A 40,629-nucleotide genomic window follows, 5' to 3' on the forward strand; every position below is an offset into this window, starting at 1 on the left:
CAGTGCCGACAGTTGCGAGCGCGTGGTCGAGAAGTTACAGACCTGGTACAACAGCACACCCACCGGCTGCGGCAGCGACCCCGCCGTGGACTGTTCCGGTCTGCTGATGCGTGGCACGCACCGCGCGCCCAACGGCGAGTACGACGTCTGGAACCCCAGCCCCAATTCGCAACAATCGGGTGGCGTTTCCATGTCGTGGATGCGCAGTGACAAGATCGGTTATGAAGACCCCGGGTTGAAAGCCAATAACGGCATTCTCTTTACCCCACGCCAGTTCGTCGACGCGCCGCAAAAGAAACTCGACGTGTTCTGTGCCTATCCCATCGACGCCTGGACGGACTTTCGCAGCGAGCGGGGATGCGGGGATTATTCAGGCTCTCCCGAAGTGGAGAAAAGTTGCCAGGCCTTGGGCATAAAAGACCTGGCGGGCTGGAAGCGGCAATACGATGCGCTTGGCGGCGCTGCCAATCGGCAGGCTCGGCACCAACGCCAGTGCGCTTTCAGCATGACGGGCGATTTTTCGCGCACGGCCCGCCGGGACGCGTTCGCCCAGTTCATCGAGGCGCGCCAGTCCATCGCCGACACCCAAGAAGGGCGCCAGGTGCAGACCGAACTGCGAGTGGTGGCCTGGAAGCAGGGCGAGGACGTGCCTGTGGCGGCGTTTTTCTACAGCGATGCCCAAGGCAAGCGCGATGCCGTGAAGAACCAGTTCGACTACTACCAGCGCACGGGCAACTGGGTGCCGGTGGTGAACATGAAGTTCCCGGCCAATGCCACTCAGAAAGCCCGCTTCGCCTGTGAGGCGGGCGCGCAACACCGCGACCTCCCACGACCGGTCAAGACCAGCGCACAAGCGTGCAGGTCCTATATCGACAAAGCCGAGTGGATTCAGCGCGACGATCCGTTCCTGGGCAAGGGCATCTGGAGCCTCTCGGTCACTCCGACCGACTGTGGCCGCAAGATCAAAGACGACCAGACTGATGCCATGTACGCCGAGCTGGTGCGCAAGTACGCCGACGATCCGCGCTGGAGTGGCGCAGGTTACGGCGGTGGCATGCGGCGGCAGTTGGTGTGCCACATGGCACTGGTCGACAAGGGGCGTCCGGTACGCGACAAGGACGTGTTCAATCTGGAACCGGCACGGCCCGACGTGTCTCACCAAGCCTCCTTGCAGCAGGGCTGTAACCCTTACCCGGCGGCGCGCTATCCCTGAGTGCGGACCCGGCGCTGCCTGCGCAGTGCCGGGCTGTCAGGTGCCGTCAGGTTGGGTTGCAGCCTTGCGCCTTGGCCTGGGCCGCCGTCACTGCAGGGCGGTAGGGCTCGAGGTTCCACTCCGCTTTGTTCCTGTAGTTGGCCTGCAGGCAGGCCAACTGGATGCGCATGCTGCCTGGTCCGCCTTCTTGCCATTCGCGGTCTTGCCCGCGCAGGCGCAGCAGTTCTTCGTACAGCGCTTCGCTGGCGGCGCTACGTCCTGCCTGGGTGGGCACCACCCGCAGCCCCCAGACCTGTTGCCCGCTAGCGTTGTCGGTGAATTGCGACCAATTGGAAGCGGCGATCAGCGCGGAGCTCTGCGTTGTGAAGGGATTGCAGCCGGCTTTCGAGGCTTGGGCGGCGTCGACGGTAGGGCGGAAGGGTTCCAGGTTCCATACCGTCTTGGCGGGGTAGTCACCGATCAGGCAGCTCAATTGCTGGCGCATGCTGCCAGGGCTGGTCTCGTTTTCTCGCCATTGCGGGTCGTTGCCGCGCAGGGCTTGCAGCTCGTCGTATAGCGCCTGCTGACCGCTCACTTGCGCAGCTTTGCCCGCCGCGCTGGGGATTACGGTGAGCGTCCACTCCTGCCGGCCCGTACCTGGGTCCAGACGCAAGGCCCAGTCGGCCGATTGGATATACCGGCGAGGGACTGCGCCTTCGCTGCCAAGCGCGATCACCTGATCTTCGTGCGCATAGCTGAAGCGCTCGCTGGCGGGCTTGGTGAAGTCCACGCGCACGATCGGCACGGCATAACCCTGGGCGTGCAGCTTACGCTGGAAATTGCGCGCCGGCTCCAGGCCTCCGGTAGCGGCGGGCGCCTTCACGTCGCCACGGGTGGGCGCCACATAGGTGCTGTTGACGTTCCACACGAAGGCCTCGATGTAGGGCAGGCGCCCGCTGCCATCGCCGTTTTCGCTGGCGTTGCGCAGCATCAGTTCGTTGCTCTGGTCGGGGCGGGCGAAGTAGTCGTTGCGCACGCCCGGATTCTGATGGACATCGACCATGGCATTCCAATCGGCAGGTTGCTCGGCGTTCCAAGAACATTGCGCGACCTGGATGCGGTTCATATCCGTGCGCACGTAACGAAAATTCTGACGCCATTGGTCCGCGGTGTCGATTGCCCGACTGTCGCAACTGCCCCAAGCGAGAGCCTGATTGCGGTTGGCCGGCACCGTAGCCGAACGGGCTTGATGATTTTCAGGTAGCGCCTGGTTGTACGTGCCACAACCGTGCCAACGCCGCTCGGGGCCTGTGAAACCGTCGAACGCGTAGATGCACATGAAGCCGGTTTCCATGACCGGCAGGTTCAAGGCATGGGCATCGCTGGGCGTGCGCAGGATGAAGCCAGCGGGGCGGACCAGTTTGTCGATGCTCAGGTCCTTGCGCAGCCAAGTGTAGGAGGTCGCTCCGGTTTTCTTGGCGAACTCGCTGTAGTCCCAGGGATTGAACGGCCCGTCGTCGACCATGCGCAGGGTCACGCCGCTGCAGTAGTAATGGCCACGCGGCGCGCCGGTGTCCGGCTCGCGGCACTCGGTGACGGTGGCGTTGTAGTTGCGGTTGATGCGCTCGACGGTGGCTTTAGGGTCGAGGTCGTTAGCGGTCGACTGGGCCAGCAATGGCATGGGCAATGCCGCCAACAGGGCAGCGCCAAGATAGTGGGTGCGCATGGTGAACCTCCTATGGGGGAGGAATCACCATGGAAGTGGCCGGTAATGGCGTCTACTGGCAGAAATGTCAGCCGCCACTGCGCCTATGGCTCGTGGAAAGTGGCCGTGAACGGCTTGCATAAAAAAACCGCATCCTGGGATGCGGTCTTTTGAAGGCGGTGTCGTAAAGCTATCAGGCCGCCTTGACCTGCTGCTGGCTCAACGAACGATTGAGCGCGCTGAACAGCGCCTTGAAGCTGGCGGTGGTGATGTTTTCATCGATGCCCACACCGTGCACCGGACGCCCGCCCGCCACGCGCAGTTCGATGTAGGCGGCGGCCTTGGCGTTGGTGCCCGCGCCGATGGCGTGCTCGTTGTAGTCCATGATCTCGACCGTCATCGGCAGGCCGGCGACCAGGGCTTCCAGGGCGCCATTACCCTTGCCGGACCACTTCAGAGTGGTTTCGCCTTCGCCGGCGACGTCCACTTCCACGGCGCTGTGGCCATTCTCTTCGCGCAGACGGTGGCTGACCAGTGCGTAAGGCGTGTTGGCTTGCAGGTATTCCTTCTGCAGCAAGCTGTAGATCTGCTTGCCGGTCATCTCCAGGCCCAAACGGTCGGTTTCGCCCTGCACCACTTGGCTGAATTCGATCTGCATGCGGCGCGGCAGGCTGATGCCGTATTCCTGCTCGAGCAGATAAGTGATGCCGCCTTTGCCCGACTGGCTGTTGACGCGGATCACCGCCTCGTAGCTGCGGCCAATGTCGGCTGGGTCGATCGGCAGGTACGGCACTTCCCACAACTCGCCGTCCTGCTGCTTGCTCATGCCTTTACGGATGGCGTCCTGGTGCGAGCCGGAGAAGGCGGTGTGGACCAGATCACCGACATAGGGATGGCGCGGGTGCACCGGCAACTGGTTGCACTCCTCGACCACCTTGCGCACGCCGTCGATGTCGGAGAAGTCCAGTTGCGGGTCGATGCCCTGGGTGTAGAGGTTCAGGGCCAGGGTCACCAGGTCGACGTTGCCGGTGCGCTCGCCATTGCCGAACAAGCATCCCTCGGCGCGGTCGGCGCCGGCCATCAGGCCCAACTCGGTGGCGGCGATGCCGGTGCCGCGGTCGTTGTGGGTGTGCAGGCTGATGATCACGCTGTCGCGGCGATTGATGTGGCGGCAGAACCACTCGATCTGGTCGGCGTAGACGTTGGGCGTGGCCACTTCGACAGTGGCGGGCAGGTTGAGGATGATCTTGTGCTCGGGGGTCGGGTTCCACACTTCGATCACCGCGTCACAGACTTCCTTGGCGAAGTCGAGCTCGGTGGCGCTGAAGGTTTCCGGCGAGTACTGGAACGTCCACTCGGTGTCCGGCTGCTGGGCGGCGTACTTGACGAACAGCTTGGCGGCGTCGATGGCGATCTTCTTCACGCCGTCCTTGTCGGTGTTGAAGACGATGCGGCGGAAGGACGGGCAGGTGGCGTTGTACAGGTGGACGATGGCCTTCTTGGCCCCGCGCAGCGACTCGAAAGTGCGTGCGATGAGGTCTTCGCGGCCCTGGGTGAGCACCTGGATGGTGGTGTCGTCGGGAATGTGGCCGTCTTCGATCAGGGTGCGCACGAAGTCGAAATCGGTCTGCGAGGCGGCGGGGAAGGAGGCTTCGATTTCCTTGACGCCCACTTGCACCAGGGTCTTCCAGAACCGCAGTTTTTTCTCGGCGTCCATCGGCTCGATCAGCGACTGGTTACCGTCGCGCAGGTCGGAGCTGCACCAGATCGGCGCCGCCGTGATGGCCTTGGAGGGCCAGGTGCGGTCGGGCAGATCGATGGTGGGAAACGCGCGGTACTTGTGCGACGGGTCTTTGAGCATGGTCATCGAAGCAATCCTTGAATGTGCGGCCTGATCGGGCCTGCCGGCAGTAAACGAGGTAAACGGGCGAGGCGACGCGATTACCTGGATAGTCGTGCGCTGACCAGGCAAAGGCTGCGGTGTTGGCGAAGCAGAAGGAGGGTGTGAGCGGTTTTCATGGCTTGAACCCTAACCAGTGCGGTGAGGGTTGGCAAGCGTTACGAAAAAAATGGAATAAATGCTTGATAGGTGTTTTCAGGCGAGATTCGATAGCCGTTTTTATACTCATATCCGTCTTTTATTGCGCAACCTCTTTCCATCACGCAACCATCTGTAGGAGCGACTTTAGTCGCGATGGGCCGCAACGCGGCCCCAATCCAGTCAACACACCGCGCCCGCTGAACAGGCCCTGCAACCATCGCCCAGACTTTCCATCCATCGCTATCAGACTTGAGCCTGACGGCCGTCCCTCGCCCACGCAATCAAGGCTGAAACGCCCCAATGAAAATCGCCGGGTCCACCCGCGCATCGTTCAGGCTGACGTTCCAATGCATATGCGGCCCCGTCGCCCGCCCCGTCGACCCCACACGCCCGACCACCTCGCCACGGCGCAGGTCCTGCCCCGGCTTCACGTCGATCTTCGACATGTGGCAGAACATGCTGATGAAGCCCTGGCCATGGTCGACGAACACCGTGCGGCCATTGAAGAAGTAGTCGCCGATCAGGATTACCTTGCCGTTGGCCGGCGTCTTGATCGGCGTGCCGGCCGGCACCGCGAAGTCCAGGCCGGCATGGGGGTTGCGCTCTTCGCCGTTGAAGAAGCGGCGCACGCCGAACTTGCTCGACAGCGGGCCGTTGACCGGTTTGTCGAGCACCAGGTTGCTCGGCAGGTTCGGGCTGAAGCTGCGGTAGGCCTTGATCTGCTCGGCCAGTTCGCGGTCGATGCGCTTGAGGTCGGCCGGGTTGGGGTTGACCTGGCGGGTGTTCTTCAAGGTGATGCGTTGCTCGGGGTATTTCTTGCTGCCGACGGTAAAGGGCACGCTGCGCTTGCCCTCGGTCAGCGTCGCGGTGCCGGGCTTTTGCGTCAGCGGCAGGCCGACGATGGCCAGCCAGTTGTCCTGTTCCTTGACCACCAGCACCGGCTTGCCGTCGAAGCGTGCGCTGGGCGCCTGTGCGCTCGGCCCCAGGTCGACCACTGCGACGCCGCCGGGCACGGGCTTGTCGAGCGTGCGGGTGATGTAGCTGGCCTGGGCAAGGGGGGCGAGCAAGGCCAGGCACAGGGCGAGCAGCGGGGCGAGCGAGCGGGGCATGTGTCAGTCCAATAGCGAGAGGGTGACCGGGGTCTGGTGGTTGTCTTCGACGCGCACTTTCAGCTCGCCTTCGTTGAGGCGGGCGGTGAGGCGCTGACCGTTGTGGGTCTGCGCGGCGCTGCGTACCGCATGGCCTTGGTCGTCGAGCAGGATGCTGTAGCCGCGCGCCAGGGTCGCCAATGGGCTGACCAGTTGCAAGGTCTGCACCTGAACCTGGAAGCGTTGGCGGCGGTCCTTGAGCACGTCGCGCATGGCCTTCGGCAAGCGTTCGGCCAGGCTGTGCAAGCGTTGTTCGAGCAGCTTGAGGGCGCGGCCCGGGTGCTGGGCGGTCAGGCGCATGTCGAGCCGGCCCAACCGCTGTTGGCGCTGGTTCATGCCCAGCACGAAGGCGCGGCGCAGGCGCATGTCCAGATCGTCGAGGCGCTGCGCCTGCTGGCGCAGTCGGTCGCCGGGGTGGCGCAGGCGACGGCTCTGGCTTTCGACGCGCAGGCGGTCGTGCGCCAGGCGGTTGCGCATGCGCATCAGCAGGCGCCGGTGCAGGCTCTCGACGCGCTGCTGCAGGCCGCTGCTGTCCGGCGCCAGCAGCTCGGCGGCGGCAGACGGCGTGGGCGCGCGCACATCGGCGACAAAGTCGCTGATCGACACGTCGGTTTCATGGCCCACGGCACTGACGATGGGTGTCACGCAGGCGGCGACGGCGCGCGCCACGGCCTCTTCGTTGAAGCACCAGAGGTCTTCCAGCGAGCCGCCGCCACGGGCCAGGATCAGCGCGTCGAAGCCCTGGCGATCGGCCAGCTGCAAGGCGCGGACGATCTGCATGATCGCTTCGCGGCCCTGTACGGGCGTGGGGATCAGGTTCAGCTCGACCTGCGGCGCGCGCCGACCGAACACGCTGATGATGTCGCGGATCACCGCGCCGGTCGGCGAGGTGACGATGCCGATGCGCTGCGGGTGCTGCGGCAGCGGGCGCTTGCGCTCGGCGCTGAACAGGCCTTCGCCGTCGAGCTTTTCCTTCAAGGCTTCGAAGGCCAGGCGCAAGGCACCATCGCCTGCGGCTTCGACGGTGTCGAGGATCAGCTGGTAGTCGCCACGCCCTTCGAACAGCGACACCCGCCCGCGCACACGCACCGCCAGCCCGTCACGCAGGGCCTGGCGCACCCGCGTGGCGTTCTGCCGGAACAGCGCGCAGCGTATTTGTGCGCCGCTGTCCTTGAGGGTGAAGTACAGGTGCCCGGACGCCGGGCGGGCCAGGTTGGAGATTTCGCCTTCCACCCACACGCTGCGGAAAACGTCTTCCAGCAGCACGCGGGCGCGGCCGTTGAGTTGGCTGACGGTGAGGACTTCGCGATCCAGGCCGAGCCGTTCGAAAGGGTCTTTGATCATGGGGCCACACTATAGAGGAAGCGGGCGCGCCCTGTCGTGGGCCGCGACGCTGGCAGGAACGGCCAGTGGCAGGGGCGGGCAGGGCTGGCTATCTGCACCGTGGCGCAGGGGGTAGAATGGCCCGCCTCCACGCAGTCCGCAGGCCGTCCATGAATTCCCAGCGCATCATCGTCCCGAAAATGTCCAGCGTCATCGCCCACGAGGCGCGTTCCCGAGCGATCCTGCGCTGGCTGGTGCGCGAGCGGGTGGTCGAGGCGGCGCTCAGCACCTGTGGCAGCACCGGCAACCGCATGGGCCATGCCCTGGCCGAGGGCGCGCGCAAGATCGCCCTGCATCCGGAGCGGGTGCCGCTCGGTGAGCCGTTCAATGGCATGGAAGTGGTGTTGAAACGCTGCATCTACACACCGACCGACGGCTTTCTCGAAGAGGCCGGCTGCCCCGGGTGCCGGCGGGAAGTCGGCGAGCCGCTGTTCGACAGCCTGGAAGAGTGGATGCCGGGGCTGACCGACAACTTCACCTGCCCGCTGTGCGGACACGAAGACGACATCAACGGCTTTCTGTTCCTGCAGCCTTGCGCCTTCTCCAACCTCGGCTTCATCTTCAACAACTGGGGCGAGGCGGGCTTCACACCGGCATTCATCGAGCAATTCGCCGATTGGCTGGATCAGCCGGTCGCGGTGGTGGCCGTGCAGCGCTGAGGGTCGTTACGCGCCGTGTGCCCATCGACGGCGGCCTTGGCGCAGCTAACCGAATGCCGAACGAGCGGCGCGTGACGCATCAAAGCGTGCCGCTCGACGCTTACCCGCAGCTCGCCGTTGAGCTGGCGCCCCAGCAGGCGTATGATGGCGCGCTTCCATTTTTCCCGCCCGGGAGCCCCCGCGATGCTGCGTATCAGCCAAGAAGCCCTGACTTTCGACGATATCCTCCTTGTACCTGGCTACTCCGAGGTACTGCCCAATGAAGTCAGTCTCAAGACCCGTTTGACTCGTGGCATCGAGCTGAACATTCCCCTCGTTTCCGCCGCCATGGACACCGTCACCGAAGCCCGCCTGGCCATCGCCATGGCGCAGGAAGGCGGCATCGGTATCGTGCACAAGAACATGACCATCGAGCAGCAGGCCAGCGAAGTGCGCAAGGTCAAGAAGTTCGAGGCCGGCGTGGTCAAGGACCCGATCACCATCGAGGCCGACGCCACCGTGCGCGACCTGTTCGAACTGACCCGCATGAACAACATCTCCGGCGTTCCGGTGCTGGAGAACGGCGACCTGGTCGGCATCGTCACCTCCCGTGATGTGCGTTTCGAAACCCGTCTGGAAGCCCGCGTACGCGATGTGATGACGCCCAAAGAGCGTCTGGTCACCGTCCGCGAAGGCGCCGACAAGAACGAAGTGCGCGAGCTGCTGCACAAGCACCGCCTGGAAAAGGTCCTGATCGTCGACGCAGCCTTCAGCCTCAAAGGCATGATGACCGTCAAGGACATCGAGAAGGCCAAGGCCTACCCGCTGGCCAGCAAGGACGACCAAGGCCGTCTGCGCGTCGGCGCCGCCGTCGGCACCGGTAAGGACACCCCCGACCGCGTGGCCGCTCTGGTCGCCGCCGGCGTCGACGTGGTGGTGGTCGACACTGCCCATGGCCACTCCAAGGGCGTGATCGAGCGCGTGCGTTGGGTCAAGCAGACCTACCCGCAGGTTCAGGTCATCGGCGGCAACATCGCCACCGGCGCTGCCGCCAAGGCCCTGGCCGAAGCCGGCGCCGATGCGGTCAAGGTCGGTATCGGCCCAGGCTCGATCTGCACCACCCGTATCGTCGCAGGCGTCGGCGTGCCGCAGATCAGCGCCATCGCCAACGTCGCCGCCGCCCTCGAAGGCACCGGCGTACCGCTGATCGCCGACGGCGGCATCCGCTTCTCCGGCGACCTGTCCAAGGCCATCGTCGCCGGCGCCTCCTGCGTGATGATGGGCTCGATGTTCGCCGGCACCGAAGAGGCGCCAGGCGAGGTCGAGCTGTTCCAGGGCCGCTCCTACAAGGCCTACCGCGGCATGGGTTCGTTGGGTGCGATGGCGCAGTCGCAGGGTTCCTCGGACCGCTACTTCCAGGACTCCTCGGCCGGCGCCGAGAAGCTCGTGCCCGAAGGCATCGAAGGCCGCGTTCCCTACAAGGGCGCATTGGCTGCGATCATCCATCAGTTGATGGGCGGCCTGCGTTCCTCGATGGGCTACACCGGCAGCGCCACCATCGATGAGATGCGCACCAAGCCCGAGTTCGTGCGCATCACCGGTGCCGGTATGGCCGAGTCCCACGTGCACGACGTACAGATCACCAAAGAAGCCCCGAACTACCGCGTAGGTTGAGGTTTCATCCTCATCCTCGAGCGGGGCTGTCATGAACAGCCCCGCTTCGTTTCCGATTTCCACTGACGAGATTGAGTCATGGCCCTCGATATCCACGCCCACCGCATCCTGATCCTGGACTTCGGTTCCCAGTACACCCAACTGATCGCCCGCCGCGTGCGCGAGATCGGTGTGTATTGCGAACTGCACCCGTTCGACATGGACGACGAAGCGATCCGCGCCTTCAACCCGCGCGGCATCATCCTCGCCGGCGGCCCCGAGTCGGTGCACGAAGCCAACAGCCCGCGCGCGCCACAAGCCGTGTTCGACCTGGGCGTGCCGCTGCTGGGCATCTGCTACGGCATGCAGACCATGGCCGAGCAGCTGGGCGGCAAGGTCACCGGTTCCGAGCTGCGTGAGTTCGGCTACGCCCGCGTCGACGTAGTCGGCAAGAGCCGCCTGCTCGACGGCATCGAAGACCATGTCGACGCCGACGGCGTATTGGGCCTGGACGTGTGGATGAGCCACGGTGACAAGGTCACCTCGATGCCTGGCGATTTCCACGTCCTGGCCAGCACCCCGAGCTGCCCGATCGCCGGCATGTTCGACGACGCGCGCGGCTATTACGGCGTGCAGTTCCACCCGGAAGTGACCCATACCAAGCAGGGCGGTCGCATCCTCTCGCGCTTCATCCAGGACATCTGCGGCTGCGAAGCGCTGTGGACCCCGTCCAACATCGTCGAAGACGCCATCGCCCAGGTGCGTGAGCAAGTCGGCTCGGCCAACGTGCTGCTGGGCCTGTCCGGCGGCGTCGACTCCTCGGTGGTCGCCGCGCTGCTGCACCGCGCCATCGGCGACCAGCTGACCTGCGTGTTCGTCGACAACGGCCTGCTGCGCCTGCACGAAGGCGACCAGGTGATGGCCATGTTCAAGGAGAACATGGGCGTCAAGGTCATCCGCGCCGACGCCGAGGCCCAGTTCCTCGACAACCTGGCCGGCGAAGCCGACCCGGAGAAGAAGCGCAAGATCATCGGCCGCACCTTCATCGACATCTTCGATGCCGAAGCCAGCAAGCTGGACAACATCCAGTTCCTCGCCCAGGGCACCATCTACCCCGACGTGATCGAGTCGGCCGGCGCCAAAAGCGGCAAGGCCCACGTGATCAAGTCGCACCACAACGTGGGCGGCCTGCCGGAAGAGATGAACCTGAAACTGGTCGAGCCGCTGCGCGAACTGTTCAAGGACGAAGTGCGCAAGATCGGCCTGGAGCTGGGCCTGCCGTACGACATGGTCTACCGCCACCCGTTCCCGGGCCCGGGCCTGGGCGTGCGCATCCTCGGCGAGGTGAAGAAGGAATACGCCGACATCCTGCGCCGCGCCGACCACATCTTCATCGAAGAGCTGCGCAAGGCCGACTGGTACCACAAGACCAGCCAGGCGTTCGTGGTGTTCCAGCCGGTGAAGTCGGTGGGCGTGGTGGGCGATGGCCGTCGCTACGCGTGGGTCGTGGCGTTGCGTGCGGTGGAGACGGTCGACTTCATGACGGCGCGTTGGGCGCATCTGCCGTACGAGCTGCTGGAGACGGTAAGCGGGCGGATCATCAACGAGATCGAAGGGATTTCGCGGGTGACGTACGACGTGTCGAGCAAGCCGCCGGCGACGATTGAGTGGGAGTGATCCTGCGACCACCTCAAGAAACCGGCTTCGGCCGGTTTTTTGTTTTCGGGCCAATGTGGCATTAATGCCGGCACCGTTACGGTCCCTGGTGCATGAATTTTTAGCTAGATCGCACCTGTTCAACCTACGCAGGAGCCAACCCCAATGCGCACCGTCTCTATTTTCAAAAACGGCAAGAATCAAACCATTCGCCTGCCCAATGACATGGCCTACGAAGGCGTTGGCGAGCTGGAAATCACCCATATCGGTGACACCATCACGCTACGTCCTGTACGCTCAGACTGGCTTTCTTTGAGTGGTTTGCCCAACGCCGATAAGGATTTCCTCCAAGAGCGTGCAGAAGTCATCAGCGATGGAGGTAGGTTCACGCTGTGATCACATTCACGCTCGACACGTGTATGTACTCCTTCATCATGCGCGAACGTCCAGAGTCGGTCCTGTTACGACTTGCCGCATAGGCGGCGCGAAACAATCGGATCGTCATTTCCGCCGTTACCTATCCGGAAATGCGCTATGGGCAGATCGGTCATAAGCTTCGCCTAAACACAAGACGCTATTCGACACTCGCTAAAGCACCCGCGAGAGATCGGGTCCGCGTTGGATGTGGCCCAGTCATCTATTCAATCTGACCAAAAAAGCCTGAAACCGCGTATCTGTCAGGCGCAGCAGCGGCTCATCGCCGATGGGCGTGGTCGCCCAGTCGACTCGACTTGCGCCTACGCATGGGTGAGCCCGGTCAACGTGTCCGCAATGTTTTTAGTGCGTTGCGCCGTACCCTCGGTCGCGCGGCTCGACGCCTCAAGCGCATTGAGCATTTCGCGCAACGCGCCGACGCTAGTGGATTGGTCCTCGATCTGCTGGGCAACACGCTGGATCTCGCTGGACAGCAGGTCAATGTCCACGCCGATTTCCGCCGCATTCTTACGGGTGATTTCTGCCAGTTTGCGTACTTCGTCCGCCACCACCGCAAAACCCCGGCCCAGGTCGCCCGCGCGCGCCGCTTCAATGGCGGCGTTGAGCGCCAGCAGGTTGGTCTGCCCGGCGATCTGTTGGATCACCTGCACGATCGACTGGATGCGCAGACTCGACCCGGCCAGCGTGCGCGCACCTTCCACCGCCACATCCGCTTGGCTGGAAAGCCCTTCCACCGTCGTCCCTGCCTGGGTAGACACGGCGTTCTGCTGGTCGATCGTACCCACAAGTTCGTCCATCGACGCGTGCAACTCACCCGAGTAATGCTTGAGCTGCGCAGCGATGTCTTCCTGCTGGCGCTCGGCATGGGCCAACACCATGCCCAAGTCTGCCAAGCCTTCGAACACGTGCAGGATATTGCGGTCCAGCCCACGGGTATTGAGGGTAGTGCTGAAGTCTTTGTTCTTGAATGCGCTGATCTGCTTGACCACCACATGGTTCAGCCCAGCCAACTTCTTCACCTGGCGCCGTAGAAAGAACGCCTTGAACTCGCCGTAGTGGGCGATGAAGTCGTCCACGTACTCGTCACTGAAACTCGCGCCCTTGGTCACCCGAAAGAAGAAAATCGCCGTCAGCGTCTGGTTCAGGTTCAAACCCAGGATCTCCCCAAAGGTCGAAAACCCCGTCAACGGTACATCACCAAAAATGCCGGCCATGCTGCCCAGCTCGGCGCCGTTGTTCAGCCGGCGCAAAATGCAGTCGTTCAAGATCCCCGCCACCGGCTGGCCACCCTTGCCGCGCAGGAACTGCTCATAATCCCGGCGCGTCGCCTCACGCAACGGCGTGCGCCGCACCATCACCAACTCCTCGCCCGGCGCCACGTCGCAAAACAACTGTACGATCTGCTGCTCGTAATCGATGCGCGCAATGGACCGCACAAACAACTCGCTGCCCACCCGAATCGCAAACGAATAGTCCGCCAGCTTCGACTCCAGCGCCTGGGGGGCGCAATCGAACGCATCACACAGCGCTTGCACCATGCTCTTGATGTTGCCGTCGCTGTCGATCACCTGATCGATCGTGCGGTCCTCGACCGACGCAGTCAGCACACTGAAGGTCAAATCCGCCGGCTTGAAGTTCTGGCTCTTGAACACCCCGAACCGCACATGCGCCGCCGTCTTCAGGAACACGATCTGAGCATGGTTCTGATAACTGCGCTGACCGTCATGAATCAGCGTCTTTTGGAAATCCGACTTACCCCCGGCCGATCCCCCTACAAACAAACAAGGAAACCGCCCAGACTCATACAGCGCTTCCATGAAGAACGACTCCGACGCCGACAACCCGTCGAAGACCACGTACGCCAACGTATCGCGATGATCGATCGACATGCGTACCTGCACCCGCTTGATGTTGGCCACCAACTTGGCAATCCGCTCCTGCATCCCCAACCGCTTACCGCCACCGCGAATGTCCTCACACTCCAACGGCACCATCACCACTTCGGCCGAGGCGATCAGGCTGTCGTCGAATAGCTGCAATACCACCCGGTCCCAGCGCTCACCGGTCGCGCAATACAGCGAATTGGGTACGTTGCAGAGTTCGCCGGAGGTGGTGCACAGGCTGACGGTGGAGTGGGGGAAGCGGCGTTTGAGCTTGGCGGAGATGGCATCGATGTCCAGATGCGGCGAGATGAAACCGGTGATCAGGGTGGGGGTGATGCGTAAGGCGGCGAGGGCGGCGTCCAGGTCGTTGGCAGTGCTGTTGACCGTGACGGTGCCTTGATGATCGCTCCGGGCTTTTTTCAGACGGGAGAATGGGTTCATGGGGTGGACTCGATTGAAAAGGGGGAGGCTGCGATTAGTAGGGTAATCGGCAGCTTGGGCGGGGGCTGGAGGGGGGGGTGACGGATGGATGCGGTTGAAACGGCGAGCATCAAACCGTTCGCCTACCCAATGACATGGCCTACGAAGGCGTTGGCGAGCTTGAACTCACCCGTGTCGGTGACACCGCCACACGCCGTCCTGCGCGCCTGGGCTGGCTGTCCTTGAGTGATTTGCCCAAGGCAATTCGGCCTGGAATCACCTGCCAGTCGTCTCTCTAAACATTGCCGCCCTGCGCAAGCATCATCATCGACGCCCAACTCACGCCCAACGCTGCCGCGACCAGCCACTCAAGGCATCCACCGCCAGCACCAGCAACACCATGGCAATTATCACCGTGCTCGCCTGGGCTTCCTGGAACAGGCTAAGGCTGACATAGAGCATCTGCCCCAGCCCCCCGGCCCCCACGAAACCCATCACCGTAGCCATGCGGATGTTGTTTTCCCAGCGGTACAGAGTGTAGGCCAGGAGCTGCGGCCACAGGGTGGGCAAGGTGCCGTAGCAGAACGCCAGCCAGGCACTGCCGCCTTGCAAACGGATGGCAGCGGCAGGGTGTTCCGGGGTGTTTTCCAGGGCTTCCGCAAACAGCCGACCCAGCACGCCTGCCGTGTGCAGGGCCAACGCCAGTGTGCCCGCGTTGGGCCCCAGGCCTGCGGCCAGCACCATCAATACGGCCCACACCAATTCCGGGATCGCCCGCAAGGCGTTGAGCAGCAGGCGCGTGAATGTCTGCAGCGGCCAGCCCATTCGACCGGCGGCAGGCAGGGCCAAGGCGAGGCCGGCCAGCGCGGCGAGCAAGGTGCCCATCGCCGACATCGCCAGGGTTTCCAGCGTTGCGCCTGCGATGGCCCGCAAATGCCCTGCGCTGAAGTCGGGACGCATGAAGCGAGCGGCATAGCCTGCCATCTGGTCGAGGCTTGCGGAGGTGGCCAGGCCGGCCAGGTCGAGATCCAGATACCAGAACGAGCCGACGATCGAGATCAGAATGCCCGCCACGATCAGGGCCGAGGTGATGCGTCTCATGCCAGCCTCCTGCGCAGCAGGCGGCTGAGCTGGTCGGCAAGCAGTACCAGAATCAGAAAGGTCAGCAGCATGCTGGCAACTTCGGCGCCGGCGAACATGCGCATCGACAGGTCGAGCTGTTGACCCAGCCCACCGGCGCCCACGAAGCCCATCACCACCGAGGCGCGTACGGCGCATTCCCAACGGTAGACGGTGTAGGACGTCAGCTCGGCGATTGCCTCGGGAAGCACGCCGTAGAAGAACGCAGCCAAACGACCGGCGCCGGCCTGCACGAGCGCGTGCCGCGGGCGTTGGTCCACCGATTCGAAGATTTCCGCATAGACCTTGCCGAGCATGCCGGCGTAGGTGATGGCGATGGCCAACACACCCGCGGTGGGCCCAAGGCCCACCGCACGGACGAACAGCAGCGCCCAGACGATCTCCGGCACGCTACGCAGGAGGATCAGCACGATGCGCGCGAGCCAGCGCACGCACTGGCCCAGCGTGCCCGGACGGCCTCGGTCGACCCTCGAGAAGGACAGTGCCCGACTGGCCAGCAGGCTCGCCGGCGCGGCCAGCAGTAGCGCCAGCGACAGGCCCGCCGTGGCGATGGCCAGTGTCTGCAGCGTGGCATCGAGCAGCAGGGTGAGGAAATCCTTATCTCGTGCCGGCGGCCAGAAGCCTTCGAGGAAACTCCCCATCGATTGCGTGCTGTCTGGATATACCAGCACGCTCAGGTCCAGCTCGGCCAACCGTACACCGGGCCAGAGCAGCAGGATGGCCAGCACGCTGAGCAGCAGGCGTGGGCCGGCGGCCGGGTCGCGTCTGTCGCTGCTCAGCATCGCGCAGCCCAGGTAGCCGCAGGGTCGCTGCCTTGGGGGAGCGGTTGCAGTTGCTCGTTGGCGTACAGCGCATCGAGCCGTGCCTGGTCCACCTGCGTGCTGGGTAGATCGAAGGCGATCGAGCCGGCACGGATGCCAATGATGCGGGGAAAATGCCGCAGTGCCAGCTCGACCGCGTGCAGGCTGGCGATCAGGGTGATGCGCCTCGACTCGGCATCCTGACAAAGCAGTGACAACGTATGCTCGGCCAGGCGCGGATCCATCGCCGAGACCGGCTCGTCGGCCAGCAGCAAGTGCGGCGCCTGGTACAGGGCGCGGGCAATGCCGACCCGTTGCAGCTGGCCACCGGAAAGCTGGCCGCAGCGTACGAACAGCTTGTCGGCCATATCGAGTTTTTCCAGCTCGGCACGGGCGCCTGGGATGTCCACCGGATGCAGCAGGTTGAGCAGGCTCTTGCTCAGCCCCCATTGACCGAGCCTGCCGGCCAGCACGGCAGTGACCACGCGTTGGCGTGGCGGCAGCGGCGGCGCCTGATGAATCAGCCCGACCTGCGCGCGCAGGCGCTGACGTGCCCGGGCCGACAACTGCCAGGGCTGCCGGCCAAGCACCTCCAGCTCGCCCGCACTGGGCGGCAGTGCGGTTGCCAGCAGATTGAGCAGGCTCGACTTACCGGCGCCGGACGGGCCGATGATCGCCACGCGCTCGCCCTCTGCGACCGTGAGGTTCAGATCCCGCAGCGCCTGCACGCCGTTGCCGTGGCGTAGGCCGGCGCCGGCCAGACGCAGGGTCATTTCAGCAGTTCGGCGGCGCGCGCGGCCTCTTCGATACCGGTGTAGTTTTCAGGCTTGGTTTCTATGAAGCGGCTTGCCGCCTGCAAGTCCAGTATCGCCTTTTGCTCGGGCTTGGCGGGGTCGAGCGCCAGGAACGCCTGTTTGATCTTTTGCGCCAACGCCGGATCGAGGCTGCCGCGCACCGTCCAGTTGTAGTCGAAATAGGTCGGTGTGGTGGCGAATACTTTCACTTTGCTGGTGTCGACCTTACCGTTAGCGACCAGCTTGTCCCACACGCTGGCATTGAGCACGCCCGCATCGACCTTGCCCGCCTGCACCCAGGCGACGGTAGCGTCGTGGGCCCCGGAATAGCCGATACGGCTGAAGAAGGACTCCGGCTTGATGCCGTCCTTGAGCATGAAATAACGCGGCATCAGGCTGCCCGAGGTCGAGGAGATCGAGCCGAAGGCGAACGTCTTGCCCTTGAGGTCGCTCAAGGATTTCACATCGTCCCTGGCCGTGATGAATTTGCTGGTGAACTGGGCGTCCTGCTCGCGTTGCACCAGAGGCACCGCATTACCGGTTCTCTGCTGCACCTGAACGAAGGTGAAGCCGCCCAGCCATGCCATGTCCAGGCGATCCGAGGCCAGCGCTTCGACCACGGCAGGGTAGTCCGCCACCGGCACGAACTGCACCTTCATGCCCAATCGCTGTTCGAGGTACTCGCCCAGCGGTTTGAACTTGCGCAGCAATTCGGTGGGCGCCTCGTCGGGAATTGCCGAGACCCGCAAGATTTCGGCGGCATGGCTGGCCAGGGCGGAAACGGACAGGGCAAAGCCTGCGACCAGCGACAGGGTGCGCTTGAGCATGGTGAGTTCTCCGGTTCAATGGCGGAAAAAACGAAAAGACGCCGCTGGCAGCGCCGGTGAAGAGCGCCGCGATTATAGGAGGTAGGGCGAGAAAGGCCAGCTTTGCTAGAATCCGCACCCTGTTTTCGAATTGCAGAGAAAATCGCCATGAGTGAGCCGATCCGCCTGACCCAGTACAGCCACGGCGCCGGTTGCGGCTGCAAGATTTCCCCAAAGGTGCTGGATGTGATCCTGGCCGGCAGCGGCGCGCAGAATCTGGACCCCAACCTTTGGGTCGGCAACGCCTCGCGTGACGACGCGGCCGTGTACGCGCTGGACGAAAAACGCGGCGTGGTGTCGACCACCGACTTCTTCATGCCCATCGTCGACGATCCCTTCGATTTCGGGCGTATCGCCGCCACCAACGCCATCAGCGACATCTACGCGATGGGCGGCAATCCACTGATGGCCATCGCCATCCTCGGCTGGCCGGTGAACCTGTTGCCGGCGGAGGTCGCACGTGAGGTCATTCGCGGTGGTCGGGCCGTCTGCGATGCGGCCGGCATCCCGCTGGCAGGCGGCCATTCCATCGATGCTCCGGAGCCGATCTTCGGCCTGGCGGTGACCGGTGTGGTCGACAAGCGGCACATGAAGCGCAACGACACGGCCCAGGTGGGCGACCGCTTGTACCTGACCAAACCGCTGGGCATCGGCATCCTCACCACCGCCGAAAAGAAGTCCAAGCTGCGCCCCGAGGATGTCGGCCTTGCCCGCGACTGGATGTGCACGTTGAACAAACCGGGCAGCCATTTCGGCAAGCTCGACAGCGTCACGGCGATGACCGACGTCACCGGCTTCGGCTTGCTGGGGCATTTGGTGGAAATGGCCGACGGTGCCGGCCTCACCGCGCGCCTCGACTATGCCGCCGTACCGCGACTGCCGGGGGTCGAACACTACCTGGCACAGGACTGCGTGCCGGGCGGCACGTTGCGCAATTTCGACAGCTATGGCGAGCGCATCGCGGTCATCACCGATGCCCAGCGCGACCTGCTCTGCGATCCACAGACCAGCGGCGGCCTGCTGGTTGCGGTCAATGAAGAGGGTGAGGAAGCGTTCTTGGCCGCCGCTGCCCAGTTGGGCCTGAACCTTGCGCCCATCGGCGTACTGGTGGAGCGACAGCCTCACGCTGTCGAAGTGTTCTGATGCGCGAGGACGTCCGCGACTTTCACCCGCTGTTTCTCAACGACACGCCGATGATGGATACCCGCGCGCCGGTGGAGTTCGGCAAAGGCGCGTTCCCAGGCACGCTCAACCTGCCGTTGATGACCGATGTGGAACGCCAGAAGGTGGGTACCTGCTACAAGCAGCAGGGGCAGGATGCGGCCATCCGGCTTGGCCATCAGCTCGTCTGCGGCGAGGTCAAGGCGCGCCGGATCGCCGCTTGGACGCAATTCGTCCAGGACAATCCGCAAGGTTATCTGTACTGCTTTCGCGGCGGCCTGCGCTCGCAGATCGTGCAGCAGTGGCTGCGCGAAGCGGGCATCGACTATCCGCGCGTGGTGGGCGGTTACAAGGCGATGCGCACCTTCCTCATCGAAACCCTGGAGCAGGCCGTTGCGCAGTGCGATTTCGTGGTGCTTGGCGGCATGACCGGCACGGGCAAGACCGAGGTGCTGGCCAAGCGGCCTGACGCATTGGATCTGGAAGGCCACGCCAACCATCGCGGATCGAGCTTTGGCAAGCGTGCTACCGGGCAGCCGGCGCAGATCGATTTCGAGAACCGTCTGGCCATCGATGTCCTGAAGAAACGCCATGCCGGCATTCACCGTTTCGTGCTCGAGGACGAGGGCCGCACCGTGGGCAGCTGCAACGTGCCCATCGGGTTGTATCAGGGCATGCAGCGTTACCCGCTGATATGGCTGGAGGACAGTTTCGAGAACCGTGTCGAACGTATCCTGCGTGACTACGTGACCGACCTGAGCGCGGAATTCCTCGGCGAGCATGGCGAGGAACACGGCTTCGAGCGGTTCGCCGAGCGCCTGTTGCAGAGCCTGGACAACATCCACAAGCGTCTTGGCGGCGAGCGCCACCAGCGCTTGCGTGCGTTGATGGCGGCGGCGCTGGACGCGCAGCGCGGCTCGGGTTCGGTGGAGCTGCATCGCGCCTGGATCGAAGGCCTTCTGCACGAGTACTACGACCCGATGTATGCGCATCAGCGGCAAGCCAAGGGCGAGCGCGTCGAGTTCGTGGGGGATACCGAGGCTGTGGAGCAATACCTGGCGCAACGGGGCTGAGCGGGGCTCGTTTATGCCCTCGCGTCCGCCTGCCTGGGGCTTGACCAAGCCGTCTGCGTTGGCCTGGCAGACTTAGGCCAGCGCACCCAGGTCGCATCGTCCGATGCACGCGAACGCAGCATTCGGCCCGCCCAACAGGTCAACTACCGACGATTGCTGGCAAAATCGCCCCGTCGACCTACCTGGAGCCCCCCATGCTGCGCGCCTTCGAACGCTGGCTAGACCCCTTTCCCCCCGACGAAGCGCCACCGCCGCCCATGGGCCTGGCGCGCTTCCTGTGGGCCTGCACCCGCGGCGCCCGCCGTTACATCCTGATGATGGCGCTGCTCAGCGCCGCGGTCTCGATCTACGAAGCCTGGCTCTTCTCTTTCCTGGGCCAGGTCGTGGACCTGCTCTCCACCTGGAAGGTCGGCGGCGTTGTCAGCGACCAGGAGCGCCATGTGCTGTGGGGCGTCGGCATCGTACTGGTGGTCAGCATCGTGCTGGTGTCGTTGCGCACGCTGGTGCAGCACCAGGTGCTGGCGATCAACCTGCCGCTGCGCCTGCGCTGGGACTTCCACCGGCTGATGCTGCGCCAGAGCCTGTCGTTCTTTTCCGACGAATTCTCCGGACGGGTCACCACCAAGGTCATGCAGACGGCGCTGGCCGTGCGTGAAGTGCTGTTCACCCTGGTCGAAATCATCCCCGGTATCGGGGTGTACTTCGTGGCCATCGTCGCCCTGGCGGGCGGCTTCGCACCCCGGCTGATGGTGCCGTTCCTGGCCTGGCTCGCGCTGTTCGGCCTGACCCTGTGGTACTTCGTGCCGCGCCTGGGCCGTGTGGGGCAGGAGCAGGCCAACGCGCGCTCGTCCATGACCGGGCGCATCTCCGATGCCTACACCAACATCACCACGGTCAAGCTGTTCTCCCATTCCAAACGCGAAGCGCACTTCGCACGGGCGGCGATGGAAGACTTCAAGCAGACCGGCTTTCGCCAGATGCGCCTGGTCAGCCAGTTCGAGATCGCCAACCAGGTGCTGGTGGTCGGCCTGATCATGGGCGCTGGCGGCTATGCGCTGTGGCTTTGGCATCAGGACGCCGTGGGCGCCGGCGCGGTGGCCGCCATCACCGCCATGGCCCTGCGCATCAACGGCATGTCGCACTGGATCATGTGGCAGATGACCTCGCTGTTCGAAAGCATCGGCACCGTACAGGACGGCATGGACACGCTCACCCGTGGCCCCAAGGTCCAGGACGCGCCCGAGGCCGGCGTGCTGCAGACCCGCGGCGGGGCGGTGCGTTTCGACCAGGTGAGTTTCAACTACAACGGCGAACGCCAGGTGCTCGACGGCTTGAGCCTCGATATTGCCGCCGGCGAGAAGATCGGCCTGGTCGGCCGCTCCGGCGCGGGCAAATCCACGCTGATCAACCTGCTGTTGCGTTTCTACGATGTCGACAGCGGTGCCATCAGCATCGACGGCCAGAACATCGCCGAAGTGACGCAGGACAGTCTGCGCAGCGCAATCGGCATGGTCACGCAGGACACCTCGCTGCTGCACCGCTCGATTCGCGACAACATCGCCTATGGCAGACCCGACGCCACCGACGAGCAGATCCGCCGTGCGGCCACCCATGCCCAGGCCGACGGCTTCATCCAGCAATTGAGCGACAAGCACGGCCACAGCGGTTACGACACCCTGGTCGGCGAGCGCGGCATCAAGCTCTCCGGCGGCCAGCGCCAGCGCGTGGCCATCGCCCGCGTCATGCTCAAGGACGCGCCCATCCTGCTGCTGGACGAAGCCACCAGCGCGCTGGATTCGGAAGTGGAAGTGGCGATCCAGGAAAGCCTCGACGAGATGATGCAGGGCAAGACCGTCATCGCCATCGCGCATCGGCTGTCGACCATCGCTGCGATGGACCGGCTGATCGTCATGGACAATGGGCGCATCATCGAGCAGGGCAGCCATGCCGAGCTACTGACCAGGAATGGCACCTACGCTCGGCTTTGGCAGCACCAGAGCGGCGGGTTCCTGGGGGAGGATCAAGGGGTGGTCGAAACCCTGGAATAGGGTGGTAGGCGGCAATGCTCGACGCCTCGCCACAAGGCCCGCATTCGCGGGCCTTGTGGTTTCAGACAAAGGCGTCGATCAGAAGTCGTAGCGCACGTTCGCACTGAACGTATCGGCATCGAAGCTACTGCTGGTCACATAGTTGTACGACCCGCCCACGCTCCAGGCGCCTACCCGGTAGTTGGCGCCCACACCCAGCTCGTAGCTGTCGCGCGCCGGCGTTGCGCCGGTGGTGGTGAAGGCGTTGCCGCCGAGCAGGAAGGTCGAGGTGGTACCGGTCTTGTCGCCGATGAAGTCGTGCCAGGCCATCAGCTTGGCTTCCGGCTCCAGGCTGCCGGCACCGACGTCGAAGGCGGCCGCCAGGCGTGCGCCCGCACCCATTTCACCGATTTCGTAGCGCTGGCTGCCCACCTTGAGGGCAGCCGAGCTGCCTTTTTCGCGGTACGAATCGATCGACACGTTGGCGTAGCGCGCGCCGATCTGCGGTTCGAGCAGCCACTGCCGGTCGAGCTGCAAGGTGTAGCCGGCCAAGGCGTTGACGCCGAAGATTTCGCTGTCGTAGTTGGCCTTGGCGCGAGTGCCGGCGATGTAGCGTTTGGACTCATTGTCGTTCCAGCCATACATCAGCGAGGTGTCGACGAAGACGTTGTCGCGGGTCCAGTTGCCGTACAGGGTCAGGGCGTGGCCGTCGACGTCGGTCTTGTGGCCCAGGTCGGATTTGACGTTGCTGTTGAGGTAGCTGTAGGCCAAGCCCAGGGTTGTGTCAGCGTTGAGCTTGCCGTCGGCGCCCACGGCGATGCCCTGGGTGTTGGCGTCGTAGCCGTCGACGCCATGGCGGCGGTCCTGGTCGGCGTTGCCGGACAGCGCCTGGATCCAGACACCTTTTTCCTCCCGCACATCGCCGGAGGACAGGCCGCTGCGCCCTTTGCTGGCGCGCTGCTGGATGGCGCCGGCGACCAGGTTCTGACTATTGGTCGCGGCATGCACCACGCCGCGGCTGACATCCGGCGTCAGAGTTTCGGCCAGCTTGGCCAGCTCTTCGCGGGTGCTGGCATTGGCGAAGCGCTGGAATACTGGATCAGTTTCGTCCAACTGGCCCAGGACAGCGTTCTTGAGCGGCTTGATGGCGTTCACCGCGTTGCTCGAGCCATTGGCCTCTTGCAGGTCTTCGGTGACCGCTTCGTCGCTGCGCGTCGCGACCAGGGCTTTGACGTCCTGGCCTTCGATGCCGAAGTTTCTGACTTCGAGCAGCGCCGAGGACGACACGACGGACAGGTTCTGCGGGTCTTCCCAAGTGCCGGAGTTGAGGAGGGTGTAGCGCGTGCCGTCGGCCGAAGTACGGAAGTCGTCGGAGCGGGCTTGCAGCTCGATCTGGCTGCCCGGCGCGAAGAAGGTGTTGCCGGTGACTTTCAGAATCGGTGCGTTGGGCAGGGTGTCGTTGTCCAGCAGCAGGCGCAGGCGTGCGGTGGCGCTGTCCATGTCGAGGTCGCCGGCGATCGTGGTTTGCGGTCGCAGCAGCGTCAGGCGGCCGCCGTCGATGTCGACGAAGCCGGCACGGATGGTCGAGCCGTCGAAGGTCGCGTCCCCTTGCACCAGTACGCCGCTCAGGCCCAGCACGTCGCCTTTGACCTGCCCGCCTTGCCAGTAGAAGTACGAAGGTGCCGCACCTTCCTGCGCCAGAATCGCCGCGGTACCGCCTTCGATCAGGCCGCCCGTCTGGGTGATGGCGAAGGTGTCGAATCTACCGACTCCGTTGACGATGCCGGCCTCGTCGAGGCCGACGAGGTGAATGCCTACGCCATCGGCCGAGATGGTGCCGCTGTTGTTGACGTCGGTATTGGGCGCAACGCCGGTGCTTTGATTGGTGAAGCGGGCGTTCTCGATCTCGATGCCTGTGGCGCCGTTGCCGCGCGCAGTGAGGGTGCCGGTGTTATTGAGGCGCGCCTGGCTCGACGTGACCAACATTGCTTCGGCACGGTCGCCGGTTACGGTGATCTTGCCGTTGTTGGTGACGTCGCCGGTAATGGTCGTCTGGTACAGGTCCAGTCCCGTGGCGGCGTTCCCGCTCACGGTGATATCGCCTTGGTTGACCAAGTCGCCGGCGATCGTAGTGCCAACGACGATGGACATACCGGTGGGGAAATCGAGGGGGGCGGCAGCCGTCACATTGATCTTGCCCTGATTCACCAGGCTACCCGCTACGGCGGTGTTAATCAGCTGCACGCCTGCGTTTTGCGACGTTCCGATGAAGGTGAGGTTGTTGAACGCATCGCCATTGCTCTTGTACGCACCTTGGCTCAGGTCGTACGTGAAGTCGGAGGCGGCATGGGCCGAGGCAGTGGTCGCTGCGATGGAGAGCGCCAACAACGAGCGGCGCAAAGGGGAGATGTTCAAGGCAGTATCCTTACAGGGCAGAAGCTGGCAGGAAACGACCGGCGCGTCAGCGTCTGTTTCGGCATCCTTGCCAGCTTGTCAGTGAGTGCTGATTCAAGCGCGCTTGAATTTACACGATGAACGCCGGGCTTTTCACCCTAATCGTATTCGTGATGAAGAAAATAATCGGGACTTGCGAAGGGTTCATATATGTTCAGCGCGATGGACAAGTCGGGCGAGGAAAAATTGAACGTGGGCGAAACAGATCAATGGCGTGTCCCCGTTAACCAAAAGACGATTCACTCAGAGACGGTGCTCAGTACAACGGGTTGCTCGAGGGCGAGTGAAGTTGCGCGCGCGTTGTCCGTTATCGATAGCCCGCCCCAGACCGTTAACTTCCGTACACGCCCGCTGTCCAGCACCGAGGGCGTTGCATTATCTGTTGCGCAAAGCGCGCGTGGCCGTTGCCAGGGATTCCATGCCAGAAAGTGGGAGCAGCACACTGAAGTTCGGTGCGGCGAAGCTTGCAGGACTGGCTTCTTCCTACGAGCCTGTAGGGCTTTCCACTGAAACGTATACCTATAGTTACGTACCATCTCAGCCGAGTCTCAAGGCATCCAAGAATCCGCCACTTGGCCTGCGAAAAGTAATGGTTTAGCGCGCACCAGACACATACAAACCGTAACAGCTGTCTTGTTTTTCGAGCGCCCATCAAGGGCTATCGTGCGTGCCCTCCACGGTGCGCACGCGCTGTCTTTCTATGTTTGAAGGGGCTCCACGATGAAGGCTTTGTTGAATACGCGGTTTATCCAGACACCTCTGGAAATCGAATGCATGCGCTGGTCGCTGATCGTGATCTTCCTGCTGTTCGGCTACAGCAAGTGGTTCGATTACGAGGCCCAGGCGCTGATCCCGTTGATCGGCAACAGCCCGTTGTTGGCCTGGACCCACAGCGTATTCGGCATTCAAGGGGCGAGTTACCTGTTGGGGGTGGCGGAGTGGTCGATCGGCCTAGGGCTGATCGTCGGTATCTGGTCCGCCAGGATCACGCTGCTGGCCGCTGCCGGTTCCTGCCTGACCTATCTGGTGACGCTGAGCCTGATCGTCACCACTCCCGAAGCCTGGGAAGCCTCGGCAGGCGGATTTCCGGCGCTGGGTGCGGAATCGGGCTTCCTGCTCAAGGACCTGGTGCTGCTGGCCGGCTCGCTGATCCTGTTCAAGCACGCCGTAGTGCAACAGGCGCACGAGCGCCGCTAGCGCCCCGTCAGAACCTGGCTGCATCGCGCAGCCAGGCCCTGCGCTACCTGGGGCCGGTCAGCCGAACTCGGCCGTATCCGCCAGCGCCGAACAGGCCATCGCCTTGGCCGCCTCCCAGTCGTACTCGCTGTGCACCCGCGCCAGCGCCACGAAGTGCGGGCCGGAATAGAACATCTCATATTGCAAGTGGCGCGAGCCGAACTCCGAACCCATCGCATCCCAGGCCAGCTTCATCAGTTGCACCCGCTCCAGCGGCGTGGCGCTGGAGGAGTACTGCGTCTGCTCGACCAGCGCGCGGGCTTCGGGATGGTGCAGGTCGTCGACGTGTGAGGGCAGCATGATCACACCGCCGCCCGCCAGCTTGCGCAGCGCCTCGATGAACTTCGGATACACCGACTGCGCCACCGCCTGGCACATGTACAGGTGCTTCTTGTCCGGGACCACATAGCCGTTCTGCGTCACCGGGCAATGGATCAGGCCTTTGAACAGACCCTCGATCATCAGCGTGTTGCACGCCATCTCGCCGAGGATCTCGCGCACTGCCGGAAAGTCGCTGACGCCGGTGACTTCGGTCATGCGCTGCGCCAGGCCGGTGAGGAAGTGCAGCTTGGCGGTCAGGCGGGCCAGGCTCTGTGTGTCCATCAGCACTTCGGCGGCGGTGCCGTGGAACTGGCGTCGGCACATGGCGGTGTCGCCATGGACGAACAAGCGCTCCCAGGGCACCAGCACATTGTCGAAGTAGATCAGCGCGTCGTTTTCGTCGAAGCGGCTGCTCAGCGGATGGTCGAAGGTGTTCTTGCCTTCGGCGTAGGACGCGCGCGAGAGGATCTTGATGCCGGGCGTGTTGAGCGGCAAGGCGAACGACAGCGCGTAGCGGTCGTCGACCCCAGGCTTGAGCGGGTTCTGTACGCCTACCAGCACTTCGTCGGCCAGCACGGCGGCGGTGCCGAGCATCTTCGCGCCTTTGACGATCACCCCGGCGTCGGTCTCCTTCACCACACCCAGGGTGTGGTAGAGGTTGTCGGTGTGCTCGCCGGGGCTGCGCGAGCGGTCGCCCTGGGGGTTGACGATGGTGTAGGTGAGGTAGAGATCGCGCTGGCGGGCGTAGTCGAAGTAGCCCTTGAGCGCGGCGGCGCGCTCGGGCGAGTGCGCTTCGAATACCTCGATGTGGGTCATCATGCCGGTCAGCGCCGCCGCCACATGGTCGGGGCTGCGGCCCAGCCAGCCGAGGCTCTGACGGGCCCAGGCCAGGGAGGCGTGGGCACGGCCGAGCAATTGCTCGTGGCGCACCGGTAGCTCCCAGGCCTTGCTCACATGGCGTTCGCCGTTCAAGGCGAAGGCCATCTCGTCGAGGTGGCTGGCCTGATAGTCGTACAGCTTGGCCACCGACGCCACGGCGCCGGAAAACGCCGGGTGCTGACTGTGTTGGGTCAGGCACTGGCCGTTGATGAACACGGCGCGGCCATCGTCGATGGCCTGCAAGTATTGTTGCCCGGTACGGGTCATGCTGGCGCCTGCGGCATGGGAAGCGGTCATAGTTCGAGAAACTCCAGGGGCATGCCCAGCTCGGCACGGCCAACGTAGGTCGAGAACGACTCCCACTGCGCGCCGACATGGCCGCGGTACATCGAGACATCGCTGAAATAGCGCAGCATGCGCGTGTCGCAGCGCGCCTGCGAAGTGCCCGAGGTGCGGAACAGCAGTTCGACCGCTTCGCAGGCTTGCCGGCCGGCCTGTTGCAGCACGCCCCAGGCGCGTACGTTGTCGGCCACGCTGATCGGCTGGCCATTGCGTTGCCAGCGCTGGGCCAGGCGTTGGTGCTGCTCGCAGGTGTAGAGCAGGGTGGCTTCGGCGGCATCGGTCATGGCCAGGGCCTGGCCGAAGGCACGCTGGTACTGCGCATCGCCACCGCGGGTCTGGCTCGGATCGAGCGGGTGCGGCTGCGTCCTGAGCAGGCTCTGGTACTCGTCCAGCGCCGCCCGCGCCGCGCCGATCACCGGTGCCAGCAGGTTGGCGTGGTAGGGCAGCATGAGGTAACCCAAGTACAGCGGATTGCCGTGCAGGCGCGTACCGGCAGTGCCCCTGCGTACGTTCTGGTTGGCGAAGAACCCAGCGAAGGGCACGGCGTACTGGGCGGCGACGAAGACGTCGTCCAGGCGGATGCTGTTCGAGCCGCTGGCGCGCATGCCGAGGATTTCGCTACCGCCCCAGTCGTTGAGGATGGTGAAGTCCGCGCGCGGCACCAGGCAGGCGAGGCTGTGTGGCACCCCGGTCTTGGGCGTGTGCATGACCGTGACGATGGCATGGGTGGAGTAGGTGACGCCGGTGCAGTAGGCGAAGGTGCCGCTCACGCGGTAGCCGCCTTCGACCGTGGTGCAGGTGCCGCCGGGGAAGGCGCGGTGCGGCGCGATGAAGTGCCCGTCGCCGGCGAACACTTCGTCCTGCACCGCCTGCGGCCAGTGCGAGGCCAGCGTCAGCGCATGCCCGGCGGCCAGCGTCAGGCTCCAGCCCAAGGCTGGATGGCCTTGGGAAATCTCGATCATCACCCGGTAGAAATCGCTCAGGCTCAGCTCGTGGCCGCCATAGCGCTTGGGTTGCAGCAAACGGTAGAAACCGTGTTCGCGGAACCACTGGTGCATGCTTGGGCTGTAGGTGCCCTGCGAGTCGCTCACTTCCTGTTCGGCGCGCAGCTTGTGGCGTATTTCCCGCGCGAGCTCGAGATACTCTTCTACTGTACGGTCAGCCTCGTGCGCTGCCGTGACATGGGTATTTGCTTGGCCCATGGAAATGATCCTGAGGTAAGGGTGGGTCAGATTTCTTTGAAGCGTGCGGTGAACTGGCGCAGTACCGGAGGCTCGTAGACGAAGTCCAGCGGGCGCAGGCTGGCGGCGCGGTCGATCACCTCCACCAGCGAGTCGGCCACGTAGTCCATGTGGTTGTCGGTGTAGGTACGGCGCGGGATGGTCAGGCGCATCAGCTCGAACAGCGCCGGTTCCTGTTCGCGGGTCTGTGGGTGGCGGCCCATCATCAGCGAACCGATCTCCGTGGCCCGTACGCCGCTCTCCAGGTACAGCGCGTTGACCAGCATCTGCGCCGGAAAATGGTGCCCCGGCACGTCCGGGCGGATCTTGCCGGCGTCGACGAACACCGCATGGCCGCCGACCGGGGTCTGGATCGGCACGCCTGCGGCCTGCAAGCGGTCGGCCAAGTAGGTTACCTGGCCGATGCGGCTGGCCAGGTGATGCACGTCGCAGGCTTCGTCCAGCCCCACCGCCATGGCCTCCAGGTCGCGCCCGGCCAAGCCGCCGTAGGTGATGAAGCCTTCCATCGGCACGCAGCGCAGCTGAGCGGCCCGCAATAGCGCGTCTTCTTCACGGAAGCAGCACAGGCCGCCGATGTTGACCATGGCGTCTTTCTTGGCCGACATGGTGAAGATGTCGGCGTACTGGAACATTTCGAAGACGATTTCATGGATCGAGCGGTCGCGGTACAGCGGGTCGCGCTGCTGGATGAAGTAGGCGTTTTCGGAAAAACGCGCCGCATCGATGACCACCGGAATGCCGTGCTGGCGCGCCATGGAGGCGGCGTCGCGAATGTTGTCCATCGCCACCGGCTGGCCACCGACGCTGTTGCAGGTGATGGTGATCACCACGGCCGCTACCTGGTGCGCGCCGAGCAGCTCGATTTCGTTGGCCAGTGCCGCCAGGTCGAAGTTGCCTTTCCAGTCGTCGTGCCGTGCGGTGTCCAGTGCGGCCGGGCAGATCAGGTTCCTCACCAGGGCCCCGGCGATTTCCACGTGGGCCTTGGTGGTGTCGAAGTGGTGGTTGGAAATGAACACCGGCGCCGTCGCCCCGCGCTCGCGGGCGCGCTCGACCAGGCAGGGGAAGAGGATCTGCTCGGCGCCGCGGCCCTGGTGCACGGGGATGGTGTGCGGGTAGCCGAACAGGCGCTCGACGGTATCGCTGAGCTTGAAGAAGCTTCTGCTGCCGGCGTAGGACTCGTCGGCGGCGAGCATGGCGCTCCATTGGCGGTCGCTCATGGCGCCGGTGCCGCTGTCGGTCAGCAAGTCGATGAAGACGTCGTCGGCGCGCAGCAGGAACGGGTTGAGGCCCGCCTTGTGCAGCGCCTGGTGGCGGTATTGGGGCGTGGTGGTTCTGAGTGGCTCGACCATCTTGATACGGTAAGGCTCAGGCATACGAACGGGCATTTCTAGGGCCTCCAGGGCACTCAGACAAAAAGGACGGGGACGGTTGCGTCAACGGTTGGCGATACGCCGCAGCACCTCCCATTGCTCGTTGCTCAGGCTCAAGCGGTCTTCCTGGTGCAGGACCGAATTGATGCCGATGTGCGCACGTGCGCCGTGGGTGCGCAGGTAGGCTTCGACGAACTGCGGCTGGTCGGACAGGAACGCGATGTCCAGCTCGACCATTTCCCGCACCACCAACAGCGGCACGGGCGAGCGCAAAGGGTTGAAGTGATCGCTGCGCAACCCGGGCTTGGGGCAGTGCGAATAGAACTCGCCGAGCATCAGGCCAGCGGCGAGAAAGCGCGGCTTGAGCAGGGCGTGGTAGTGGTTGACCCGCGCCGGATCGTCCAGGCCGTGCAGGACGCAGACGATGGTCTTGAACTGGGTGGCGCTGCCGCTGTGCGGAGCACGTTGTTTGAAGGTGTCGATCAGGCCGGACAGCTGCGCGGCGATGGCCTCGTCGTCGCGCCCGGCCAAGGCCACATCGACCAGCCAGAAGGTTTCGCGCTTGATGGCCGGGGGCGACCACGGGCAGACGGCGCCGCTGCGGCCCAGCTCCGGGTGCGGGTTGCACAGGTACGACGTGCACCATCGGGCGATCTCCACCATCTGCTCCGAACAATCGGCGCCGCTGCCCTGCAAAGCCTGCGCGATGGGCACGAGGGTCAAGGGCGCAGCGGGGTTGTTGTCACGTTCCATCATGACTTCCTCAAGGACGTTGGTTGATCGCGTCACGGCCCGTATCACCGTGGGCTACGGGGTGCGGCAGGGGCCTGGTAACCCGACTGCGGCTCGCGCAGCGCCCAGCGGCTGACCAGCGCGGCGGCCAGGGTCAGCGCGGCCAGGCCGTTGGTCAGGCTAGCGAAGGCGTCGCCGTACAGCGCCATGAGGTCGGCGCGGGTCAAGGCCGCGGCGTTGGCTTGGGCGGCGGCGAAGCTGCCGGTGGCCAGCTCGCCGGCTACCGCTTTGGCGGCGGGCTCGGCCAGTACGGCGTCCAGCGGCAGTTGCAGCAGGCTGTTGAGGATCGCCAGCGCGGCCGCGACGCACACCGCCTCGCCACAGGCGCGCATGGTGGTGAAGATGCCGGTGGCCATGCCGGCGCGTTCGACCGACACCACCTTGATCGACAGGTCGTCCATCAGGCCCCAGGGCATGGCCGAGCCGACGCCGATCAGCAGCATGGGCAGGCACAGCGCCAGCCAATCGGCGCCGACCTCGATCCGCGCCAGCCAGAGCAGGCCGACGCCGGCCAACAGCAGGCCGGCGCAACACAGGTTGGCCGGGGCGATGTGGCGCGCCAGCAGCGCGGCCAGGAACGGCACCAGCAGCATCGGCAGCGACAGGCCCATCATCAGCAGCCCGGCCTGGCCGGCGCTCAACTGCTCGACGCCGACGAAACGCAGCGGCAGCAGGATCAGCAGCACGATGAAACTCAGCGCCGTGGCGATGGGCAGCAGTTGCACGCCGACGAAGCGTCTGTCGGCGAACAGCGACAGGTCGAGCATGGGCCGCGCCTGGCGCCGCTCGATGCGAACGAACAGCGCGAGCAACAGCAACGCACCCAGCAGCAGGCCGACCACCGTGACGCTACGCCAGCCTTGGGCGGGCACTTGCATGATGGCGAAGGTCAGTGCCACCAGCATGGCGCTGAAGCTCAGCACCCCGGCCCAGTCCAGGTGCCGGGCGTCGGGATCGCGGCTTTCGAACATGCGCGGCGCGGCCAGCAGCCAGGCCAGCGCGCCGAAGGCCGCGCCCAGCAGGAAGATGGCGCGCCAGTTGAAATGCTCGACCAACAGGCCCGAAACCACCGGTCCGAATGCCAGGCCCAGACCGAAAGCGGTGCCCAGCAGGCCGAAGGCGCGGGTGCGCGCATGGCCCTGGAATTCCTGGGCCAGGGTCGCCGAACCGCCGGCCATGGTCAGCGCGGCGGCGATGCCCTGAAGGCCGCGGACCAGGTCGAGAAAGACCACGTTCGGCGCGCAACTGACCACGATCGACAACAGCGTGAAGCTGCCGATGCCCCAGCAGAACATGCGCTTGCGGCCGTACAGGTCGGCCAGGGTACCGGCGGCCATGATGGCGCTGCCGAAACTCAAGGCGAAGGCGTTGACCACCCAGGCCAACGCGACGGAGCTGCCGCCGAGTTGCGCACCGATGGCCGACAGCGCCATGGCCGGGCCGGTGTACTCCAACGGCAGGATCAAACCGGCCAGGCATACCGCGCATAGCACCAGTGCCTTCCGAGTGGCGTCTTGCTTGACTTCCATGGCCTCTCGCTTCCCTTCCATGCATGAGTAGACGAGGGATGGTATTTGAGGGATAAGTGCACTTGAAGGGGACAATATTCAAAAGAGAATTGCGGTTTATGCATGAATGATGACATTTCGCTATGGCGCTTGTTTTTCCGCATCGTCGAGCGCGGCAGCCTGACCAAAGCCGCTGATGACCACGATCTAGAGCCTTCGTCGGTCAGCCGGCGGATTTCCTCGCTGGAAAAACGCCTCAATGTGCGTCTGCTCAACCGCACCACGCGGCAAGTGGCCATGACCGAAGCCGGATCGCGAGCCTACGAACTGATGAAACCGTTGATCGACGAGATGGAAGGCGTCATCGCCGACCTCGACGGCGGCTCGCCGTTGATCGCCGGCACGGTGCGCATGACCGCCCCGGTCAACTTCGGCGAACGCCACTTGGTGCCCTGGCTGACCGCCTTTCAGCGCCAACACCCGCAGGTGCTGCTGGACCTGGTGCTATCGGATTCGCGTATCGACCTGCGCGGCGAAGCCATGGACCTGGCCTTGCGCGTGGGCGAACTGCCGGTCTCGGACATGCTCACCCGGCGCATCGGCAGCATGCCCAGCGGGCTGTACGCCAGCCTCGCCTACGTGCGCGCCCACGGCTTGCCGGAAAAACCGCAGGACCTCACCACCCACCGCGCCATCCTTTATTCGCTCGGCCAGGAACGGCACCGCACGCGCTTGCGCCTGCACCGCGACGGCAAGGAGGTCAGCGTCGAGTTGCAGGGGGTGTTCTACCTCAACAACGTGGGCGGCATCCTGCAGGCGGTGCGCCAGGGCGCAGGTTTCCATCCCGGTCCGCGCTGGCTGTTCCAGGAGTGGGTCGATTCGGGGGAGCTGGTCGAGCTGTTGCCGGAGTGGGGCCTGACGGGCCTGCCGGTGCACCTGGTGCGTCTGAACAACCGCTACGAGCCCAAGCGGGTGAAGGCGCTGGAGGACTGGATCGAGCAGTGCTGGGCACAGGCCAACCTCTAAGGCTCAGCCCAGCTTGCAGGCGTGTGGGCCACCCGGCCTCAAGCAACTGGCATCGGTCCCTGGATTGTCGCCAGAGGCGTTCAAAGACGGCCGAACCCAGGCGGCGTCAAAAAAGCGTTCATCGTTCGACAGCGCGGTCCGCAGCCGGCCCAGCCTAACGACGACCCTGCGCCGATCGTCGGCGCGACCAGGGATCGAGCAACCCCTCAAGAACGGGCTTGCAGGGCCGATGAACTGGTCACGAAGCCCGTGTGTGCCAAGCCGCGCCTGCCCTCGCGAACGAAGTGGCAGGCGCATACGTCGCTCGGCACCGTTTTTGCTTTGTCACCTCCAACGCTGCCTACCTGCCGGATTCCCATGCGCCTGTTCCTCGATCCCTCCCGCGAAATCGATGCCGCCTTGCTGCGCTACCGCCGTCTGTTCGGCGTGCTGGCCCTGTTCAGCGGGGTGATCAACCTGCTGATGCTGGTGCCGTCGATCTACATGATGCAGGTGTTCGACCGGGTGCTGACCAGCCGCAACGAAACCACGCTGCTGATGCTGAGCCTGATCCTGCTCGGCTTCTTCGCCTTGAGCTGCGTGCTGGAGTGGGTGCGCGGGCAGGTGATGATCCGCATGAGCGCCGGGCTCGACACGCACCTGGGCGAGCGGGTGTTCGACGCCGCCTTCGAGCGCAGCCTGAAAGAGCACAGCGCCAACCCCGCGCAGGTGCTCAGCGACCTCAACAGCATCCGCCAATTCGTCACCGGACCGGGCCTGATCGCGCTGTTCGACGCGCCGTGGTTGCCGCTGTACCTGATCGCCACGTTTCTGTTCCACCCCTGGCTGGGCGTGTTCACCGTCATCGGCTCGCTGATCCTGGCCGCCTTGGCGCTGTGGAACGAGCTGGCCACGCGCAAGAGCATGGCCGAAGCCAATCGCCTGTCGGTGGCTTCGTCCAGCTACGTCAACGGCACGCTGCACAATGCCGAGGTGATCCAGGCCCTGGGGATGCTCGCGCCACTGCGCCGGCGTTGGTTCAACGTCCAGCAGCGCATGATCGTCGAGCAGGCGCGGGCCAGCGACCGCAGCGCGCGTATCGCCTCGCTGTCGCGCTTCGTGCGCATGACCTGGCAGTCGCTGGCCCTGGGCTTGGGCGCGATCCTGGTGATCGAGAACCAGATTTCCGCCGGGGTGATGATCGCCGTGTCGGTGCTGCTGGGCCGGGCCATGGCCCCGGCCGAGGCGCTGATCGGTTCGTGGAAGCAGATGGGCAACGCCAAGAGCAGCTACCTGCGCCTGAACCGCCTGCTCGACGAATTTCCCCAGGCCGGCACGCGCATGCCGTTGCCGCCGCCCAGCGGTGCGTTGAGCCTGGAACGCCTGGTGGTGACCCCGCCCGGCCAGCAGAAACCGGCCATCAACGGTGTGACCTTCGCTTTGGCCAAGGGCGAAGTGCTGGCCATCATCGGCCCCAGCGCCTCGGGCAAATCGTCCCTGGCACGGGCCATGGTCGGCATCTGGCCGGCCCGGCAAGGCTCGGTGCGCCTGGACGGCGCCGAGATCGGCCAGTGGTCGCGCGAGGCCCTGGGCCCGCACCTGGGCTATCTGCCCCAGGACATCGAGCTGTTCGACGGCAGCATCGCCGAGAACATCGCCCGTTTCGGCGAGGTGCAGGCCGAGCAGGTCATCGCCGCCGCGCAACTGGCCGGTATCCACGACATGATCCTGCAACTGCCCAATGGCTACGACACGCCGCTCGGCAGCGGTGGCCTGGGCCTGTCCGGTGGGCAGAAGCAGCGCATCGGCCTGGCCCGTGCGCTGTACGGCAAACCGGCGCTGGTGGTGCTCGACGAACCCAACTCGAACCTCGACGATGCCGGCGAACTGGCGCTGGTGCAGGCCGTGCGCCGGCTCAAGGCCGACGGCTGCACGGTGGTGCTGGTGACGCATCGGCCGAACGTTCTGAACGCCGTGGACAAGCTGCTGTTCCTGCGCGACGGCGTGCAGCACCTGTTCGGCCCGCGCGACCAGGTGCTCAAGACGCTCGTGCCGGTGCCGACCGGCAAGCCTGTCGAAATCACCAGCCAACAAGCCTGAGGCCGCCATGCAAGCCAGTGCCAAAGACGTGTCGCCCATCGCCCACCGCCCTGACGCCGACGCCGCCGGCATCGCCCGTATCGGCGTGTGGTGCCTGCTGTTGGGCTTGGGCGGTTTCCTGGCGTGGGCCTGCCTGGCGCCCCTGGACCGCGGTGTGGTCGGCAGCGGTACGGTGGTGGTCTCCGGCGAGCGCAAGACGGTGCAGTCGCGCACCGGCGGCATGCTCGACAGCATTCTCGTGCGCGAAGGCGATCGCGTCGAGCAGGGCCAGGTGCTGATGCAGTTGAACAGCGTGCAAGCCCGTTCGCAGCTCGACGTCGCCCTGGGCCAATGGCTCAGCGCCCGTGCGGTGGAGGATCGGCTGATGGCCGAGCGCCTCGACCTGCCGCAGATCCAGTGGTCCGAGGCATTGCTGGCCCGCGCAGGCGACCCGCGCGCGGTAGCGGCCATGGAGTTGCAGGGCCATCTGTTCGTCACGCGCCGCGCCGAGCTGGCCAGCCGCATGCAGATCAGCCGGCACGAGATCGCCTCGCTCAACGACCAGCTCAAGGGCTTCGAAGAGATCAAGCGCAACCACGCCGCCCAGCTGCAATTCCAGCAGCAGTCGCTGCAAGGCATGCGCGAGCTGGCCCGCGAGGGCTACTTGCCGCGCAACCGCCTGTTCGAGGCCGAAAGCAGCGCCGCGCAATTGGGTGCGCAGTTGGCGGCGAGCATTTCCGACATCGGCCGTACCCAGCAGGGCATCAACGAGAGCCAGCTCAAGGGCCTGCAGCAGACCCAGCAGTTTCGCAGCGACGCCGAAACCCAGCTGACCCAGGTCAGCGCGCAGACCTCCAGCCTGCTCGAGCAGATCAAGTCGCTGGAGTTCGACGTCAACAGCGCTTCGATCACCGCCCCGGTCGGTGGCCAGGTGATGGGCATGACCGTGCACACGGTCGGCGGCATCGCCCAGCCGGGGCAGCGCCTGCTGGACATCGTGCCGCAGGGCTCGAGCTGGGTGGTCAAGGCGCAGTTTCCGCCGATGATGGCCGACCGCCTCAAACCCGGCTTGCCGGTCGATGTGCGTTTCGGCTCGTTGCAGCGGGTGCACACGCCGGTGATCGTCGGCCAGGTGGCGACCGTGTCGGCCGACCAGTTGGTGGATGAGAAGAGCGGCTCGGCCTATTTCGCGGTGGAGGTGGCAGTCAACCCGCAGGCGGTGATCGAGCTGCGGCAATTGGGTCTGGACATAAAACCCGGCATGCAGGCCGAAGTGCTGGTCAAGACCGGCGAGCGGACCCTGGCCAGCTACCTCATGCAGCCGGTGGCCGAGCGCATGGCCGGCGCGTTGAAGGAGGAGTGAGCATGCGCCTGTCCAAAACCGTCCTGCCTAGGCTGTACGCTGCCTCCACGTGCGTCGCCGAGCCCCGCTTGTCGCTTGAGGAAGCCTGACCATGCGTCTGCCCCTGACCGTACTGTTCAGCCTGCTCGTCGCCCCGGCGTTGGCCGCCGAGCCACCGCTTTCTTTATTGGGGCTGTACGACGCCTCACGGCTCAACGATGCCACCTATCAGGTGGCCGGCCACGATTACGACGCCTCGCGCCAGGAGCGGGCCATCGGCCGCAGCGCACTGTTGCCGCAGGTGGGCGTCAACGCCCGTTACGGCCATGGCGGGCAGTTCGAACGGCAATCGCCGGCCCATAGCCAGGACGATCAATATGCTGCCGACAGCGTCGCCCTGACCGTGACCCAGCCCCTCTACGACAAGGGGCGCTGGGCCGCCTACGAACAGGCCAAGGCCCGCGGCCGACTGGGCGAGGTGCAGCACGACAACGCCGACCAGGCGCTGTTCGACCGTGTGGTGGGCGCCTATTTCGACCTGGCCCAGGTGGAAAACGAACTGGCCCTGACCACGCAACAGAAGGCCGCCATCGAAGGCCTGGCCACCCAGTCCCAGCGTTTGTTCGATGCCGGGGAGGGCACGGTCACCGACCTGGCCGAGGCCCAAGCGCGGCTCGATTCGGTGCGCGCCCAGGAAATCCAGTTGCAGGCCCAGCACCGCTCGGCCCTGCGCCGGCTGGCGGGGCGCTCCGGGATCGACGTCACGGAAATTTCTGCGATGCAGACGCAGGCTCCGGCGGCAGCGTTGCTCGCCCCTGAGCAGGACCTGGACTACTGGATGGCCAAGGCCGACGAGGGCGCCGGGGTGCTGGGCGTCAGCCGTGCCTCGATCAGCCTGGCCGAAGCCAACCTGAGCCAGCAGAAGGCCCAGCATTACCCGACCCTGGCCTTGAGCGGGCGCGTGGCGCGCATCGACCAGAGCGACATCAACGAGCTGTCCCAGCGCCAGTCGACCTATTACGTCGGCGTGGTGCTGGACATTCCGCTGTATCAGGGCGGCGGCGTCACGGCGTCGTCCGAGAAGGCCCGCGCCGCACTGGAAAGCGCCCGCTCCAGCCTCGATGCCCAGCAACAGCAGTTGAGCGAAGACGTCGAAGTGGATTACCTGGGCGTGGTCGCCGGCTTCGACAAGATCAAAGCTCTGGCCACCGCCGTGCGCTCCAGCGAAACGGCGTTGACCTCGGCGCAGAAGGGGTATGGCGCCGGCGTGCGCTCCACGGTGGACATCCTCGATGCCCAACAACGGCTGTTCTCGGCCAAGCGCGACTTGCTCGACACCAAGCTGGCGATGTTGCAGAGCTACGTGAACCTGCACACCCGCACCGGGCAGATGACCCGGCGCGAGTTGGAGAAGGTGCAGGCGTTGTTCTGAGGCGCATCCGTGCAAGCCTGGGCCCGGTGTACAATCGGCGTCTTTGCACGCAGTGGAGCGCCGTCGTGGCCCGTAGAGTCTTTTCCCAGTTCGAAGCCGTTTCCGCCATGGTCCCCGTCGAAGGCGGCGGATACCAGGCGGCCATTGCCGTGAAGCACCTGGTCGGCGGCGGCGCGCCGCGCTTTCACAAGGTGTTAGACGGCCAGCATTTCACCAGTGCCGTGGCCGCGGACACCGCTGCCAGCGCTGAGCTGGATCGGCTGCAAGGTGTGACCGAGGACGGCGAACTGTTCTGGTAACCGGTCGCTCGGCTACGCGTCGACCAGGCACTCGCCCACTTGCAGGGGCAGGCTCAGCGGCCAGGCGTCGGCCGACCCCTGGCAGACCCAGCGCTGAGGCGTCAGCCGACCCACAGCAGACCGGCCAGGGTCAGCCCAGCCTGAATGGCAAGCACCCAGCGCAGCCATCGCGGCGAGCGCCGGATGAACCAGAAGACCGCGTTCAGCAGCATCGAGATCAGGTTGCCCAGCCACAGGGCAACACAGGCCATGTACTGGCTGAGGTCGAAAAATGATGTCGGCGTGTTCAGAAACCAGAGCGCGACCACCGAGGCCACGATCAGGCTGGCCACGGACAGTCCGGCGACGCATTGGGTAACGTTCAGTTCATCGTCGGGCATCATGCTACGGGAGTCTCCTGAGTCGGGGTCGAGTGGCTACGTCGAGCCGTTGCGCATTCGCTACCGGGCTTGCAGACTTCAGGAAGGCCGGCTCATCTTGAACAGGTTGCCCAGTTCGAAGTAGTCCGCAGGGCCCCCGCCGCGCAGGATCGGCTCGCCCGCCGCCGTGTCGTAGATGCCGTCCTTGAGCAGACGCTCGGCGATGTGCACGGCCACCACTTCGCCCAGGATCAACCAGCTTGGCACCAGCGCCTGATCGGCGCGCTTGAGCTGGACGATCTGCGTGACCTTGCATTCGAACGACACGGGGCTCTCGCCCACGCGCGGCGTCTGGATGATGCGCGACGGTGCCGGAGTCAGCCCGCTCAATTGGAACTCGTCGACATCGGCCGCCACCGCCGCGCAGCTTTGGTTCATGGCCTCGGCCAGGGGTTTGGTGGCCAGGTTCCAGACGAATTCGCCGGTCTGCTCGATGTTGTTCAGGCTGTCCTTGCGCCCGACGCTGCAGAAACCCACGATTGGCGGAATGTAGTTGAAGGCGTTGAAGAAGCTGTACGGCGCCAGGTTCAGGCGACCTTGCGCGTCCTGCGAGGAGATCCAGCCGATGGGCCGTGGCCCGACGATGGCGTTGAACGGATCGTGGGGCAGGCCGTGGCCTTTGGCGGGTTCGTAGAAATGCATGGGGTGCGGCCTTGTGCGGGGGAGGGATTGCCTAGTGTGCCAAGGCTGGGCGTGGCTGCAAGTGCTGCTTGAGGAGGCAGGCTGCCTCTAAGGCAATGCGACGTGGTACCGCGTGTTGCGCCCTCCGCCTGGCAAGCGCAAAAGGCAGCCCTTGTCGAGCAAGTCGACCAAATGGCGTGTAGCGGTGGCCTTCGATACTTTGGCTACGGCCTGGTACTGCGCTGCGCTGATCCCGCCTTCGAATCCCTTGGCACCTCCGTCGAGCAAACGATTGAGCACTTTGACCTGTTCGGGCAACAGCGCCTCTTCCCGATGTGCCTGCCAGAACCGAGCTTTGGCCAGCACGCGGTCGATGCGCGCCAAAGCCTGTTGCAGGCTGCGCAACAGCGTCTCCAGAAACCAGCTCAGCCAGGGGGTGATGTCCAAGCCGTCTTTCTGGCTGCTTTCCAGCACTGCGTAGTAACCGGCGCGGTCGTCCAGAATGCTGGCAGCCATGGTGTAGAAGCGAATGGCCTGGCCGTCACCTTGCGCAAGCGCCAGGTCGGTCAGGGCGCGAGTGAGGCGGCCGTTGCCGTCGTCGAACAGATGCAGGGTCACGAACCAGAAATGGGCGATCCCGGCACGCAGCAGCGGGTCGAGCCCTGGCTCGCCACGGCTGCGGGCGAACCAGTCGAGAAACGCGTCCAACGCCTGCTCCAAGCCTTCACGTGGCGGGGCCTGGAAGTGCACGGTAGGCCTGTCCAGGCGTCCGGAGACTACCTGCATGGGCGCGTGGCCGCGCAGTGCGCCGATGCGCATGGGCTGGCTCAATCCTTGGGCCTCTTCGGCGAACAGCCAGCGGTGCCAGGTGAACAGTCGAGCCGTGGTCAGCGGCGCATCGCGCCCTTGGGTGGCATCGAGCATGAGTTGGGCCACGCCTTCGCTGCGAGCCGATACCCTGCCAGGTTCTTCGACGCCCAAACGCTTTGCCAGAGAGGAGCGCACGGATTCGACGTTCAACTGCTCGCCTTCGATGGCCGAAGACGTCACGATGTTGCTCAGCAACGTGTCGAGCACGGCCTGTTTGTCGTCCATGCCATCCACAGCGCTCAGCTTGCCCAATAGTTGGCCTTGTGCTGCTACACATTGGCGTAGCGAAACAGCCAAGTCAGCGTCGCGCCATTGGAAATCGGGCCATTCAGGCTGCTGCCAAATCCATATTCGTTCGCCCATGCATCATGCTCCTCAAGGGTATGAGCCGAATAAAGGTATTA

Annotated in this window: 32 protein-coding genes; 14 read left to right on the forward strand and 18 right to left on the reverse strand. The window is 64.7% G+C overall.

What is annotated here, in order from left to right; translation table 11 throughout:
* Positions 1–22 precede the first annotated feature (22 nt).
* A complete protein-coding gene (locus tag B4M43_RS04965; protein ID WP_296264745.1) occupies positions 23–1,213 on the forward strand; it encodes a DUF2599 domain-containing protein in 1,191 nt (396 codons plus the stop codon).
* A gap of 46 nt (positions 1,214–1,259) precedes the next feature.
* Here the strand turns inward: B4M43_RS04965 and B4M43_RS04970 are convergent, their stop codons facing one another.
* The 4 genes from B4M43_RS04970 to xseA form a co-directional block, all read right to left on the reverse strand.
* Positions 1,260–2,918, reverse strand: coding sequence for a DUF2599 domain-containing protein (locus B4M43_RS04970; RefSeq protein ID WP_296264747.1), 1,659 nt, complete (start codon positions 2,916–2,918; stop codon positions 1,260–1,262).
* Positions 2,919–3,090: 172 nt separating this feature from the next.
* A complete protein-coding gene (leuA, locus tag B4M43_RS04975) occupies positions 3,091–4,764 on the reverse strand; it encodes a 2-isopropylmalate synthase (protein ID WP_296264750.1) in 1,674 nt (557 codons plus the stop codon).
* 455 nt (positions 4,765–5,219) lie between these two features.
* Positions 5,220–6,047 (reverse strand): peptidoglycan DD-metalloendopeptidase family protein, encoded by an 828-nt coding sequence (locus B4M43_RS04980; RefSeq protein WP_296264751.1) that lies wholly within the window; start codon positions 6,045–6,047, stop codon positions 5,220–5,222.
* Positions 6,048–6,050: 3 nt separating this feature from the next.
* Positions 6,051–7,430 (reverse strand): exodeoxyribonuclease VII large subunit, encoded by a 1,380-nt coding sequence (gene xseA / locus B4M43_RS04985; RefSeq protein ID WP_296264753.1) that lies wholly within the window; start codon positions 7,428–7,430, stop codon positions 6,051–6,053.
* 149 nt (positions 7,431–7,579) lie between these two features.
* Here xseA and B4M43_RS04990 point away from each other — a divergent pair, with 149 nt between their 5' ends.
* The 4 genes from B4M43_RS04990 to vapB all read left to right on the forward strand — a co-directional run bounded on the left by B4M43_RS04990 (position 7,580) and on the right by vapB (position 11,812).
* Entirely contained in the window at positions 7,580–8,128 is a 549-nt protein-coding gene (locus tag B4M43_RS04990; RefSeq protein ID WP_296264755.1) for a sugar ABC transporter ATPase, read from the forward strand.
* A 183-nt stretch (positions 8,129–8,311) separates the two neighbouring features.
* Positions 8,312–9,781 carry an IMP dehydrogenase gene (guaB, locus tag B4M43_RS04995; RefSeq protein WP_296264756.1) on the forward strand — a complete coding sequence of 490 codons (1,470 nt, stop codon included), beginning with the start codon at positions 8,312–8,314 and terminating at the stop codon, positions 9,779–9,781.
* Between the two features lie 78 nt (positions 9,782–9,859).
* Entirely contained in the window at positions 9,860–11,437 is a 1,578-nt protein-coding gene (guaA, locus tag B4M43_RS05000; RefSeq protein WP_296264757.1) for a glutamine-hydrolyzing GMP synthase, read from the forward strand.
* 144 nt (positions 11,438–11,581) lie between these two features.
* Entirely contained in the window at positions 11,582–11,812 is a 231-nt protein-coding gene (gene vapB / locus B4M43_RS05005; protein ID WP_296264760.1) for a type II toxin-antitoxin system VapB family antitoxin, read from the forward strand.
* A 341-nt stretch (positions 11,813–12,153) separates the two neighbouring features.
* On the opposite strand, the gene B4M43_RS05010 is transcribed toward vapB, so the two are convergent.
* From B4M43_RS05010 to B4M43_RS05030, 5 genes are all read right to left on the reverse strand, one after another.
* Complete coding sequence (locus tag B4M43_RS05010) at positions 12,154–14,175, reverse strand: methyl-accepting chemotaxis protein (protein WP_296264761.1); 2,022 nt, start codon at positions 14,173–14,175, stop codon at positions 12,154–12,156.
* A gap of 318 nt (positions 14,176–14,493) precedes the next feature.
* The gene (gene phnE, locus B4M43_RS05015) at positions 14,494–15,255 is read right to left on the reverse strand and encodes a phosphonate ABC transporter, permease protein PhnE (protein WP_296264763.1); all 762 of its coding nucleotides are present in this window, start codon (positions 15,253–15,255) and stop codon (positions 14,494–14,496) included.
* Positions 15,252–16,076, reverse strand: coding sequence for a phosphonate ABC transporter, permease protein PhnE (gene phnE, locus B4M43_RS05020; protein ID WP_296264764.1), 825 nt, complete (start codon positions 16,074–16,076; stop codon positions 15,252–15,254). Before phnE (B4M43_RS05020) ends, phnE (B4M43_RS05015) begins: the two co-directional genes overlap by 4 nt.
* Positions 16,070–16,867, reverse strand: a complete 798-nt coding sequence (locus B4M43_RS05025) for a phosphonate ABC transporter ATP-binding protein (protein WP_296264765.1) — start codon at positions 16,865–16,867, stop codon at positions 16,070–16,072. Before B4M43_RS05025 ends, phnE (B4M43_RS05020) begins: the two co-directional genes overlap by 7 nt.
* Complete coding sequence (locus B4M43_RS05030) at positions 16,864–17,715, reverse strand: putative selenate ABC transporter substrate-binding protein (RefSeq protein ID WP_296264768.1); 852 nt, start codon at positions 17,713–17,715, stop codon at positions 16,864–16,866. The genes B4M43_RS05025 and B4M43_RS05030 overlap by 4 nt, the downstream gene beginning before the upstream one ends.
* Positions 17,716–17,862: 147 nt before the next feature.
* Between B4M43_RS05030 and selD the strand changes: the two genes are divergently transcribed.
* The 3 genes from selD to B4M43_RS05045 all read left to right on the forward strand — a co-directional run bounded on the left by selD (position 17,863) and on the right by B4M43_RS05045 (position 22,036).
* A complete protein-coding gene (gene selD / locus B4M43_RS05035) occupies positions 17,863–18,897 on the forward strand; it encodes a selenide, water dikinase SelD (RefSeq protein WP_296264770.1) in 1,035 nt (344 codons plus the stop codon).
* Complete coding sequence (mnmH, locus tag B4M43_RS05040; RefSeq protein ID WP_296264772.1) at positions 18,897–19,988, forward strand: tRNA 2-selenouridine(34) synthase MnmH; 1,092 nt, start codon at positions 18,897–18,899, stop codon at positions 19,986–19,988. Before selD ends, mnmH begins: the two co-directional genes overlap by 1 nt.
* Before the next feature lie 194 nt (positions 19,989–20,182).
* On the forward strand, positions 20,183–22,036 hold the full coding sequence (locus B4M43_RS05045; protein WP_296264774.1) for an ABC transporter ATP-binding protein: 1,854 nt from the start codon (positions 20,183–20,185) through the stop codon (positions 22,034–22,036).
* 78 nt (positions 22,037–22,114) lie between these two features.
* Here the strand turns inward: B4M43_RS05045 and B4M43_RS05050 are convergent, their stop codons facing one another.
* Positions 22,115–24,430, reverse strand: coding sequence for an autotransporter outer membrane beta-barrel domain-containing protein (locus B4M43_RS05050; protein ID WP_296264776.1), 2,316 nt, complete (start codon positions 24,428–24,430; stop codon positions 22,115–22,117).
* Between the two features lie 759 nt (positions 24,431–25,189).
* On the opposite strand from B4M43_RS05050, the gene B4M43_RS05055 reads away from it, so the two are divergent.
* On the forward strand, positions 25,190–25,666 hold the full coding sequence (locus tag B4M43_RS05055; protein WP_296264778.1) for a YkgB family protein: 477 nt from the start codon (positions 25,190–25,192) through the stop codon (positions 25,664–25,666).
* A gap of 57 nt (positions 25,667–25,723) precedes the next feature.
* Here the strand turns inward: B4M43_RS05055 and B4M43_RS05060 are convergent, their stop codons facing one another.
* From B4M43_RS05060 to B4M43_RS05080, 5 genes are read right to left on the reverse strand one after another with little or no spacing between them, the layout of a single operon-like run.
* Positions 25,724–27,202: a 4-hydroxyphenylacetate 3-hydroxylase family protein gene (locus B4M43_RS05060; RefSeq protein WP_296264780.1), complete on the reverse strand. Its 1,479-nt coding sequence runs from the start codon at positions 27,200–27,202 to the stop codon at positions 25,724–25,726.
* Entirely contained in the window at positions 27,199–28,449 is a 1,251-nt protein-coding gene (locus B4M43_RS05065) for a hypothetical protein (RefSeq protein ID WP_296264782.1), read from the reverse strand. The genes B4M43_RS05060 and B4M43_RS05065 overlap by 4 nt, the downstream gene beginning before the upstream one ends.
* A 26-nt stretch (positions 28,450–28,475) precedes the next feature.
* Entirely contained in the window at positions 28,476–29,873 is a 1,398-nt protein-coding gene (locus B4M43_RS05070; protein ID WP_296264784.1) for a tryptophanase, read from the reverse strand.
* Positions 29,874–29,921: 48 nt separating this feature from the next.
* Entirely contained in the window at positions 29,922–30,611 is a 690-nt protein-coding gene (locus B4M43_RS05075) for a DUF6875 domain-containing protein (protein ID WP_296264785.1), read from the reverse strand.
* Positions 30,612–30,655: 44 nt separating this feature from the next.
* Positions 30,656–32,179 (reverse strand): MFS transporter, encoded by a 1,524-nt coding sequence (locus B4M43_RS05080; RefSeq protein ID WP_296264787.1) that lies wholly within the window; start codon positions 32,177–32,179, stop codon positions 30,656–30,658.
* A gap of 102 nt (positions 32,180–32,281) precedes the next feature.
* Here B4M43_RS05080 and B4M43_RS05085 point away from each other — a divergent pair, with 102 nt between their 5' ends.
* From B4M43_RS05085 to B4M43_RS05105, 5 genes are all read left to right on the forward strand, one after another.
* On the forward strand, positions 32,282–33,184 hold the full coding sequence (locus B4M43_RS05085) for a LysR family transcriptional regulator (RefSeq protein ID WP_296264788.1): 903 nt from the start codon (positions 32,282–32,284) through the stop codon (positions 33,182–33,184).
* A 357-nt stretch (positions 33,185–33,541) separates the two neighbouring features.
* A complete protein-coding gene (locus B4M43_RS05090; protein WP_296264790.1) occupies positions 33,542–35,263 on the forward strand; it encodes a type I secretion system permease/ATPase in 1,722 nt (573 codons plus the stop codon).
* A gap of 7 nt (positions 35,264–35,270) precedes the next feature.
* Positions 35,271–36,605, forward strand: a complete 1,335-nt coding sequence (locus tag B4M43_RS05095; RefSeq protein WP_296264792.1) for an HlyD family type I secretion periplasmic adaptor subunit — start codon at positions 35,271–35,273, stop codon at positions 36,603–36,605.
* 91 nt (positions 36,606–36,696) lie between these two features.
* Positions 36,697–38,016 carry a TolC family outer membrane protein gene (locus tag B4M43_RS05100; RefSeq protein WP_296264794.1) on the forward strand — a complete coding sequence of 440 codons (1,320 nt, stop codon included), beginning with the start codon at positions 36,697–36,699 and terminating at the stop codon, positions 38,014–38,016.
* Between the two features lie 107 nt (positions 38,017–38,123).
* Positions 38,124–38,315, forward strand: coding sequence for a hypothetical protein (locus B4M43_RS05105; RefSeq protein WP_296265332.1), 192 nt, complete (start codon positions 38,124–38,126; stop codon positions 38,313–38,315).
* Positions 38,316–38,416: 101 nt separating this feature from the next.
* Here the strand turns inward: B4M43_RS05105 and B4M43_RS05110 are convergent, their stop codons facing one another.
* The 3 genes from B4M43_RS05110 to B4M43_RS05120 all read right to left on the reverse strand — a co-directional run bounded on the left by B4M43_RS05110 (position 38,417) and on the right by B4M43_RS05120 (position 40,588).
* Entirely contained in the window at positions 38,417–38,698 is a 282-nt protein-coding gene (locus B4M43_RS05110) for a hypothetical protein (RefSeq protein WP_296264795.1), read from the reverse strand.
* A gap of 75 nt (positions 38,699–38,773) precedes the next feature.
* A complete protein-coding gene (locus tag B4M43_RS05115) occupies positions 38,774–39,376 on the reverse strand; it encodes a flavin reductase family protein (RefSeq protein WP_296264796.1) in 603 nt (200 codons plus the stop codon).
* A gap of 87 nt (positions 39,377–39,463) precedes the next feature.
* Positions 39,464–40,588, reverse strand: coding sequence for a Fic family protein (locus tag B4M43_RS05120; RefSeq protein ID WP_296264799.1), 1,125 nt, complete (start codon positions 40,586–40,588; stop codon positions 39,464–39,466).
* Between the last annotated feature and the right edge of the window lie 41 nt (positions 40,589–40,629).

Origin of the sequence: Pseudomonas sp. UBA6562, assembly GCF_002434265.1 — a bacterium.
Taxonomy (GTDB): domain Bacteria; phylum Pseudomonadota; class Gammaproteobacteria; order Pseudomonadales; family Pseudomonadaceae; genus Aquipseudomonas.

Bases quoted from the DNA above. Each gene is read 5' to 3' on its own strand.
- B4M43_RS05030 (WP_296264768.1), bottom strand. From the start codon at position 17,715: ATGCTCAAGCGCACCCTGTCGCTGGTCGCAGGCTTTGCCCTGTCCGTT.
- B4M43_RS05100 (WP_296264794.1), top strand. From the start codon at position 36,697: ATGCGTCTGCCCCTGACCGTACTGTTCAGCCTGCTCGTCGCCCCGGCG.
- B4M43_RS05080 (WP_296264787.1), bottom strand. From the start codon at position 32,179: ATGGAAGTCAAGCAAGACGCCACTCGGAAGGCACTGGTGCTATGCGCG.
- B4M43_RS05045 (WP_296264774.1), top strand. From the start codon at position 20,183: ATGCTGCGCGCCTTCGAACGCTGGCTAGACCCCTTTCCCCCCGACGAA.
- phnE (WP_296264764.1), bottom strand. From the start codon at position 16,076: ATGCTGAGCAGCGACAGACGCGACCCGGCCGCCGGCCCACGCCTGCTG.
- guaA (WP_296264757.1), top strand. From the start codon at position 9,860: ATGGCCCTCGATATCCACGCCCACCGCATCCTGATCCTGGACTTCGGT.
- B4M43_RS05075 (WP_296264785.1), bottom strand. From the start codon at position 30,611: ATGGAACGTGACAACAACCCCGCTGCGCCCTTGACCCTCGTGCCCATC.
- B4M43_RS05095 (WP_296264792.1), top strand. From the start codon at position 35,271: ATGCAAGCCAGTGCCAAAGACGTGTCGCCCATCGCCCACCGCCCTGAC.
- B4M43_RS05090 (WP_296264790.1), top strand. From the start codon at position 33,542: ATGCGCCTGTTCCTCGATCCCTCCCGCGAAATCGATGCCGCCTTGCTG.
- B4M43_RS05070 (WP_296264784.1), bottom strand. From the start codon at position 29,873: ATGCCCGTTCGTATGCCTGAGCCTTACCGTATCAAGATGGTCGAGCCA.
- mnmH (WP_296264772.1), top strand. From the start codon at position 18,897: ATGCGCGAGGACGTCCGCGACTTTCACCCGCTGTTTCTCAACGACACG.
- B4M43_RS04970 (WP_296264747.1), bottom strand. From the start codon at position 2,918: ATGCGCACCCACTATCTTGGCGCTGCCCTGTTGGCGGCATTGCCCATG.
- vapB (WP_296264760.1), top strand. From the start codon at position 11,582: ATGCGCACCGTCTCTATTTTCAAAAACGGCAAGAATCAAACCATTCGC.
- B4M43_RS05010 (WP_296264761.1), bottom strand. From the start codon at position 14,175: ATGAACCCATTCTCCCGTCTGAAAAAAGCCCGGAGCGATCATCAAGGC.
- B4M43_RS05025 (WP_296264765.1), bottom strand. From the start codon at position 16,867: ATGACCCTGCGTCTGGCCGGCGCCGGCCTACGCCACGGCAACGGCGTG.
- B4M43_RS05120 (WP_296264799.1), bottom strand. From the start codon at position 40,588: ATGGGCGAACGAATATGGATTTGGCAGCAGCCTGAATGGCCCGATTTC.
- B4M43_RS05055 (WP_296264778.1), top strand. From the start codon at position 25,190: ATGAAGGCTTTGTTGAATACGCGGTTTATCCAGACACCTCTGGAAATC.
- xseA (WP_296264753.1), bottom strand. From the start codon at position 7,430: ATGATCAAAGACCCTTTCGAACGGCTCGGCCTGGATCGCGAAGTCCTC.
- B4M43_RS05065 (WP_296264782.1), bottom strand. From the start codon at position 28,449: ATGGGCCAAGCAAATACCCATGTCACGGCAGCGCACGAGGCTGACCGT.
- B4M43_RS05085 (WP_296264788.1), top strand. From the start codon at position 32,282: ATGAATGATGACATTTCGCTATGGCGCTTGTTTTTCCGCATCGTCGAG.
- B4M43_RS05105 (WP_296265332.1), top strand. From the start codon at position 38,124: ATGGTCCCCGTCGAAGGCGGCGGATACCAGGCGGCCATTGCCGTGAAG.
- B4M43_RS05110 (WP_296264795.1), bottom strand. From the start codon at position 38,698: ATGATGCCCGACGATGAACTGAACGTTACCCAATGCGTCGCCGGACTG.
- selD (WP_296264770.1), top strand. From the start codon at position 17,863: ATGAGTGAGCCGATCCGCCTGACCCAGTACAGCCACGGCGCCGGTTGC.
- guaB (WP_296264756.1), top strand. From the start codon at position 8,312: ATGCTGCGTATCAGCCAAGAAGCCCTGACTTTCGACGATATCCTCCTT.
- B4M43_RS05060 (WP_296264780.1), bottom strand. From the start codon at position 27,202: ATGACCGCTTCCCATGCCGCAGGCGCCAGCATGACCCGTACCGGGCAA.
- leuA (WP_296264750.1), bottom strand. From the start codon at position 4,764: ATGACCATGCTCAAAGACCCGTCGCACAAGTACCGCGCGTTTCCCACC.
- B4M43_RS04990 (WP_296264755.1), top strand. From the start codon at position 7,580: ATGAATTCCCAGCGCATCATCGTCCCGAAAATGTCCAGCGTCATCGCC.
- phnE (WP_296264763.1), bottom strand. From the start codon at position 15,255: ATGAGACGCATCACCTCGGCCCTGATCGTGGCGGGCATTCTGATCTCG.
- B4M43_RS04980 (WP_296264751.1), bottom strand. From the start codon at position 6,047: ATGCCCCGCTCGCTCGCCCCGCTGCTCGCCCTGTGCCTGGCCTTGCTC.
- B4M43_RS05115 (WP_296264796.1), bottom strand. From the start codon at position 39,376: ATGCATTTCTACGAACCCGCCAAAGGCCACGGCCTGCCCCACGATCCG.